Raw genomic sequence first — 56,256 nt, 5'->3', positions numbered from 1 at the left:
GATCGTCGCACCGGGCGGGCGGCGGCGGGAGGAGACAGTGCAGGATTTCACTCCCCGGCGGCGGCGCGGGCCGGCCGCCGGGCGAACCCCCGCCGGGTCAGCCGTCCTCGCGCCAACGGTTGGTGATCGGCAGCCGGCGGTCCCGCCCGAACGCCTTCATCGAGATCTTCGTGCCGGGCGCCGACTGTCGGCGCTTGTACTCGGCGGTGTCCACCATCCGCAGCACCCGGTCGACGACCGCCGGGTCGTGGCCGGACTCGACGAGCCCGGCCCGGCCGAGGTCGCCGTCGACGTACCCGATCAGGATCGGGTCGAGAACGTCGTAGTCGGGCAGTGTGTCGCTGTCGAGCTGGCCGGGGCTCAGCTCGGCGCTCGGCGGCTTGCCGATCGAGTTCTCCGGGATCGGCGGCGTCTCGCCCCGGCGGGCGGCGTCCGCGTTGCGCCACTTCGCGAGCCGCCAGACCAGCGTCTTCCACACGTCCTTGATCGGGTTGAACCCGCCGACCGAGTCGCCGTACAGGGTGGAGTAGCCGACCGCCAGCTCGCTCTTGTTGCCGGTGGTGAGGACGAGGTGGCCCTCCTGGTTCGACAGCGCCATCAGCAGCACCCCGCGCACCCGGGCCTGGAGGTTCTCCACCGCCACCCCGGACAGCGACAGGTTCGCCAGGTAGGTGTCCACCATCGGTTGGATCGGCTGCACCCGGTAGTCCAGCCCGGTGCGCTTGGCCAGGTCCTCCGCGTCCTCACGGGAGTGTTCCGAGGAGTGCTGGCTGGGCATCGACACCCCGACCACCCGGTCCGGGCCGAGCGCGTCGACCGAGAGGGCCGCCACCACCGCCGAGTCGATGCCGCCGGAGAGCCCGAGCACCACCGACGGGAACCGGTTCTTGTCGACGTAGTCGCGCAGGCCCAGCACCAGCGCCTGCCACACCTCGGCCTCGTCGGCCGCCGGCTCGATGATCCCGCCGACCGCCACCCCGCCCGGGGCCGGCGGCAGCAGGTCGCTGACCCTGGTGCGCACGATCCGCATCCCGCCTCCCAGCTCCCCGGCGTCGCCGACCGGCTCCGGTGCCGCCGGCAGCTCGACGTCGTGCAGCAGCAGGTGCTCGACGAACTGCGGGGCGCGGGCCAGCAGCGTCCCGTCCGCGCCCACGATCATCGAGTCGCCCTCGAAGACCAGCTCGTCCTGCGCGCCGACCATGTTGACGTACGCCACGGTGGCACCCGCCTCGGCGGCCCGGCGGCGCACCAGCGGCAGCCGGATGTCGTCCTTGTTCAGCTCGTACGGCGAGCCGTTGATCGTGACCACCAGGCCCACGCCGGCCTGCCGGGCCACCGCGAACGGACCGCCGGCCTGCCACAGGTCCTCGCAGATGGTCAGCGCCACGTCCACCCCGCCGACCCGCACCACGGTCAGGGTGTCGCCGGGAACGAAGTAGCGGTCCTCGTCGAACACGCCGTAGTTGGGCAGGTGGTGCTTGAAGTAGGTGGCCACCACCTCGCCACGGTGCAGCACGGCGGCGGCGTTGCGGGCCCCGTGGCCCGGCTGGGCGTCGGCGCTGACCTGCGGCGGGCCGTCGGCGTCCAGGTAGCCGACCACCACCGGCAGCTCGCCGAGGCCGTCGGCGGCCAGGTCGGCGGCGAGGCGGCGCAGCGCGGCCTGGGACGCGGCGACGAAGGACCGACGGAAGACCAGGTCCTCGACCGGGTACCCGGTCAGCGTCATCTCCGGGAACAGGACGAGCTGGGCGCCGGCGTCGGCGGCCCGCCGGGTCCACCGGCGGACCAGGCCGGCATTGTCGTCGAGGTCGCCGACGCTCGGATTGACCTGGGACAGGGCGAGACGCAGGGTGGGCATGCCCTCATCTTGCCTCAGCCGGACGGGCCCGACACGGCGGGCGGCGGCTACCGGCCAGGGCGTCCGGGGGCCCGGCCGTAGGCCCGTGGGAACAGGTCCGCCGGCCCGCTCGCCAGGTGGCGGGACACGACAGGACGCGGCCCGGAAAGGTCGCGTAACGTCTGCGTAAAGGACCCGGTGGAGACTGGGCGGTAAGCCCGGCCGGTGATGGGCAACAGTGTCGCGAGGGGTGGAAGTGGACCGTCAGCAGGAGTTCGTCCTCCGTACGCTGGAAGAGCGGGACATCCGGTTCGTCCGGCTGTGGTTCACCGACGTGCTGGGCACCCTCAAGAGCGTCTCGGTCGCGCCCGCCGAGCTGGAGGCGGCCTTCGAGGAGGGCATCGGGTTCGACGGCTCGGCGATCGAGGGCTTCGCCCGGGTCTTCGAGTCCGACATGGTGGCCATGCCCGACCCGACCACCTTCCAGGTGTTCCCCTTCGAGGGCGGGGCGAGCGGCGAGAGCGCCCGGATGTTCTGCGACATCCTGCTCCCCGACGGCGGCCCGTCCTGGGCCGACCCCCGGCACGTGCTGCGCCGGATGCTGTCCAAGGCCGCCGAGAAGGGCTTCACCTTCTACACCCACCCCGAGATCGAGTTCTTCCTGCTGGAGAACGGCCCGCAGGACGGCTCGGTGCCCGTCCCGGTCGACACCGGCGGCTACTTCGAGCACACCACCCACGCGGTGGCCCGGGACTTCCGCCGCCAGGGCGTGCTGGCCCTGGAGCGGATCGGCATCTCCGTGGAGTACAGCCACCACGAGGTCGCCCCCGGCCAGCAGGAGATCGACCTGCGCTACGCCGACGCGCTGACCACCGCCGACAACATCATGACCTTCCGGCACGTGGTCAAGGAGGTCGCGCTCTCCACCGGCGTGCAGGCCAGCTTCATGCCGAAGCCGTTCACCGACCAGCCCGGCAGCGGCATGCACACCCACCTGTCGCTGTTCGAGGGGGAGCGCAACGCGTTCCACGACAGCGCCGACCCGATGAAGCTGTCCAAGGTGGCGAAGTCGTTCATCGCCGGGCTGCTCACGCACGCCCGGGAGTACACGGCCGTCACCAACCAGTGGGTCAACTCGTACAAGCGGCTGTTCCCGCAGGCGTTGCCGGACCGGATCACCGAGAGCCCCGCGTACGTCTGCTGGGGTCACCTGAACCGGTCCGCGCTGGTCCGCGTCCCCGCGTACGGCAAGCCGAACTCGGCCCGGATCGAGGTCCGCTCGCTGGACTCGGCCACCAACCCCTACCTGGCCTTCGCGGTGCTCCTCGGCGCCGGCCTCAAGGGCATCGAGGAGGGCTACGAGTTGCCCCCGGGCGCCGAGGACGACGTCTGGTCGCTGAGCAGCGCCGAGCGCCGCGCCATGGGGTACGAGGCGCTGCCGGAGAACCTGTCCGAGGCGATCGACGTGATGGCCGGCTCCGAGCTGGTCGCCGAGGTGCTCGGCGAGCACGTCTTCGACTTCTTCCTGCGCAACAAGCGGTCCGAGTGGGAGCAGTACCGCCGCGAGGTCACCCCCTACGAGCGGCAGCGCTACCTGTCGCTGTAGGGCCCACCGCCGGCGCGGGCTGCCGGGGGGTTGCGGCGGGCCGCTATCGTCTCGATCACCGCGCCGGCACCCCCGCCGGGCGGTAGGTGGTCGGGAGGCAGTCGGTGCTGGAGGACCTGCTCAGCGGAGCCTGGCAGAGCGTCGTGTTCGGGGTCGTCGGGGTGGGTCTGATGGCGGCCGGCTTCGGCCTGGTCGATCTGCTCACCCCGGGGAAGCTGCGCGAGCTGATCTGGGTGCGGCGCAACACCAACGCCGGGCTGCTGCTCGCCGCGAACCAGCTCGGCATCGCCGGGATCGTGTTCACCGCCATCCTCACCAGCTACAGCGACTTCGCCAAGGGGCTGGCCTCCACGGTGATCTTCGGGCTGATCGGCCTGCTGGTCATGGCGCTGGCCTTCTTCGTGCTGGACCTGCTCACCCCGGGCCGGCTCGGCGAGGTCATCTGCTCCGACGAGCCGCACCCGGCGGCCTGGATCAGCGCCGCCACCCACTTCGGGGCCGCGCTGATCGTCTGCGCCTGCATCGCCTGACGCGGCCCGGCTCTCGCCCCGCCCCGCCTGACCCGGCCTCGTCGCACCCGGCGGCTAACCTGCGGGCGTGAACCGGACGGACCGCCTCTACGCCCTGGTCGAGGAGCTGCGGGCAGTGTCGCCCCGGCCGCGCAGCGCCAACTGGCTCGCCCACCGCTTCGAGGTCAGCTCGCGCACCATCGAGCGCGACATCGGCGCGTTGCAGCAGGCCGGGGTGCCGATCTGGGCGGAGACCGGCCGCACCGGCGGCTACGTCGTCGACCGCGCGCACACCCTGCCGCCGGTCAACCTCACCGCCGCCGAGGCGGTGGCGATGGCCGTGGCGCTGCACCGCCTCGGCGGCGGCCCGTTCACCGAGGCGGGAGCCACGGCCCTGCGCAAGCTGCTCGCGGTGATGCCGCCCGCCGACGCCGCCGAGGCCCGGCGGCTCGCCGGCCGGGTGCACCTCATCGGCGGTGGGCCCGCCGCGCCCGTCCCGGCCGCCGTCGCCGGCGCGGTCACCGCCCGCCGGGTGCTGCGCCTCGGGTACGCCGACCGGGCCGGGGCCGTCACCGAGCGGGTCGTGGAGCCGCTGGGCTTCCTCGGCAACCCCTGGCACTGGTATCTGCTGGCCTGGTGCCGGCTGCGCGACGGCCTGCGCGCGTTCCGGGTGGACCGGATCGGCTCGGTGACCGCGCTGCCGGAGCCGGTCACCCGGGAGCTGCGCCCCGGCGAGCTGGACATCCCACAGCACATCGTCCGCCAGCTCACCCTGGCCTGAACCCGCGATGGCCGGGTCCGGACCCGCGACCGCCGGGCGGCGGGGGACCGGCGGCGGGGCGGGGCACCGCTGGACGGGCCTGTCGATCCCGGCTGACCGCCGGGAAACACCGACAGGACGGTGTCGCGGGACGGGGCGAGGCTGATCCCGACGGCGCCGGTCGACCGGCTGGCGCGGCGCACGGGAGGCAGACATGACCACGACCAACGCGATCACCTGGTTCGAGATCGGCACCGACCGGCCCGAGGAGGCGGAGCGCTTCTACGGGGAGCTGTTCGGCTGGGCGTTCGAGGAGCAGGGGGCGCCGGGCCGGTCGTACCGGGTGACCGACGGCCGGGACGGGGGGATCGGCGGGGCGATCCGCGCCTCCGACGGCAGCACGCCGAACTACGCGATCTTCTACGCCCAGGTCGCCGACGTGGCGGACGCCTGCCGGCGGGCCGAGACGGCCGGTGGCAGGGTGCTGGTGCCGCCGCGCGGCGCGCCGAGCGGGCTGACCTTCGCCCACCTGACCGACCCGGCGGGGAACCACTTCGGGGTGTTCACGCCGCCCGCCCCGTAACCGTCCCTGTCCGGGCGGACAGGGACGGGATCCGAGACGTCGGGACCCCGCCCCTGCCGGCGCACCGGTGCGCGGCCCCACCCCGACAGGGGCGGGGCCGCGCGGGCGTCACTTGCCCTCGGAGTCGCCCTTGCCCTCGGAGTCGCCCTTGGCCTGGTCGCCCTTGCCCTGGTCGCCCTTGCCCGGGCCGCCGTGGCCGTGACCCCGGTCGCCCCCGCCGGGGAACACGCCCGCCTCGGCGGCCTTGGTGATGGCGTCGGCCTGCTCCTGGGTCAGCTTGCCGTCCTTGACGGCCTGGTCCAGCCGCTCCTTCAGTGCGGCCTGCCGGTCGGCGGCGTCGGGACGCTCGCCGCGCTCCGGCCGGTCGGCCTTGTTCTGCTCGCGCACCTTGTCCAGGGCCGCGGTCACCTTGTCCTTGGAGACCCCCAGCTCCTTGGCGAGCGCTTCGGCGAACTCGGACTGCCGGTCGGCCCGCTGCTGCTGCCGGTCGGTGCCCTCGCTGCTGCTCGCGCTCGGGGTCGAGCTGTCCTCGGCGAACGCGACGGCCGGCGCCGCGATCCCCACGGTGAGTACGCCTGCCGCCGCGAGGCCGGCCAGCAACTGCTTCTTGGAAATCGTGCGGGACATTCGTTCTCCACTTCGTTGCTCGGGTGCGATGACATCACCGACAGTGACGGGGTGAGCTGGGTAAGGGCCGTGGCGACCCTGTCAGCGAGCTGATAATCCGGTTTCGAATCGGGGACAAACCGGTTGCCACGGGACGGTCCGGGATACAGGGTTGGGGCCGGTCGAGCAGAGGAGCGGGCACCCATGACCACCCCCACCATTCGAGAGACCGTCCTGCCGGACCCGGGCTGCGGGCCGTACGGGATCACCGCCGGGCCGGACGGCGCGCTGTGGCTGACGCTGGCCCGCACCGGCGGGATCGCCCGGGTGACCGCCGACGGCGCGGTGCGGGCCCACCCCGGCGACCCGGCGAGCCGCCCGCTGGTCATCGCGGCCGGCCGGGACGGCGCGCTCTGGTTCACCCGCTCCGGGGACGACCGGATCGGCCGGATCACCACCGACGGGACGGCGACGTCGGTCGCGCTGCCGGCCGGCAGCGCGCCGTGCGGCATCGCCGCCGGCCCCGATGGTGCCCTCTGGTACGCGGGGATGAGCAACGACACCGTGGGCCGGGTCGGCACCGACGGGACGGTCACCGCGTACCCGCTGCCCGTCAGCGGCGGATTCCCGTCGATGATCACGGCGGGGCCGGACGACGCCCTGTGGTTCACCCTCAACCAGGCGAACGCCGTCGGCCGGATCGCGCTGGACGGCGCGGTGCGACTGCACCCGCTGCCCACCGACGCCGCCGGGCCGGTCGGCATCACGCTGGGCGCCGACGGGGCCCTCTGGTTCGTCGAGATCGCCGCCGGTCAGCTCGGCCGGATCACCCCGGACGGCCGGATCGAGGAGTACCCGCTGCCGGACCGGGCCGCCCGGCCGCACGCGATCGTCGCGGACCCGGCCGGCGGCTGCTGGTTCACCGAGTGGGCGGCGAACCGCATCGGCCACGTCACCCCCGACGGCCGCGTCGACGCGTACGACCTGCCCACCCCGGACTCGGAGCCCCACGGTCTCGCGGTCCTGCCCGACGGCACGGTCCACGCCGCCCTGGAACGCGGCGCGGTCGCCCACCTGACCCCCTGAGGGGTCAGCGGACGGCCGGCGCGACCGTGAGGGTGCCGGCGTCGGCGTCGAGGGTGGCCGGGACGCCCACGCCGACCGTGAGCTGGCCCTGGCCGTGGCCGATCGGGAGGCCGCCGAGGACCGGGACGCCGAGGTCGCCGAGGCGCTCGGTCAGCACGTCGGCGACGCTGGTGTCCCACTCGTCCGCGCAGCCGGTGAACTGCCCGACGGCCACCCCGGCCAGGCCGTCCAAGGCGCCGGCCCGGCGCAGCTGGGTCAGCATCCGGTCCACCTTGTACGGGGGTTCCTGCACGTCCTCGACCAGCAGCACCGCCCCGGTCAGGTCCGGCATGTCCGGGGTGCCCAGCGTGGCGACGAGCAGGCAGAGGTTGCCGCCGAGCAGCGTCCCGGTGGCGCGGCCGGCGACCCGTACGCCGAACGTCTCCTCCCCGGCCACGGCGGCGACGGTGACCGGCTCGGTGGTCATCAGCGCGGCGTGCAGCGACTCGGCCGAGCGCAGCGGGGTGCGCTCGTCCAGCCAGGCCGCCCCGGGGCCGTGCACGCCGGCCAGCCGGGCGCCGCGCCAGAGGGCGAGCTGCAACGCGGTGATGTCGGAGAAGCCCGCCACCACCTTCGGGTCCCGGCGCACCGCCGCCATGTCGACGGCGTCCACCACCCGCTGCGCGCCGTAGCCGCCCCGGGTGCAGATCACCCCGCGCACCGACGGGTCGGCGAACGCCGTGTTCAGGTCGGCGGCGCGCAGCTCGTCCGACCCGGCCAGGTACCCCTGCCGGGCGTACGCGTTCGGCGCGAGCACCGGGCGCAGCCCCCAGCCGGTGAGCAGCTCGAGGCCCCGGGCCACCCGCTCCGGCCGGATCGGCCCGGACGGGGACACCAGCATCACCGTGTCCCCGGGGCGCAGGACCGGTGGGCGCAGGACGGCGTCGTCGGTGATCACAGCCGCAGAGCCTAGCCGCCGGCCGGGGACCCGGGCCGGCCCGTCGACGCCCGGCCGCTGTCGCCTCGGGGAGCATCGCGCCGAGGCGTTCCGGGCCGCGGCCGGCGTACCCGATAGCCTCGACGGCGTGGCAACCGCGCTGGTGATCGAGAACGACCCGACCGACGACGTCCGCCGCCTGGGCGAATGGCTGGTGGAAGGAGGCCTGGAGCTGCGGGTGCTGCGCCCGCACGCCGGGGACGAACTGCCCGCAGACCTCGACGGGTACGTGGCCCTGGTGGTGCTCGGCGGCGAGCAGAAGCCGTACCCGCTGCCCGACGGCACCCTCGGGGCCCCCTGGTTCCCCAAGCTGGAGGGGCTGCTGCGCAAGGCGGTCCGGCACCGGGTGCCCACCCTCGGCATCTGCCTCGGGGCGCAACTGCTGGCCACGTCGCACGCCGGCGTCGTCGAGCTGAGCCCGTCCGGGCCCGAGGTCGGCCCCACCGTGGTCGGCCGTCGGGACGCCGCCGAGACCGACCTGCTGTTCCGGTACGTGCCGCTGATCCCCGACGTGTTCCAGTGGCACGCCGACGAGATCACCGAGCTGCCGCACGGGGCGACCCTGCTGGCCGCCTCCACCCGCTACCCGCACCAGGCGTTCCGGCTCGGCGACCGGGCCTGGGGGCTCCAGTTCCACATCGAGCCCGACACCGCGATGATCGCCGACTGGGCCACCGACTCCGCCCTGCTCGACCAGCTGGGCTACGACCCGGAACTGGTGGTGGCCGCCTGCGACCGGGTGATGGCCGACATCGAGGAGGTGTGGCAGCCGTTCGCCATCCGGTTCGCCGCCCTCGCCCTCGGTGAGCTCAGCGGCGACGGCGCCCGCCGCAACCTGCCCCTGCTCGGGCACTGACCCGTGATCAGCAGACCGGCCCGGGGCCGGTTGGCCCGTTACGGCTTCGGCACCGCCGACGGCGGCTCCCGGGCCGCCGACCTGCTCGGCCCGGCCGGGCTCGGCCTGTGGCGGCCGGAGGAACAGGAGCCGGTCGACGAGCGGGCCGCCGAGCTGCTGGCCGCGCTGTCCCGGGCCGCCGACCCGGACCTGGCCCTGCGCCAGCTGCACCGCCTCGCCGAGGCCGAGAGCCGCGCGGCCGGCAGCACCAGCGGCGGGCCGACGGGTGCGCGCCGGTCCACGGGTGTCACCGGAGGAGGCGGCGGGCCGACGGACCCCGCGCGCCGGGCCACCGGCGAGCCCGCCGACTCGGCGCTGCTGGACGCCCTGCACGTCGACCCGGGGCTGCGCCGGCGGCTCATCGCCGTGCTCGGCGCGTCGTCGGCGCTCGGCGACCACCTGGTGGCCAACGCCGGCCAGTGGCCGGTGCTCGCCACCGACCCCGACGGGCTCGCCCCCGCCGCCGAGGGCCGGCTGGACCTGACGGCCGCGGCCCGGGTCACCGCGTCCACCCAGCCGATCGCGGTGCTGCGCCAGGCGTACCGGCTGGCCCTGCTGCGGATCGCGGCGGCCGACCTGACCGGCGGGCGCGCCCTGGAACAGACCATGGCCGCGCTCTCCGCGCTGGCCGACGCCACCCTCGGCGCGGCCTACGACATCGCGGTGGGCGAGCTGCCCGAGGGCACGCCACGGCCCCGCCTCGGCGTGGTGGCGATGGGCAAGTGCGGCGGCGGCGAGCTGAACTACGTCTCCGACGTCGACGTGATCTTCCTCTGCGCCGAGGACGACGAGCTGCCGGCGGCCACCACGGTCGCCACCCGGCTGATCCACATCTGCGGCCTGGTCGCCTGGCCGGTCGACGCCGCGCTGCGCCCCGAGGGCAGCCGGGGCCCGCTGGTCCGCACCCTGGCCAGCCACCTGGCGTACTACCGGCGCTGGGCGCGCACCTGGGAGTTCCAGGCGCTGTTGAAGGCCCGCCCGGCGGCCGGCGACCTGGCGCTGTCCCAGGAGTGGATCGACCAGCTCGCCCCGCTGGTCTGGCGGGCCGCCGAGCGGCCGGAGGCCGTCGAGGACGTCCGCTCGATGCGCCGCAGGATCATCGACAACATCCCGCCGAAGGAGCTGGACCGCGAGATCAAGCGCGGGCCGGGCGGGCTGCGCGACATCGAGTTCGCCGTCCAGTTGCTGCAACTGGTGCACGGTCGGGGCGACGAGGCGCTGCGGGCACCCGGCACCATCCCCGCCCTGCGCGCCCTGGTGGCCGGCGGCTACGTCGGCCGGGCCGACGGCGAGGCGCTGCTGCGCGGGTACCGCTTCCTGCGCGGCGTCGAGCACCGCCTCCAGCTCCAGGGCCTGCGCCGCACCCACACCGTGCCGGCCGACCCGGCCGGGCTGCGCTGGCTCGCCGCCGCGCTCGGCTACGCGGCCACCCCGGGCCGCAGCGCCGTCGAGGAGTTCCGCGCCGAGTGGGTCACCCACGCCACCGAGGTACGCCGGCTGCACGCCAAGCTGCTGTACCGGCCGCTGCTGGAGTCGGTGGCCCGGGTCCCCGCCGACGGGCTGCGGCTCACCCCGGAGGCGGCCCGGCACCGGCTGGAGATCCTCGGCTTCGCCGACCCGGCCGGGGCGCTGCGCCACCTCCAGGCCCTCACCGGCGGGGTGAGCCGCACCGCCGCCATCCAGCGCACCCTGCTGCCGGTGCTGCTCAGCGAGTTCGCCGACGCGCCCGAGCCGGACCGGGGGCTGCTCAACTACCGGAAGGTCTCCGACAAGCTGGGCGGCACCCCCTGGTACCTGCGGCTGCTGCGCGACTCCGGCCCGGTGGCCCGCCGGCTGGCCCGGGTGCTCTCCTCCTCCCGGTACGCGGCCGACCTGCTGGCCCGGGAACCGGAGGCGCTGCGGCTGCTGGCCGAGGAGAACGAGCTGACCCCGCGCCCCCGCGAGGTGCTCTGCGAGGGCTTCTCCGCCGCCGCGGCCCGGCACGCCGACCCGGTCGAGGCGACCCGGGCGGTCCGCGCGCTGCGCCGCCGGGAACTGGTCCGGATCGCCTGTGCCGACGTGCTCAGCCGCGCCGGGTCGCTCGCCCCCACCCCGACCCGCCCCGACCCGACCGGGCGGGCCGCGCTCGGCCTCGCCGACATCACCACCGTCGGCACCGCGCTGGCCGGCGTCACCGACGCCACCCTCGCCGCCGCGCTGCGCGCCGCCCGGGCCGCCCGGCCGGCCCCACCCGGGCTGCGGTTCGCGGTGATCGGCGTGGGCCGGCTCGGCGGGTACGAGTCGAACTACCTCTCCGACGCCGACGTGCTGTTCGTCTACGACCAGCCGTCCGGGGCGGAGGAGGGCACGGCCAGCGCCGCCGCCCACGCCATCGCCGAGGAACTGCGCCGGCTGCTGTCCGCCCCGGCCCCCGACCCGCCGCTCGGGGTGGACGCCGACCTGCGCCCGGAGGGCCGGCAGGGCCCGCTGGTACGCAGCCTCGCCGCGTACGCCCAGTACTACGCCCGCTGGTCGGAGGTGTGGGAGGCGCAGGCGCTGCTGCGCGCCCGGTTCGTCTGCGGCGACGCCGACCTGGGCGCCGAGTTCGAGACGATGGTCGACCCGGTGCGCTACCCGGCCGACGGGCTGACCCGGGAACAGATCGTCGAGATTCGCCGGATCAAGGCCCGGGTGGAGACCGAACGGCTGCCCCGGGGCGCCGACCCGGCAACCCACACGAAGCTGGGCCGGGGCGGCCTCGCCGACGCCGAGTGGGCGGTGCAGCTCCTCCAGCTCCGGCACGCCGGTCGGCTACCGGCGCTGCGCGGCACGCGTACCCTCGACGCGCTCGCGGCGGCGGCCGAAGCCGGCCTGGTCGCCCCGGAGGACGCCGGCGAGATGGCGGCCGGCTGGACCCTGGCCGCGCAGGTCCGCAACGCGCTGATGCTGGTCCGCGGCCGGGACGGCGACCAGTTGCCCCGGCACGGCGTGGAGCTGGCCGGGGTGGTCCGGCTGCTCGGCCGGGACGACCCGGGCGAGTTCCTCGACGAGTACCTGCGCACCGGCCGCCGCTCCCGCGCGGCGATGGAACGCGTCCTCGCCGCCGGGGCCTGAGCCCCGGCGCCGAGGACGGTTGTCACCCGTCGATCCGAATACGACCCGAGGTGGATATGAAAATCGACGGACCATTCAATTGTCGTGAACTGAATTCCTGAGTTCCCTGCCGAAGTCCGCGCGCCGGCAAACGATTTTCGCCCTGACGATTTCTTCCGTCAGCACCAGATCTGCGCGTAGCTAATCGAGTCGTTCCACTGCAAGCCCCAGAAGGTCCCGAGGTTGGAAACCTCGGTGTGCGCGCCGACGGTGATGGGCGTGTCGGAGCGGTCGCCGTTCTTGTAGAGCTTGTAGGCGCAGTTGCCCCGGTTGCGTACCGAGGTGACCGCGTTGTCGGCGTTGCTGTTGACCAGGCTGGCGCTGCCGTTGAGCACGTCCAGGATGTTCCCGAAGCCGGCGTCCTTGTACAGGCAGAGGGCGCCGGTGGAGGGGCAGCTCAGGGCCATCGCGTCCGTCGTGGACGGCCCTGCCGCCTGGGCCGGCGCACCGGCGAGGACGGCGGTGCCGACGAGGGCGAGGCCCGCGAGCTTGGTCCCGATGTGTCGCATGGTGTTTCCTCCCGTTGGTGGCGGCGGGGGGTACGGCCGCGGCGCGGTTCGTGACCGGCCGGCGGGCAGCCTTCGATCGACATTGTCGACTGACGATGTCGAGAAATTTAGGCATGCCGCATCCGGGTGAGTGGGACACGATTCCCACGATCACCCAACAAGCGTTTTATCCAGTAGCCCCCGTGCGCCTGCTGTTGTGTCATCAACCTACGTGAGGGCAATTTTGGCGTCAAGACCTTTCGATGCAATAAGTGGTTTCCCGGTTACCGTGGGGAGCGGGTCAGTCGGTGAGGCGGTAGTTGCCGGCGCTTGGCACGGTCACCACGGTCCATGCGCCGTCCGGGGCGAGCGTCGCCCGACCGTCCACCCGCAACCAGCGGCTGTGTCGCATCCGTATCCGGACCGTGCCGGGGCCCGACATGCGGAAGGTCAGCGACGCGGCGTCCTGCCCCATCAACTCCCCGGGGGCGGCCACCAGCGGCGTCGGGTCGGACACCGCGTAGAGCCGCCAGTGCCGTTCGGACCAGACCTCGGTGAGGTACGGCAGCCCGCCGTCGACCAGTTCCGCCTCCGCGCGCCCCACCCAGGACAGGTCGGCGTCGGGCACGGCGACGTACTGCACGGCGTTGTCGGCCAGCCAGGCCCGGTAGCTCTCGGCGGTCAGCGGAACGCCGGTCCCGGCGGCGCCCGGCACGGTCGTGAAGAAGAGCGGATTGCGGGCGATGTCGGCCTGTCGCAACCAGCCCCGCGCCAGCGGGACGTCGCCGAGGAGGGCAGCCTCCCAGTAGTCGCGGGTCGGCGGCACCTCGACCCGCCCGGTGAGCCCACGTCGCGCCAGCTCGGCGCGCAGCGGGGCGAAGTAGGCCGGCTCGGTCGTCGGGCCGCCGACGCCACGCAGGTCGGCCGGCACCACCGGGGGCTGCCACCAGCAGACGGCGGCCAGCAGCGCCGCCAGGGCGGTGCCGGCCGCCCCGCCCCGACGCAGCGCGGCCGGCAGCCGCCAGGTGGCCCGCTCCGGCAGCCGGGCGGCGGCGGCCAGCACCGGCAGCGCGAACATCACCACCAGCCGGGTCGCGTTCAGCCCGACCGGCGTGTGCACCAGCGCGGCGAGCAGCACCCCGGCCGCCGACAGCAGCGCGCCCACCCGGACCGGCCGGTACGCCACCAGCGCGGCCACCACCAGGCTGGCCAGCACGGCGCGCAGGGTGTCGGTACGGCTGATGTTCATCCAGCCGCCCTCGCCGAACAGCAGCCCGGTCACGGCCAGCGGGGCCGCCGCGGCGACCCCGAGCAGCAGGCCGTCGCCGTACCGGCGGGTGAGCAGCAGCGCGGCCCCGGCCAGCCCGACGAACAGGCCGGCGACCGGGCTGGTCGCCGAGGCCAGCAGCGCTGCGGCAGCGGCCAGCCCGACACGCAGGCAGCGGCGGCCAGGGGGCACGCTCGTCGGCAGGGTGAGCGCGAGCAGTGCGGCGAGCCCGAACGCCACGCCGAGGCCGTAGGTGACCCGGCCGGAGACGAGGTTGCCGGCGATGGTGGCCGCCCCGACCAGGCCGCCGAGCAGCGGGCGGGGCACCCCGGTACGCACCAGCAGCGCGGCGAACGCCGCCGCCGCGCCCACCAGCGCGAGGACGCCGGTCACCCGGACGCCGAGGACAGCCATCACCGGCGGGGAGACCAGGCTGTAGCCGAGGGGCTGGATGCCGCCGTACCACCGCAGGTCCACCAGGGCGGGGCCGTGCGCGGCGAAGAAGTCGGCGCGGGCCACCTGGGCCGAGAGGTCGGAGCCCATCCTCGGCAGGAGCAGGTACCCCACGCCCAGGACGGCCGCAAACCCGGCGGACACCGCCACCACCGCACCGCGTCGCATGCCCACCTCCGTACCGCGACCACCGTACTGGCAGCATGGCGGGCGTGCCTCACCACCTCGCGCGCTGGACGGGTTTGACCGGTTCCCTGCTGCTCGCCCTGTCCGCGTACCTCGGCGGGGCGTTCCCGAAGGGTGACCTGCGCCCCACCCCGGTCAGTATCTGGCAGGGGCCGAACGGGCCGCTGATCATCGCAGCCTGGCTACTCGGCACCGCCCTGATGGCCTGGGCGTGGTGGTCGCTGCGGGACGGGACGCCGTCCGCGCGCTGGGCCCTGGTCACCGTCGGGCTCTGGCTGCTGCCGTTGCTGGTCGTCCCGCCGATGGCCAGCCGGGACGTCTACGCGTACGCCTGCCAGGGCGCCAGCTACGCCAACGGGATCAGCCCGTACGAGCAGGGCGTGTCCGCGCTGCCCTGCCCGTGGCTGGACTCCATCTCGTACATCTGGCGGGACACCCCGGCCCCGTACGGGCCGCTGTTCGTGGTGCTCGCCGGGGCGGTGGTGAAGGCGACGGGTTCGCTGACCGCCGCCGTCGTCGCGTTCCGGCTGCTCGCGGTCGCCGGGGTGGCACTGACCGCCGCCTGCCTGCCGGTGCTGGCCCGCCGCTGCGGGGTCCCCGTCGGGCGGGCGCTCTGGCTGGCCCTGGCCAGCCCGCTCATCGGTGTGCACCTGGTGGCCGGTGCGCACAACGACGCGTTGATGGTCGGCCTGCTGGTCGCCGGTCTGGCCGTGGTGGCCGCCCGGCCCGGGCGGCCCGGCCCGCTGCTGGCCGGCGGGGTGCTGCTCGGCCTGGCCGTATCGATCAAGATCACCGGGTTGGTGGTGATCCCGTTCGCCGCGCTGGCCGCGATGGCCGGGCCGTACCGGATCCGGACCCTGCTCCGTGACGGTGCACCGGTGGTCGTGGGAGCGGTCGCCACGATGGTCGGGGTGACCTACGCCGGTGGCCTGGACTTCGGCTGGATCGGTGGCCTGGAGAGCGGGGGCGACGTGATCGCCTGGACGTCGCCCTCGACGGCCGTCGGCCAGACCGTCGGCTACGTCGCGGTGATCTTCGGGGCGCACGTCGACGCGCTGCCGGTGACCCGGGCCGTCGGCCTGGTCGTGCTGGCCGTGCTGCTGGTCTGGCTCTGGTGGCGGGCCCGCACCCGCGACCCGTTCTTCCACGCCGGCCTGGCGCTGGCCGCCACCGTCGCGCTTTCCCCGATCGTGCACCCCTGGTACTGGATCTGGCCGCTGACGGTGCTCGCCGCCACCGCCAGGCGGGGCACGTGGTTCGCCGGGGTCGCGCTGGTCGGATCATTCCTGGTGCTGCCGGACGGCACCGGCCTGGCCCGGTACACCAAGGTGCCCGGTGCGCCGCTGATGACGCTGTTGCTGATCTGGGTGGTCGTGCGATGGGTACGGTCGGCGAGGGCCGACCGCACCCCGACCCCCGCTGCCGCAGGAGCCGACTGAACCGGGGTGCGCCGGTGACCGCCCCCGAGGCGCCCGTCGACCGGGTGCGACCCGTACGCGCCCCAACGTCGACGGGACGGCAGCTCGCTCAGCCCCGCTGACTGCCGTCGGAGCTGAGCCGTCCTCGCCGTCAGGGCGGCGGGCCGGGCGATGTCCCGATGAGAAGCTCGGTTTTCCGGGGGTATGTCCCCGGCGTCCGGGCCGGAGTGGGCACACCATCGCGCGCCTATGGAGTTGCCCCGTCTGCGCGCCCACCCCGTCCCTGTCTTTGTGCCGCGCGTGTACGTGGCCTTGTCGCTGCCTTTCATTCGGGTGCGGTGCGGTGCCGTGCCGTGCCGTGCCGTGCCGTGCTGGGTCGTGCCGTGCTCGGTCGTGCCGTGCTGGGTCGTGTCGCAGCTCCCTAGCGTTCCGACCCCCGACCCCCCGCTCCCCATGGACCGTGCTGCGCCGACCGTGCTGCGCCGACCGTGTTGTGGCACGCCACATCGGGGTTGCCGGAGGTGCTTGACGGAGAGGGGTGCCACCTCTATGTTTAATCGACAAGTTAATTAACGAGGTGGTTAAGAGCGTGGCTACCGATCGACTCAGCGTCATCTTCGCGGCGCTGGCGGACCCGACCCGCCGGGCGATCCTTGCCCGGCTCGCCGAGGGGGACGCCACGGTGACGGAGCTGGCCGAGCCGTTCGCGATCAGCCTCCCGGCGATCTCCCGACACCTGAAGGTGCTCGAACACGCGGGGCTGATCTCCCGGAGCAGGTCCGCCCAGTGGCGCTCCAGCAGTCTCAACCCGGAGCCGCTGCGGGAGGCCACGGCCTGGATGGAGCGGTACCGGCGGTTCTGGGACGCGAACTTCGACCGGCTCGACGCGCACCTGCGGCGGATGCGGCAGGCACAGGCGGCACCCACCGACGACGAGAGCAAGCAATGAGAGAGGACAACGCCATGAGCGAGACCGAAGTCACCGAGATGCTGGTCATCACCCGGATCTTCGACGCGCCGCGCGAGCTGGTCTACCGGGCGTTCACCGACCCCGACCAGCTCGCCCAGTGGTTCGGCCCGGTGGGCTTCTCTGTGCCCCGGGAGACCGTCAGCGTCGACGCCCGGGTCGGCGGCCACCAGCGGTTCGTCATGGTCAACGACGCCGACCCGAGCTTCAGCTCACCGGTCGACGCCACGTTCAGCGAGGTGGTCGAGAACGAGCTGCTCGTCGGCCACGAGGAGGTGCACGGCGTCCCCGGCTTCCCGGACGGGGCCCGGCTGGAGATGCGGATCGAGTTCCACGACGAGGGCGACGACAAGACCCGCCTCGTGCTGTGCCAGGGCCCGTACACCCGGGAGATCGAGGCCGGCGCCCGGGAGGGCTGGGGCAGCTCCTTCGGCAAGCTGGACGCCCTGCTCGCCCGCTGAACGGGGGCGGCAGCCCCGCCCCGCCCGCCCTCGTCGGTCGGGGCGGGGCGGGGCCACCGACCGTTCAGCGCGCCGCGCCGCAGGTGGGGCAGCAGCCGCCCGACCGCCCCGAAAGTGGCCGGCCGCGGCGAGCCGCCAGCGCGAACAACACCAGGGCGGGGCCGAGCAGGGTGACGGCCGCGGCAATGCTGGCCAGGGCCGCCCAGTACGGGTTCCGCCCGACGAACTGCTCGGCCAGCTCCCGCACCGAGAGCAGGCCGGCTGGGGTGAGCAGCACCAGCAGCGCCCAGGCGCCTCGGGTGTCCCGGCGGAGGGCCAGGGCGAGCGCGAGCGCCAGCGCGACGATCAGCAGCGCGCCCCCGACGGCGCCCAGCGACCCCAGGGCGAAGCTGTGGTAGCTGACGTAGCCGTCCTCGGGCGCGAGCCGGCGGACGGCGAGCACGGCGGCGAGGGCGGCGACGGCTGCCGGGGTGAGGCGGACCCACAGGGGCAGCCGGTCCGGCAGGGCGAGCGCCAGCAGGCCCAGCGCGAGCTGCGGCACCAGCACGGACAGCGGCGGCCGGGGCGCGCCGGTCAGCGCCGCCGCCGGCACCACGAGCGCGGTGAGCAGCACGGCCAGACCGATCAGCGAGCGCGCGTGCCGGGCCGGGGCGAGCGCGTGGGTGACGGCGGCGACCAGCCAGGCGGCCCAGGCCACCACGCCCAGGCTGGCGAACGGGCCGAACGTTCGCAGCTGGAACTCCGGGGCCGGCGGGTGCGCTTCCAGCACCGACCACCCGGCCGCGAGGGCGGCCGCGGTGGGGAAGGCGAGGACGGCCGCGAGGCGTACCCCGGAGAGCAGGCCGGCGGTGCCGGCGACCCGCAGCCGCTCGCGGAGGCCGCCGCCCACGAGGTCGGCGGCGTCCGCGAGCGAAGGCCGACGCCGGCCCTCGCTCGCGAGATCGAGGTACGTTCCGACGAGCTCGGCACCCCGGTCCCGCCGGTACGCCGACGGGTACGCCCACAGCAGCCGCCGGTAGCGGCGCTCCAGCTCGCCCGTGCGAGCCCCTTCGTTTCCGCTCATGCCAGCCCTCCCGCCAGGCGTGCGGTGCCCGCCCGGGCGGCGGCCCGGCGGCTCAGCCGGGCGGTGGCCGCCTCGACGTTGCGGCGCAGCCGCTCGGTCTCGGCCGTGAGGGTGGCGTCGCCGGCAGGGGAGAGGCGGTAGTAGCGGCGCAGTCGGCCGTCCACGATCTCCTCCCGGTCGACCTGCACAAGGCCGGCGTCGACCAGCCGGTCCAGGGCGCCGTAGAGGGTGCCGGGGCGCAGCGAGACGCGCCCGTCGGAGATGGCGGCGACCTCGCCGATCAGCCCGTAGCCGTGCATCGGCTCCCCGGCCAGTGCGGTGAGGATCAGGAATGTTGGTTCGCGCAGCGGTGTGTCCACGCCCTCAATGTATCGGACGCGAAGTTATATCGGGGGGCGGTGCATCTGCGGGCGGCGTATCGGGTGACGGGCGAAAGACGGCCGGGCCGGCCCCGCGCGCTGCGGAGCCGGCCCGGCCGGTGCTGGAGGAGCGTGCTGACCCGAGGGCTCAGCAGTCGAAGTACATCGCGAACTCGTGCGGGGTCGGGCGCAGGCGCACCGGGTCGACCTCGTTGGCCCGCTTCCAGCCAACCCAGGTGGAGATCAGGTCCGGCGTGAACACGCCGCCGTCGAGCAGGTAGTCGTGGTCGGCCTCGAGCGCGTCGAGCACCTCGGGCAGCGAGCCCGGAACCTGCTTGACCGAACCCCACTCCTCCGGCGGCAGGTCGTACAGGTCCTTGTCGATTGGCTCCGGCGGCTCGATCTTGCTCTTGATGCCGTCCAGGCCGGCCATCATCATCGCCGAGAAGGCGAGGTACGGGTTGCTCGACGGGTCTGGCACCCGGAACTCGACGCGCTTGGCCTTCGCGTTGCTGCCGGTCACCGGGATGCGGGTGCAGGCGGACCGGTTGCGCTGCGAGTAGACCAGGTTGACCGGCGCCTCGTAGCCGGGCACCAAACGGCGGTACGAGTTGATCGTCGGGTTGGTGAAGGCCAACAGCGACGGGGCGTGGTGCAGCAGGCCGCCGATGTACCAGCGGGCCATGTCGGACAGGCCGGCGTAGCCGGTCTCGTCGTAGAACAGGGGCTCACCGTTCAGCCACAGGCTCTGGTGGGTGTGCATGCCCGAGCCGTTGTCGCCGAAGAGCGGCTTCGGCATGAACGTGGCCGTCTTGCCGTTGACCCAGGCCTCGTTCTTGATCAGGTACTTGAAGAGCTGGAGCTGGTCGGCCGACTGCAGCAGGGTGGAGAACTTGTAGTTGATCTCCGACTGGCCGGCGGTGCCGACCTCGTGGTGCGACCGCTCCACGGTGAAACCGGCGTCGACCAGGCGGCGGACCATGCTGTCGCGCAGGTCGGCGTAGTGGTCGACCGGCGGCACCGGGAAGTACCCGCCCTTGTACGGGGTCTTGTACCCGCGGTTGCCGCCCGGCTCCTCGCGGCCCGAGTTCCAGGCGCCCTCGATCGAGTCGATGTAGTAGAACGACTGGTGCGCCGAGGTCTCGTGGCGGATCGAGTCGAAGATGTAGAACTCGGCCTCGGCGCCGAAGTACGCGGTGTCGGCGATGCCGCTGGCGGCAAGGTACGCCTCGGCCTTCTTCGCCACGTTCCGCGGGTCCCGGGAGTACGCCTCGCGGGTGAACGGGTCGTGGACGAAGAAGTTGAGCGCGAGGGTCTTCTGCGCGCGGAAGGGGTCGATGAACGCGCTGGCGACGTCCGGGAGCAGGAGCATGTCCGACTCGTGGATCGTCTGGAAGCCGCGGATCGACGACCCGTCGAAGGCGAGACCGTCGTTGAAGACGCTGTCGTCGAAGGACTCCACCGGCAGGTTGAAGTGCTGCATCACGCCGGGCAGGTCACAGAAACGTACGTCGACGAACTTTACGTCCTCATTCTTGAGGTATCGCAGGAGTTCCTCGGGATTGGCGAACACACGTCCTCCTGGCACGTCCACGGGTGGCTGGCTCCTGGCGACGCTATGACCGCGCGGTTGCCCGGCCGTATCTTCAGTGTTTCTGTCGTGTTACGTCGCTCGCGCTGCGTCATCTTCGCCGGTCAGTAGCCATCCGTTGTCCGTTCGGAGGATACTCGGCGCGGCGTTGTACCGCAGATTACCGCCATTGGTCCGATTCGGCGGCCGGTGCCGATCCGACCATCGCGGCGTGCCTGACTACCCTTGGCGACTGTGACCACGCCGCAGCAGCCCGCGCCCCCCGCCACCGACCCCGGTTTCGTCCCGCCCACCCTGGGCCGTCGGTTCGGCGCCCTGGTGATCGACTGGGTGCTCTGTCTGCTGGTGTCCAACTTCTTCGCCGACCCGGTCCGCGACGGCTGGGCCCCCGTCGTGGTGCTGATCGTCGAGTACGCCCTCTTCCTCGGACTGTTCGCCCAGACCCCCGGCATGTACATCACCCGGATCCGGTGCCTGTCCTGGGCCGACGGCGGTCGGATCGGGCTGGTCCGCGCGCTGCTGCGCGGCGTCCTGCTGGCTTTGGTGGTTCCGGCCCTGATCATGGACGAGCACCGCCGCGGCCTGCACGACCGCCTAACCGGCTCGGCCATCACCCCCGCCCCCCGCCCGGCCGCTCCTCGGCCCGAGTGATCTCGCCGCGCCCCTACACGGAAAGCGCGCTATTTCACGGAAAGAGTGGCCTCCCGTCGCCGAGAGACCACTCTTTCCGTGAAATAGCGCGTCTTGCAGGCGGGGGGTGGGCGTGCGGCCCACGGGGGGGGGGGGGGGGTTAGCGGCCTCGGGTTTGGCGGAAGGCGTTGCGCTGTGGGCGCATGTTCTTCGGGATCGCGCCCTTGGGCATCTGTGGGCGGGCGGTGAGCGCCTTGAGCCGCTTGTCGAGGGCGTTGACGTCCTTGCCGCTGAGGCTGCGCGGCAGCCGCATCAGGGTCATTCGCAGCTTGCGGATCGGCAGCTCGCCCTCGGCCTGGCCGATCACGTAGTCGTAGAGCGGGGCGGAGCCGATGACCTTGGTCAGCCGCCGCTTCTCCTGCCCCAGCAGGCCGCGGACCCGCTGCGGGTTCCCCTCGGCCAGCAGGATCACGCCGGGGCGCCCGATCACCAGGTGCACCATGTCCATCTGGGTGGTGGCGCTGACGGCGGGGGTGACCCGCCAGTCGCCCCGCATGTTCTCCATGATCTGCGCCGCCGCGCCGGGCTGCCCCTCGGCGGCGTTCATCATCGCCTTGTTGGACCGCAGGTTGAGCACGATCAGCACGGCGAGCAGGGTGATCAGGATGCCCAGCGGCAGCCAGAACCAGCCCCAGAGGATCACCGCGACCACGGTCAGCGCGAGCGGGATCAGCACCGCGCCGGCGGTCAGCGGCGCGAACCACCGGTCCTGCTTGGCGGTGAACTGGAACACCATCCCGATCTGCTTCAGCCGCTGGCCGAACGAGACCTTCTCCTGGGGCTTTGCCATGTCGCAGAGTCTAGTGGTCGCCGTACAACGGGGTTGATCCGCGCCCGGTGCTCCGGCCGGTCAGGATCGGCGGGGCAGGACCGGCGCGGCGCGGCCGGTGCCGTGCCGGCCGGTGGACCCGGCTGCCGGGGGGCCGCCGGCCTGCTCGTGGTACTCCTCCTCGACGTTGACCGTCCACACGTCGTGCTCGTCGCCGTCGAGGATGTTCTCCACGGTCAGCATCGCGGTGAGCATCGAGTGGTCCTGGTTGTTGTAGCGGTGCATGCCGTTGCGGCCGACCGGGTGCACGTTCGGCACCGCCTCGGCGAGCCAGGCGCGGACGGTCTCCACGGCCTGCTCGTACCCGGCGTCGTAGAGCGGGTACGCCTTCGGCATCCGGACCACGTACCCGGCGGAGACCGCACCGGCGTCGACCAGCCCGAGCGCCTCCAGTTCGGCGGTGCCCAGGGCGATCAATTCGTCGTCGGCGGCGTCCCACAGGTCGTCGCCGACGTCGACGAAGTACTCCAGCCCCAGGCAGGTGAACCCCTCCCGCACCAGGTACGGCGACCAGGAGCCGAAGTTCTGCACCCGGCCGACCCGTACCCCCGGGGTGTGCACGTAGATCCAGTTGTCCGGGAAGCCGGCGGCGGCCGGCACCACCAGGGCCACGGTGAGGAAGTCGCGGTGCCGCAGCGCGTCGGCGGCGGCCAGCACCTCCGGCGGCGCGGGCGGGTCCACGGCCCGGACCAGCGCGGGCAGCGGCATGCTGCTGATCACGTGGTCGGCGGCGACCCGGCGCGTGCCGCCCTGCCCGGCCACGGTCACCGCGACCGCCCGGCCGTCGGCGCGGTGCACGGTCGCCGCCCGGGCCCCCAGCGTCACCACGCCGCCGGCCTCGGTGACCAGTTCGGCGCAGCGTTCCCACATCATCCCCGGGCCGAGCCGTGGGTACTGGAACTCCTCGATCAGGCTGGTGATGTCGGCCCGGGCCCGGCGGGGCAGCAGCGCGTTGCGCACCGCCCCGGCCAGCGACAGGTTGCGGATCCGCTGGGCCGCCCAGTCGGCCTGCAACTCGGTGGCCGGGATGCCCCAGACCTTCTCCGTGTACGTCTTGAAGAACATCCGGTACAGCCGGGTGCCGAAGCGGGCCGACACCCAGCCCTCGAAGTTGCTCTGGTCCGCGGGCGGTCGCATCCGCGCCCACAGGTACGACCCGACGCAGCGGGCCGCCTCGACGATCCCCAGGTTGCCCAGCGCGTTGCCGGCCCGCAGCGGGTAGTCGAACAGCCGGCCCCGGTAGTGGATCCGGCTCATCCGGGGGCGCAACAGGAAGTCGCCGTCGGGCAGCACCTCGTGCCAGAACGCCTCGACCCGGGCCACCTTGGTGAAGAACCGGTGCCCGCCGATGTCGAACCGCCAGCCGTCCCGCTCGACGGTGCGGCTGATCCCGCCCACCACGTCGTCCGTCTCGAGCACCTCGACGGGGGCGTTCCGCCTCGTCAGTTCGTAGGCGGCGGTCAGGCCGGCGGGACCGGCACCGATGATCACCGTATGTGGCAGGGGCATGACTAAATTCACCATCTTCGACGCCTGACGGCAAGTGCCGCCCCGCTGGGTGGGACGTCGAGTGCCGGGGCGCGCGGAAATTTAGCACGTGATCGGGCCGCTGTGGACCCGGCGTACGTCCGTCCGGCCCCGGTGCGCGCCGGGCCGACGGGTCAGGCGCGGACGGCGTCGCGGGCGTCCAGCGCCTGTCGGTAGAGCCGGCCGGCCCGGTACGACGAGCGCACCAGCGGACCGCTCATCACCCCGGCGAACCCGATCTCCTCGGCCTCCTCGCGCAGCTCCACGAACTCCTCCGGCTTGACCCAGCGGGTCACCGGGTGGTGCCGGGGCGTCGGGCGCAGGTACTGCGTGATGGTGATCAGCTCGCAGCCCGCCTCGTGCAGGTCGCGCAGGGCCTGGGACACCTCGGCCCGCTCCTCGCCCATGCCGAGGATGAGGTTGCTCTTGGTGACCAGGCCGTCGGCGCGGGCCTGCCGGATCACGTCCAGCGAGCGGTCGTAGCGGAACGCAGGCCGGATCCGCTTGAAGATCCGGGGCACCGTCTCGACGTTGTGCCCCAGCACCTCGGGGCGCGAGCCGAAGACCTCGGCGAGCTGCTCGGGGACCGCGTTGAAGTCGGGGATCAGCAGCTCCACGCCGCAGCCCGGCTGGAGCGCGTGGATCTGGCGGACCGTCTCGGCGTACAGCCAGGCGCCGCCGTCGGGCAGGTCGTCGCGGGCGACACCCGTGATCGTGGCGTAGCGCAGGCCCATCGACACCACGGACTCGGCCACCCGGCGCGGCTCGTCGGCGTCGAACTCGGCCGGCTTGCCCGTGTCGATCTGGCAGAAGTCGCAGCGCCGGGTGCACTGGTCGCCACCGATGAGGAAGGTGGCCTCCCGGTCCTCCCAGCACTCGTAGATGTTGGGGCAGCCGGCCTCCTGGCAGACGGTGTGCAGCCCTTCGCGCGAGACGAGCCCGCGCAGCTGGGTGTACTCCGGCCCCATCTTGGCCTTGACCTTGATCCACGGCGGCTTGCGTTCGATCGGTGTCTCGGCGTTGCGCGCCTCGATCCGCAGCATGCGCCGCCCCTCGGGGGCGACCGTGGCGGTACGCGCAGCGGGGCTGGTCGTCGGCTGCTCGGTCGGGGGCGTCGTCGGCGCGAAGTGCTCGATCGTCACGAATCGAGCCTACGCCGGACGGTCGCTGTCGATGGACGTGAGGCGACGGTCGTCACCCCCTGATCCCTGTGACGCCGCCCACCGCCACCGCCGAAAATCCCGTTACCCGCCCCGCGCAGGGTGCTAGCTTGCGGCAAAGCTGTGACGGAGCCGAGTAGCGCGCCGCCCCGCCAGTCGAGAGAGCCGCCGTTCGCTGCGAGGCGGTCTGGCGTCGGCGCGCGAAGACCCTCCCGAGCTGCGGGAAGAACGGCGTGTGCGCGGCAGCCCTGTCGTCGCCCGCCCAGTAGAGCCCGCCCGGCTGGCCCCGGTCATCAGGCGACGAATGAGGCCCCCGCGCGAGCGGTGGCGAAGGTGTGGTGGCACCGCGAGGACCCGCTCGCCCACGCCTCCCGGGGCTGAGGCGATGCTTCGCCGCCCTGCGGCGGCGAAGGCGTTGCGATTGATCGAGGAGCAGCCCGCCGTGCAACGCATCCTGTCCACCCAGCTCCCCGCCCACGCCGGCGCGACCGTCCGGGTCGCCGGCTGGGTGCACCGCCGCCGGCTGCTCAAGTCGGTGACGTTTTTGATCGTGCGGGACGCCGCCGGTCTGACCCAGGTCGTGGTCACCGACCCGGCCGTCCGCGCGGCCGTCGAGGCGCTCACCGAGGAGACCGTCGTCGAGGTGTTCGGCACGGCCACCGCGAACCCGGCGGCCCCCGCCGGGGTCGAGCTGACCGACCCGAGGGTACGACCGCTCGGCCCGCCCGCCGTCCCGCCCCCGTTCGACCTGTACCGGCCGGCGCTGACCGCGAGCCTGCCCACCCAGCTCGACCACGCGCCCGTCGCGCTGCGCCACCCGACCCGCTCGGCGGCGCTGCGGATCTCGGCGGCGGCGGTGGCCGGCTTCCGGGCCGCCCTGGACGCCCGTGACTTCGTGGAGATCCACACCCCGAAGGTGGTCGGCTCGTCGACCGAGTCCGGCGCGAACGTCTTCGCGCTGGACTGGTTCGGCCGGCCCGCGTACCTGGCCCAGTCGCCGCAGTTCTACAAGCAGCTCATGGTGGGCGTCTTCGAGCGGGTGTACGAGGTCGGGCCGGTGTTCCGGGCCGAGCCGCACGACACCGTCCGGCACCTCGCCCAGTACACCTCGCTCGACGCCGAACTGGGCTTCGTGGCCGACCACCGCGACGTCATGGCCGTGCTGCGGGACACCCTCGCCGGGATGCTGGCGACCGTGGCGGACCGGGCCGGCGCCGCCCTGGCCACGCTGGGCGTGACCCCGCCGGAGGTGCCGGCGCGGATCCCGGAGGTGCACTTCACCGAGGCCCTGCGGATCGCCGGCGCCCCGGCCGACGAGCCGGACCTGGCCCCCGCCCACGAGCGGGCGCTGGGGGAGTGGGCCCGCGCCGAGCACTCCTCGGAGTTCCTCTTCGTCACCGGGTACCCGATGGCGAAGCGGCCGTTCTACACCCACCCCGACCCGGCCCGGCCGGCGTACTCCAACGGTTTCGACCTGCTGTTCCGAGGGCTGGAGCTGGTCACCGGCGGGCAGCGCCTGCACGGGTACGACGACTACCTGGCCGCCCTCGCGGCGCGCGGCGAGCCGGTCGGACCGTACGCGGGCTATCTCGACGCGTTCCGGCACGGCATGCCGCCGCACGGCGGCTTCGCGATCGGGCTGGAACGCTTCGTCGCCCGCCTGGTCGGCGCGGCCAACGTCCGCGAGGTCACCGCATTCCCCCGTGACCTGCACCGGCTCACCCCCTGAGCGGCCGATTCCTGCTCGGCGCCTACGCGGCGTCACGGCCCGGCCGGTCGCGCGTCCCCGTCACCCACCGTCAGCCGTGGCGGGCTGGCTGCCTCAGGCCACCCCGCCACGGCTATCCCTGACCTGCGTCGACCCCGCCCACCTCAACCCCCCACTCCGCCCCTTTGCTCTGCACCCACCGGCGCAACAGGCACGTGCAGTAACTGTTGCGTCGGTGGGTGCAGAGCAAAGCGAGTGGGAGGGGTGGGTGCTGGGGACGGGTGGTGCCGGTGCGTCAACGGAGTGGTCGGTCGTGGGTCAGGCCGGGCCGAGGAGGTCCCAGGGGTTGCCGGCGATGTCGCGGAAGACGGCCACCCGGCCGTACGGCTCGGTGCGCGGAGGCCGGACGAACTCGACGCCCGCGTCGACGAGGCGGCGGTGGGTGGACTCGAAGTCGTCGACCCGGAGGAAGAAGCCGACCCGGCCGGCGGTCTGGTCGCCGACCGCAGCCTCCTGCCGCTCCCCGTCGGCGCGGGCCAGCAGCAGGCCGGTCCGCGCGCCTGGCGGGCGGACCACCACCCAGCGCTTCGGGCGGCCGTCGTTGGTCAGCGAGGGACTGTCCTCGACCAGCTCGAAGCCGAGCAGCTCGGTGAAGAAGGCGATGGCCGGGTCGTACTCGGCGACGACGAGGGTGACGAGGTCGATCTGCATCCGCCGAGCCTAGAAGCCTGTCGAGCATGGAAGCCTGTCGAGCCTAGAAGGCCGCCGCGCCTGGGCGGGCTCAGGCGGGCAGGGTGACCAGGGCGGACAGGTGGCGCTCGACGACCGGCAGCATGTCGGCGACGGTGACCGGGCGGCCCAGTTCCGCGGTGAGCGAGGTGACCCCGGCGTCGCGGATGCCACACGGCACGATCCGGTCGAAGTACGCCAGGTCGCAGTCGCAGTTGATCGAGAAGCCGTGCAGGGTGACTCCCCGGGCGACCCGGATGCCGATGGCGGCCACCTTGCGGGCCGGGCCCTTCGCGTCCTCGGGCACCCAGACGCCGCTGCGCCCCTCGACCTGGCCGGCGGCCAGCCCGAACTCGGCGCAGACATCGATCAACAACTGCTCGGTGCGGCGCACGTACGCGACCACGTCCACCGGGTCGGGCAGCCGCACGATCGGGTACCCGACGAGCTGCCCCGGGCCGTGCCAGGTGATCTTGCCGCCCCGGTCGACGTCGACGACCGGGGTGCCGTCCATCGGCCGGTCCCACGGCTCGGTGCGCTTGCCCGCGGTGTAGACGCTCGGGTGCTCCAGCAGCAGCACCGTGTCGCCGCGCTCGCCGGCCACCACCGACTCGTGCAGCCGCCGCTGCTCGTCCCACGCGGCCTGGTAGTCGAGCACCCCTGCACGTACGGCGGTCAGCCCCGGAATCGTCGCGGTCACGCCCACCAGCCTAGCCCCGTACCGGCCGGTCACCTGCGGTGAGCCGGCTCACCACCGACGTGCCGGGGGTCAGGCCGGGGGAACCTTCCACAGCCAGACGTCGTCGACGCGCTGCGGGGGGCCGAGCAGGGCGGTGGCGGTGCGGCGCAGGGCCTCCTCGTCGAGGTCGTACTTGGCGCCGTGCACCCGGTCAGCGAGCACCACCACCTCGACGCCCCAGTACCGCAGGTCGGCCAGGGACTCCTCAATGCTGCCCTCGGTGATGATCGGCACCAGCCCGGTCTGGCCGGCCTGGTGCATCAGGGTGTCGAAGGTGCGCGGCGGCGGGCCGATCCGGCCCCGGCCGTCCGGGCCGCCCGGGCCGAGGAAGAACCCGGCCGGGATGCGGAACTCACCCTGCCGGTGGGCCAGCGCGTACGCCTGCCAGCGCTGCCCGTCCGGGGTCACGTCGAGGGTCAGCGGCAGCGGGGTGAGCACCCCGCCCGGGGAGACGTACTGTCGCCAGGTGCCGGCCGTGACGAACGCCGGCACCGGCTCGCGGGCGCTGGTCAGCAGCGGGGTGGGCAGCAGCGGCAGCAGCGCCGCCGCGAAGCCGAGGCCCCAGGCGGCGGACGTGGCGCGGTGCCGGGGCGGGTCGGCGCGCAGCCGGTCGACGGTGTACGCCAGCAGCAGCCCGATCACCGGGGCCACCACCAGGGCCAGCCGGGACGGCAGGGCGGCGTTGACCACCGGCAGGTTGTCCAGCAACAGGAACGGCAGCGGCCGGTCGGTGCGCTCGCCGTTCCACTTGGCCCGGGGGCCCCAGGACAGCACCGCGAAGACCACGCCGGTGACGCCCAGCGCCCACACGGTGGCCCGGCGGGCCCGGTCCCGCCGCCACAGGTAGCCGAGGCAGACGGCGGCGAGCAGCAGCAGCGGCACCCCGAAGAACGAGTTCTCCTCGGTCGGGTTGGGCGCGAGCGAGGTGCCCAGCCCGGCCTCGCCGGCCAGCGACCGGCGCGGGTACGCCCCGTACGCGGCAACGTCCTCGGAGTGGACGATCGGGTCGAAGCCGGTGCCGTGGAACCGCTGCGGCCCGGCGAAGTGCAGCCACAGCGGGTACGCCAGCAGCACCCCGGCGGTCAGCGCGGTGACGCCCAGCCCGCGCAGGAAGGTGGGCAGCGCGGCCCGGGCGGCGGCCCGCCGGCTCGGGTGCAGCGCCCAGACGGGCAGGAAGACGCCGAGCGCCAGGGCGGTGAAGAACAGCCCCTCGGCGGCGATGGAGAAGGCCGCCGCTACGGCGACTCCGAGCACGATCCCGTCGCGCAGCCAGTGCCCGGAGCGGCGCAGCGCGAACAGCCGCCAGACCAACAGCGGAACCAGCCAGCCGGCCGTCCAGTTCAGGTGGGCGTTGGCGTGCGACACCATGCCGGGGGAGTACGCGACGAACAGCGCGCCGATCGCCGCCGCGAGCCGGCTGTGGACGAACTGCCGGGACAGCAGCAGGTACCAGGCCACCGCCGTGGCGGCCAGGTTGAGGGTGAGGATCACCAGGAACGTCGCCGGCGGCCCGACCAGGTACGTCAGCGGGGCGAACACCGCGGCGTACACGGTGATCGAGGTGTTGACCGCGAGGTTCACCCCGTCGGGGACGTTGATCAGGTACGTGAACAGCGGGTTCTCGCCGTGGGTGAGCGCGTGCCCGCCGAAGGCGAGTAGCCACTCGAACAGCGCCTGGTCGCTGGAGTTCACGGTGATCGCCCGCTGGTCCGGGTCCCGCCACAGCCCGCTGGTCACCCAGACCGCGAGCGCCAGCGCGACGAGGACGACGGCGAGGTCGGCCCGCCGGTCGCGGCTGCGTGCCGGGGTGGCGGCGGGGGCGGGCGTCGGTCCGGTGGCCGGGGACGGGGAGGACGGCACGCAGCGGACGTTACCAACCGGACCTGGACCCGCCGGTCAGACACGGAGGCTTGGCCGCTTGCAGTCCCCGGAGCTGCGCAACTGCCGACGGGGTTGCGCGGGGTCCCTCGGCGTCGAGGGCCCCGGGCTCAGTCGTGCAGGGCGGCGCGCAGGGCGCCCGGCAGGTCGGGATGGCGGTAGGTGAAGCCCGCCCGGGTCAACACCCCCGGGAGGACCCGGGCGCTGGTCAGCGCCTCCTGGGCGAAACCGCCGAGGGCCACCTTCAGGGCCAGCGCCGGGATCGGCACGACCGCCGGGCGGTGCAGCCGGCGGGCCAACTCCCTGGTGAACTCGGCGTTGGTGACCGGGGCCGGGCCGACCCCGTTGACCGGGCCGGCCACGTCGTCGCGGTCCAGCAGGAACTGCGCCACGCGCAGCCAGTCGACCATCGAGATCCACGGCAGCCACTGCCGGCCGCTGCCGAGTCGCCCCGCGACGCCCAGCTTGAACGGCAGCAGCTGCGGCTTGAGCAGCCCGCCGTCGCGGTGCAGCGGCAGCCCGGTACGCAGCCGGACCACCCGTACCCCGGCGTCCTCGGCCGGGCGGGTGGCCGCCTCCCAGACCCGGCACACGTCGGCGAGGAAGCCCTCGCCCGCCGGGGCGTCCTCCTCGACCACCCGGTCGCCCGTGTTGCCGTACCAGCCGACGGCCGAGGCGTTCAGCAGCACCGCCGGGCGGTCGGCGGCCGGCATGCCGGCGATCGTGATGGCCAGCGTGGTGGTGGTGTCGACCCGGCTGGACCGGATCAGCCGCTTGTACGCGTCGTTCCACCGCTTGTCTCCGACGCCCGCGCCGGCCAGGTTGACCACGGCGTCGGCGTCGGCGACCACCGCCGGGTCGAGCTGCGCGCCGGACGGATTCCACCGTCGCTCGTCGGTGGTACGCGCCGCCCGCCGGACCAGGCGGGTGACCTGGTGCCCGTCGGCTTTCAGGCGGTCGACCAACCGGGTACCGAGGAAGCCGGACGCGCCGGCCATGAGGATGCGCATACCCCCATCTTCGGGTACGGCACCCCGTTAGATGCGGTGAGCGGGAGGAAGGAGCGCTCAGCTCACGGGGCCGACCGTCACCGCCAGCCCTTGACCACCAGGTCCACCTCGTCCAGCAGACGCTGCCAGCCGCTCAGCCGCCGGACGGGTCCGGCCGGGTCGAGCGTCGCGAGGAGATGACGCCGATGTTCGTTGAATCGGGCCTTGATCCTCTCGCGTCGGCGTCCGGTGACGTCGGCAGCCGCCAGGATGCAGTCGCGGAGCAGCACCTTGGGGTCGGCGACGGTTTCCACCTCGTGCAGCTTCGGCAGGCCGAGTCTCGTACGCCCGGTCGGGTTCTCCGCGACCTTCCTGATCGCCGCCTCGTCGAGCAACAGCCATGCCTCGGTCGTCCGAACGGGAATGATCGGGACCAGGGCCGCGTCCGGCGACACCTGGGCGACCGCCGTCCTTACCTCGTGCAGCCGGGCGGCGTAGCCCGCGTTGTCGGCGTCCCGGTGCACCACGAGCAGGTCGACCGGGCCGTGCGTCAGCTCCAGGCCGGCCCGTACGCGGGACCCGACGTCCTTGCCCACACCGGTCAGGCGCTCGAACGCGGGCTGGCTGAGGCTGAGCTCGACGCCACGTTCGCAGAACAGCGACTCGACGAGCTCGGCCAAGGGCTGGTCGGAGGTGCCCTCGGCGACGAAGAGGCCCGAGCGCGCGCGGCGGTTCACGCGATGAGACCCGGCGGGAGGCGGAGCTGTGCCGACGGCGGATTGGCGAGGTAGGCCACCACGTCCGCCTCCGAGAAGGTGGGTCGTCCCGGCTGGGCCCGCCATGATTGCCGGTACGGCACGAGTGACAACGAGCGGACCACCCCCCGCTCTGGCGTCGATCTCGGCCTGAGCTGCGCCAGCAGCAGATCCGCCGGGTCGCAGAGCTGCACGACCCCGGGCGCGTGGGTGTTGACGATGACCTGCCGGAACGGGTTCGCGTCGTCCGGTCGGTCGGTCGGGTCCACGGCGAGATCGCGCACGAGCTGGACCATCGCGGGGAGGTTCGCGGGATGGATGCCGTTCTCCGGTTCCTCCATGCAGATCAGCCCGGTGAACTGCGCGTCCTCCAGCAGGATGCAGAGCGCCAGGAAACGCAGGGTGCCCTCGGAGAGGGCACGGGCCGACAGCCTCAGCCCACCCCTCTCCTGAAGGAACAGGGTGAACAGCTCGCGGGCGTCGTCGAACTCGACGTCCAGGTGATCCACGCCAACGCCGGTGAGGTCGCTGAGCCTGCCAGCCACGGCCGCGTACGCCCGTTGCGGATCGGCCGACCAGTCCGGCGCGTGCGCCACCCGATACAACGTGCTGGCCAGGTGCCGGCCGTTCGGGGCGAGGGAGTCAGCATCCGACGCCTCGTCCGGTGCCCGGAGCGCGGACGGTTCCAGGGCGAGCCGCCGCCAGCTCCGCATTTCCTGCCGTGCCGCGAGGGCGGTCGGATAGTCGGCCGTGTTCACGGTGCTCAGCACGGTGCGACTCGCACGCTCGCCGACGCGTGACCGTTTGGCGGTGCGGTCCTCGTCGAGGACGTCCACGACGAGGCCGTGGCCGTCCTGCTGCCGGGTGGCGAGGAAGAGGTGTTGCCGATCCGAGGTCCTCATCACCGAGTCGAGGAACTCTTTGGCGGCAGGGAAGCGCAGCCGCGCGGCGGTGTCGTCGACCTGCCGAAGGTCCTCCCAGACGAGCTGAAGCCGGCCGGGGCCGTGTTCCCCCCGGCCGGCGTCGTAGCGGAGCACCACCTCGTACCGCAGGAAGGTCGCGGAGGGGCGGGCCCGCTCACCCAGTTCGTCCTCCACCTCCGGCGGCACGATCATCTCGGCCGCCAGTGTCATGACGTGGCGGTCGCTGCGGTATCCGTCCCAGAAGAGGTCCCGGGGGTCACCGCCACGGTTCCCCGCCGCGCTGCGTACCCGCTGGGACGCCTGCTGCAGCGGGTCGGTCGCGAGGTAGGACAGGAACTCGATCGCGTCGAAGACGTTGGACTTGCCCATGCCGTTCGCCCCGGCGATGCAGGTGAAGGGACCGAACTCGACGTCCATGTCGAGCAGGTTCTTGAAGCCCTGCACTTGGAGGCGGGTCAGCATTGTCAGAGCTTAGCCAGCCAGGGCGTCCGCACAGCTAAGCCTCGACGCCGGGTTGCCGGGGCGAGTCGTCGCGCGAACGACGGACGCGCGCCCACGCCAGGAACCGGTCGAAGAGCTGCCCCGGCTCCGGGGCGTCGTGCGGGTTGAGGGTGTACAGATGGCCGGTCGCCTCGTGAAACAGTCCGGCGAGGTGGATCAGCAACGCGATCCGGTCGTCGGCGTACTCCCGGAGCAGGGTGAGCCGGGCCGTGGCGCACGGCCACGGGGCGGCGCAGGCCCGGCAGAGCCAGAGCGGGCGTAGCGGCAGGTGCCGGCCGGTCCCCGTCACCAGTGACCGCCGTTGTTCCGCCGGGTCCGCGCGTCCCCGGTCCGGCGGACCCGTCCCGCCAGCGGGTGTTGCGCGGCGGCGGGGCCGGCGGCTCGGTGGGCGGGGTCGCGTGCCGGTCCGGGCACGCCGTCCAGCGCAGGCCGCACGAGCACCAGCGCTGCCATCCGCGCCAGGTCCGCCGGTGGCGCGGGCCGAGGAGGATCGGCTCCGCGCCGCGCTGCCGGCCCGGCCACATCACCGCCACCCCTCGGGTACGCGGAACCGCTCGTCGCTAATCGTTGAGTGCACGCCTTCCCGCCCTTCCTCGCCGAGGTGGGGTGGCACCCGGCCGACCGGGGGATGGTCGACCGGGTGCGTCCTGCGCAGGACCACCGGCTCCGGGTTTGCAGACCTGGGAGCCAGCCGCTGCGAGCTTTACACAACAAGATGTGTAAAGCAAGGAAGAGCTCATCCTTACTTGTTGTGGGTAGTAGTTCATGGTCGAATGGCGGTGCAGACCTGGGAGTGTGGATGCCCGCTAAGGCAAAGTGGGCGCAGCTCGCCGACAACATCCGTGAGCGGGTCGAGTCCGGCGAGCTTGCGCCAGGAGACAAGCTGCCATCGACCGCGCAGCTCAAACTGGAGCACGGCGTGTCGGCGACGGTCGTGCGTCAGGCGATCCTTGTTCTACAAATGCAAGGACTGGTCGAGGGTGTTCACGGTGTCGGGGTGTTCGTCGCCGAGCGGCCGGCGGGCTGACCGATGCGTCCGTGACTGGCGCGTCGTGTCCGAGTGGACCGACGCCGTCACCTCGTTACGCTGGCCGCGATGAGGAGGCGGCATGCTGCTGAGCTTTCGGGTCGCCAACGTGCGGTCCTTCCGCGACGAGCAGGAGGTGCTGCTTGTCGCCCAGGCGGCGGACGACACCCGATGGGTACGCGACGTCCGGCTTGAGGCAGGACAGGAGTTGGCGGTCTACCCGCTCATCGGCGTCTTCGGAGCCAACGCCTCCGGCAAGTCGAACCTGTTGATCGCCCTCTTCGAGATGCGTCAGGCAGTCCTCCGCTCCTACGCCGACTGGGCGTCCAGGCCCGGCGTACCGCGAGAGGTCTTCAACCTCGACCCGGAGGCGGCCTCGCGGGTGTCATTCTTCGAGATCGACTTCATCGAATCGGGTATCCGGTACACGTACGGCTTCGAGTTGAGCGCCGAGCGGGTGGAGGGGGAGTGGCTGCATGCCTATCCCCGTGGTCACCGACAGGTCTGGTTCGACCGGGACGCCAGCCGCGCGAGACAGTTCGAGTTCCCCAGCGAGCGGCTGAGGGACCGGGCGCAACTCGTCCGGTTGACCCGCCCCGACGCCTTGTTCCTCTCGGTCGCGGGTGCGAGCAACCACCCGCAGCTCGGCCCGTTGTTCGCCTGGTTCAGACGTAACCTGCTCTGGGCCAGCCCCGACAAGAACCTGCGGATCCGGGAGGACTTCACCCGCAAGGAGTTGCGTGGCGTGAAGCGTGACCGGATCGAGGCCCTGCTCCGCGTCGCCGACCTCGGCATCCAACGCATCGAACTCGTCGACCCGCATGACGCCTCGGCAGAGCAGGAGGTCCGGCTCTGGCACGCCGGCTCCCACGGCGACAGCTACCCGGTGGCCTGGGAGGACGAGTCGTTCGGCACCCGTTCGTGGTTCGCGCTCCTGGGGCCGGCGCTGATCGCCCTCGACGAGGGAAGGGTGCTCCTCGTCGACGAACTGGACGCCAGCCTCCACCCACGGTTCGCAGCCGAGGTGATCCGGCTCTTCCAGGACCCGGAGGTGAACACCCGGGGCGGCCAACTGATCTTCACATCGCACGACGTGACCGTCCTCGGCGCCCAGCCCGGCGACCGCCTGCTCGACCCGGGCCAGGTGTGGCTGGTGGAGAAGGACAAGAGCGGGGCGAGCTCGCTGTTTCCGCTGACCGATGCGCAGCCTCGCTCCGGCGAGGATCTGCTCGTCTCATACCTGGCCGGCCGTTTCGGCGGGGTCCCCGCCCTCAGTGAGGGGCAGATCGGACGGCGGCTGCGTACGCTGCGTGGCGCGGAGGGGGCCGCGTGACCGTGCGCAGGCGTGGCCGCGAATCGTACGAGAGGCTGCCCCGGGGGACCGCGCGTCGGCGGGACGTGTGGGTCTTCACCGAGGGGGAGTTGACGGAGCCCCAGTACGTCGACCTGGTGAAGGACCTCCAACCCGTCCGGCGCAACGAGGTCCACATCGCCAACGACACACGTCGTCCAGGGGGCCAGCGGGGACGTGGCACGGGTGGCTCGGGCCGTAAGCCCAAGGATCTGGTCGAGGACGCGATCGACCTGCTCGACAGGCTGCGGGAGCAGGTGCGCGGGCTGCCGGACGAGCTCATGCCGGTCGTCTGGTGCATCTTCGACCGGGACCAGCACGAGGACGTCGACCAGGCAATTGCCCGCGCCACCCGGGCCGGCGTGCGAGTGGCGTTCTCCCATCCCTGCTTCGAGCTGTGGCGGCTGCTGCACCACCAGCCGTACACCGCCCGGGCCAGCGGGAACTGCGAAGAGGTCGCCCGCCGGCTACCGGGCGTTGCTTCGTTGACGGCGCAGGAGCGTAAGGCCGTCACCTTCGGCCAGATCCAGGGCGGTTTCGCCGACGCGAGGAAGCGCGCCGTGCAGCTCGAACGGCAGTACGCCAGCCATGTGCCGTTCAGCCAACGTGACCCGTACACGGACGTCTGGAAGTTCGTCGAGGACCTCGGAGTGACCGAGTACTAGAGCCCACGATCAGGGCCGCGCCGGTCACGGGGACGACCGTGCCCATCCCGGGTCTCGGCACCGACCCGCGATCGTTGATCATCGCCGCTCGCACGATACCGATGGCCGTCCATCACCTAACGTGGATCGGGGCGCTGCACCGCCTCGATCGTCACCAGCTCCGCCAGGCCCGAGAAATCGGCCGGGTTGGTCGTGTAGAGCGGCAGCCCGTGAACGTGGGCGACTGAAGCAATCATGAGATCCGCGATGCGACGGCGGGTGCCACGACCGGAGGCGAGCACGGCCGCCGAGATCAGGCCGAACGCTCGTGCTGCCTCGCCATCGAACGGCAGCGGGTCGAAGGTGGCCTCCACGTGCTGGAGAACGCTCATCCGCCGGGCACGCTCGCGCGGATCGTCGGTGTGGTGCGGCCCTGCGGACAGTTCAGCCAGCGTGACCGCGCTGATGACCATCTCCTCCGGAAGCTGGTGAGGGGTGAGTGCGGCGAGGTGAATGACGATGTTGGTGTCGATCAGCCCGCGTCCGGGGGCTTCACCACTCACGGTCGGACAGCTCTTGTTGTATGGCCTCGTCGAGGTCGGCCCGGAAAGTGGCGGGGTCGAGGACAGGCGCGGTGGCGAAGGCGGCGACGACCTCGGCCCGCGGTACGAAGGTGCGGCGGCGGATCGGGATGAGCCTGCCGATCGGAGTGCCATTGCGGGTGATCGTGAAGGACTCTCCCCGCTCCACCCCGCGCATGATCGCGCCAGAGTCGTTCCGTAGCTCGCGTTGCGTGATCTCGCGAGAAGCGTGCTCAGCCACGAGAGCAGTCTACCGAGATTGTGCTACGAGGTGCTACGCAGATCGCTCCTGCGGCGTGGCCTCGACCGGTGGCGTGAGGCGGCGCAGGACCGGGGTGAGCGGGTCGAGGGCGTTGGCGCGTACGACGAAGCGGGTGACGCCCCAGCGGCGCTCGTGCTCGGCGACCGCCGCGACGATCTCGTCCTCCGTGCCGATCAGCACGAACGGCGTGGCCAGCAGTTCGGCGACGGTGAGGCCGGTCCGGGCGGCCTGTTCGGCGGCGGCGGCCTCCGCGTCGTCGGTCACCAGCACCGTCTGCACCAGCGCCTCCAGGGCCGGCGGGTCGGTCCGGCCCGCCGCCCCCTCGGCGACGCGGGCGAGCTGCGCCTCGATCTGGTCGGCCCGCCACCGGGCCTCGTGCTGGTGGCCGTCTTCGAGGGTACGGCCGAAGCCGGCCAGCCCGACCACGTCGGCGTGCGCCCCCGCCCAACGCAACAGCGTCGAGTTGGACGTCCCGACGGTCAGCGGGACGCGCCGCTGCACCGGCCGGGGCGAGGTCAGCCGGGCGGCGTGCACGGTCAGCTCGGGGGAGTCCACGGTGACCTCCTCCCCGTCGAGCAGGGCGCGGACCGCCTCGGTGACGGCGAGGCAGCGACGTACCCGGCCGGCCACGTCGGGGCGTTCCCGGCCGACCGCCCGCCACTCGGCCGGCGTGTGGCCGGCGCCGACGCCGAGGCGGGCCCGCCCGCCGGAGACCACGTCGAGGGTTGCCACGTCGGTGGCGAGCAGCATCGGCTCGCGGACGCCGAGGTTCGACACGTACGAGCCGAGCCCGATCGTCGACGTCACCGACGCGGCGGCGGCCAGGGCCACGAACGGGTTGGCGCAGGAGCCGGGGTGGTCGGCGTCGAGCAGGGCGTCGAAGCCGGCGGCCTCGGCCCGGCGGGCCAGGTCCAGCCAGCTCGCCGCGTCGGTGGGGGTGGACTGGAGGGAGAAGGTCGCCATCGTCCCAGGGTGCGGCGTCCACGCGCGTCGGGCCAGCGCACCGGGCCGGATTCTGCCGACCGGCGAATCAGCCGACCGCTGAACGATCCCGGCGTGCCGGACCGGCCATCCCCGCCGCCCCGGTCGCCGGCCCCGCGCCTGCTCAGCAGGGCACGTTCCAAGCCGCACGGACGGTGTCACCAGGCCGGTGGGGCGAGGCCGAACAGTTCCTCGGCGGTGCCGGCGTCGGCGCTCAGCGCGTCGAGCGCGGCGATGATCGTCCGCTCCTCGAAGCCGAAGTGCGACTCGACGATCGCGGTGAGGCCGTCCAGCTCGGCGAGCATCTTGGCGGCGATGTCCGGGTCGGCAGCAGGCGGGCCGGCGGCCAGTTCCTCGATCCGGCGCACGATGCCGTCGATCATCCAGTGGTCCTGGGCGAGCTTCTCCAGCACCGGGCGCAGCCGCGGCTCCTCCTCGGCGAGCACCCGGAACGCGCCCGCGTCCTCGCCGGTGTGGTGCGCCGTGAGGGCGGAACAGAAGCTGAGGCAGTGGGCCCGCAGGCTGCGCAGCCGGTCGTCGCCGGTCGGCGTCGCCGCGCCGGGTTCGAGGCTGGCCCGCAAGCGGGCCAGCTCCTCGCGGAGCCAGTGGTGGATCTCGATCAACTGGGTGCCGAGCGCCGTGAGGCGGTCGCCCGGCCGGGGGGAAGGGTGCACATCAGTCCCGTACGTCCCGCGCCTCCATGCCCTCGGCGGTCTCCTTGCCGGGTGCACCGCGACGCTGGCGATGATCCTACCCACTGTGGCCGCCGGGTGCCGGCCCTGCGGGCTCGCACCCACAGTGATGCCGCTGGGCCCTGCGGGCTCGCACCCACAGTGGCCGCCGGGTGCCGGCCCCTGCCAACCAGCGCCCGGCGTGGTCGGCCGGCGAGCCGATCACCGCTGGCCGGGCGGCTGCTCCCCGGAGGCGTTCTCGCGCCACCGGGCCCGCCAGGCGGCCTCGCTCGCCTCGTGGCTGTCGCGCTCGCGGATGACCTCCTCGTGGAGGGCGAACCGGCCCTCCGCCATGATGATCACCTCGGCCGCGACCAGGCCCACGCAGATCGCGGTCAACAGCGCCATGGCGGCCAGCCCGGGCAGGCGCACGCCGACCGGAATGCAGGCGATGAGCACCACGACGGCGGCGACCCGGGTCCAGGACAGCGTGCGCAGCGTGCGGAACTGGAACAGCATGTTCCCGCACAGGTAGCAGGCCACCCCGCCGAAGAGCAGGGGCACGGCCGGGCCGTGGGCCGCCTCGCCGACGGGCACGTCGGGGCTGGTGATCCCCCGCACGATCTCCTCGGCGCCCAGGGCGAACAGGATGATCCCGGCGATCATCGGCAGGTAGAGGTAGGCGAACGCGTCGCGGGCCATCGCCGCCCGGGGGCGGCCCTTCGCGGCGTGCAGCGCGATCCGGGCGGCCGGCCCGATGACGTCGTAGTGGGCCCACCACAGCGCCGCGGTGAAGAAGATGCCGAGGACAGCCGCGGCGACCGCTGGCCAGGTGGGCGGCTGGCCGAGGAGGTTGCTGCCGACGCCGACCGAGATGACCGACTCGCCCAGCGCGATGATCAGGATGAGGTCGTAGCGTTCCGTCCAGTGCTCCGCCGACTGTACCTGCCACCCATCGGTGCAGAAGAATCCCGTGGCGTACTGGATCAGCACCGCTGTTAACCAGAGCCCGTCCCGGATCAGGGTCGCCCATTCCAGGTCGTCGATCGTGGCGGGCACCAGCGCCGCGACTATCAGCAGGAACGTGCTGAGCGCCACCTCCGGGGCGAACCGGAGCAGCTGCCGGCGCTCCTCCGGGCTCTCCCGCCCGGCGTACAGGTAGAGGAGGAACAGGTGTACGCCGCGGAGGACCACGTAGCTGACCGCGACGACCGCCGGCCCGGCTGAGCCCTCCCGCGGATCGTCGAACGCCTGGGGCAGCGCCAGCGCGAAGCAGAAGAGCGCGGCCATCCCGACGACCATCAGCACCGGGACGAAGCCCTGGCCGAGCCGGATCCGGGTGGCCACCAGGCTGTGCACCACCCAGGCCCACCAGAGCATGGCGAGCACCAGCATGGCGTGCAGCAGGGACGTGCCGGTGATCTCGGCGGCGGTCGCCCGGGTGATGATGAAGAACGAGAAGACGAAGACCAGGTCGAAGAAGACCTCGAACCTGTCGACCCGGGTGCCCGGGGCGACCGCCACGGCCGGGCCGAGCCTCCGCCGCCGGTTGCCGCCCACCCGTCCACTCTCGCAGCGCGCGGTGGGCCCGGGGTCGATTCGGCTCAGGGTACGTCGAGGAGTACCGGCGACGGGCGCCCCGGTCGGTGTGACCGGGGCGCCCGTCGCGTGGGACAGCGGAAGTTACAGGCCGAGCTCGGCCTCGAAGTTGCCGGCCTCCAGCCGCGCCTTGACCGCGACCAGGAAGCGGGCCGCGTCCGCGCCGTCGATCAGCCGGTGGTCGTACGACAGGGCCAGGTACACCATCGAGCGGACCGCGACGACCTCGCCCAGCTCCGGGTCGCTCACCACGACCGGGCGCTTCACCACGGCGCCCGTGCCGAGCATCGCCGACTGCGGCGACGGCACGATCGGGGTGTCGAACAGCGCGCCCCGGCTGCCGGTGTTGGTCAGCGTGAACGTCGCCCCGGCGATCTCGTCCGGGCTGATCTTGTTGGTCCGGGTGCGCTCCGCCAGGTCGGCGATCCGCTTGGCGATCCCGCCCAGGTTCAGGTCACCGACGCCGTGGATCACCGGCACCATCAGGCCGCGCTCGGTGTCCACTGCGATGCCGAGGTGCTCGGCCTCCGGGTAGGTGATCGTCCCGGCGTCGAGGTCCATGCTGGCGTTCACGATCGGGTACGCCTGGAGCGCCTCGACCGCCGCGAGGGCGAAGAACGGCAGGAACGACAGCTTCACCCCGTGCCGCTGCTGGAACGAGTCCTTGGCCCGGGCCCGCAGCTTGGCGACCTTGGTGACGTCCACCTCGACCACCGTGGTGAGCTGCGCCATCTCGTGCAGCGACTGCTGCATCCGCTTGGCGATGGTCGCCCGGATCCGGGGCAGCTTCTCGGTGGTGCCGCGCTTCGCGCTCGGCTGCGGCTTCGCGGCCGGCTTGGTCGGGGCCGCTGGGCCGGCCGGCTGCGCCGCCGGGGCCGGGGCGGCCTTCGCCGCCTTGGCCCGCTCCGCCGCCTCCAGCACGTCCTGCTTGCGGATCCGGCCACCCACACCGGTGCCGCTGATCGAGGACAGGTCCACCCCGTGCTCGCCGGCCAGCTTGCGTACCAGCGGGGTCACGTACCCGGCGGCCTCCTCGCCGCCCTCGGCGGGTGCCGACGGGCGCTGCGGGGCGGCGGTCGGTGCCGCGGGCTGGGCCTGCTGCTCGGCCTGCACCGGCTTGGCCGCGGTCTCGGCCTCCGCCGCCGGCTCGTTGTACGACTGACCCGGGGTCGGCTCCTGCACCTTCGGCTCCGGCTTGGCCTCGGCCTTCGGCTCGGGCTTGGCCTCCGGCTTCGGCTCGGGCTTGGCCTCGGCCTTCGGCTTGGCCTCCGCCTTCGGCTCGGCCGGGGCGGCACCGGCCGCGCCGATGATCGCCAGGTCGGCGCCGACGGCAGCGGTCTCGTCCTCGGCGACCTTGATCTCCAACAGGGTGCCGGCGACCGGCGACGGGATCTCCGTGTCGACCTTGTCGGTCGAGACCTCCAGCAGCGGCTCGTCCACCTCGACGGCGTCGCCGACCTGCTTGAGCCAGCGGGTCACCGTACCCTCGGTGACGCTCTCACCCAGGGCCGGCATCTTGACCGGGGTGCCCTCGCCCGACGGGGCCGGGGCGGCCTGGGCCGCCGGCTCCTCGACGGCCGGCTGCTCCGCCTCGGCCTGCGGCTCGGCGGCGGCCTCGGCGGCCTCCTCGGCCGGCTCCTCCTGCTGCGGCGCGGCGGCCTCGCCGCCTCCCGACTCGCCGCCCGCCGACTCGCCCTCGCCGGCGATGACGGCCAGCTCGCTGCCCACCTCGGCGGTCTCGTCCTCGCCCACCACGATTCGGCTCAGCACACCCGCCGCCGGGGACGGGATCTCGGTGTCGACCTTGTCGGTCGAGACCTCGAGCAGCGGCTCGTCGACCTCGACGGTGTCGCCCTCCTGCTTGAGCCAGCGGGTGACGGTGCCCTCGGTGACGCTCTCGCCGAGCCGAGGCATGGTGACCGATACCGGCATGTTCTAAGACTCCTTCATTCCCCTGGTGCGATTTCGCCCGTCTGCCGCCGGACGCCGCGGAATCAGTTCTCGATCAGGCGTGCGCGTGCAGCGGCTTGCCGGCGAGGGCGAGGTGCGCCTCGCCCAGGGCCTCGCCCTGGGTCGGGTGGGCGTGCACGAGCTGCGCCACCTCGGCCGGGTAGGCCTCCCAGTTGTAGATGAGCTGCGCCTCGCCGACCAGCTCGCCGACCCGGGCGCCCACCATGTGTACGCCGACGACGGGGCCGTCCTCGACCCGTACCAGCTTCACGAAGCCGGCGGTCTTGAGGATCTGGCTCTTGCCGTTGCCGCCCAGGTTGTAGTTGTACGTCTTGACCTTGTCGGCGCCGTACTGCTCCTTGGCCTTCGCCTCGGTGAGGCCGACCGACGCCAGCTCCGGGTCGCAGTAGGTGACCCGCGGGATGCCGGCCTCGTCGATCACGGCCGGGTTCTGGCCGGCGATCTCCTCGGCGACGAAGATGCCCTGCTGGAAGCCGCGGTGGGCGAGCTGGAGGCCGGGCACGATGTCGCCGACGGCGTACACGTTCGGCACGCCGGTGCGCAGTCGCTCGTCGGTCAGCACGTAGCCGCGGTCGGTCTTGACGCCCTGCTCCTCGTACCCGAGGTCGGCGGTGTTCGGGCCGCGGCCGACGGCGACCAGCAGCAACTCGGCCTCGATGGTCTCGCCGCCGGCGATGGTGACCTTGACGCCCTTGTCGGTCTTCTCGACCTTCTCGAACGGCTTGCCGACCTTGAAGTTGATCTTCCGCTTGCGGAAGGCCCGCTCCAGCGCCTTCGACGACTCCTCGTCCTCGGCGGCGACCAGCCGGGGCAGCGCCTCGATGATCGTCACGTCCACGCCGAAGGACTTCCACACGCTGGCGAACTCGACGCCGATCACGCCGCCGCCCAGCACGATCGCCGAGGAGGGGACCCGGTCGAGGTTCAGCGCGTGGTCGCTGGTGATGATCTTCTCGCCGTCGACCTCCAGGCCGGGCAGGCTCTTCGCGTACGAGCCGGAGGCCAGCACGACGTTGCGGCCGGTGTAGCGCTTGCCGTCGACCTCGACGACGTTCGGGGCGACCAGCTTGCCGGCACCCGCGACGAAGGTGATGTTCTTGGAGCCGCCCACCAGGCCCTGAAGGCCCTTGTACAGCCGGGAGATCACACCGTCCTTGTACGAGTTGACGCCCGCCATGTCGACGCCCACCAGCTCGGCCTTCACGCCGAACTGCTCGGACTCGCGGGTCTGGTCGGCGATCTCGGCGGCATGCAGCAGGGCCTTCGTCGGGATGCAGCCGTTGTGCAGGCAGGTCCCGCCGAGCTTGCCCTTCTCGACCAGTGCGACCGACAGGTCCAGTTGGGCGGCGCGCAGCGCCGCCGCGTAGCCGCCGCTGCCACCTCCGAGGATGACGATGTCGAAGGTTGCGTCGTTCGGCTCGCTCACGTCCAACTCCCAGTTCGCGTCACTGCATCGGGGGTCACGGCGGGGTGGCACGGACAGTCCCCACCTCGGTCATCTTGTCACCACCGCCCATCGGCCGCGTAGTGAGGTGCCCAACGACACGTCACCGACACGTACGCTTGGCACCGGTTTCGATGACGGACACGGGGGAGACGGTCGGTGGCGCTGTTCCGACGACGCAAGCAGGCGCGCCCGGCGGGCCGCGATCGCGCCTCCGACCGCGCCGATCTCGAACACCTGGAGAACTTCGTCCGAACCCGGCGGGGCGTCGAGGCGTTCATCGAGCCACGGACCACCGTCACCGAGACCACCGTGATCCTCATCGCCGACGACGGGGAGTGGACCCGCCGCCGCGTCGACGGCCCCGACGGCGCCCGCCGTTTCGCCCACAAGCTGGCCATCCCGATCTACGACGTCCGCCTGATGGGCTACCCACAGCGCATGCGCGACTACAACGAACGCCGCAAGCGCCGCCCCCACCTCCCCTGACCCCGCAGCCCCTACGGGGGCCCTGCGGGCCCCCGTAGGGCCCCCGCGGGCCCCTCTTTCACGGAAAGAGTGGCCATTCCGCGCGGAATGGCCACTCTTTCCGTGAAAGTGCGCGTCATTTACCTGTGCGTCGGAGGTCAGCCGTTGGTGGCGACGTCCTCGACCAGGTGGATCAGGGTGCGGACCGGGACGCCGGTGCCGCCCTTGGTCCAGTAGCCGATCGGCTCGCCCGAGTGGTAGCTCGGGCCGGCGATGTCGATGTGCGCCCAGGCCACCTCGTCGGTGACGAACTCGCGCAGGAACACCCCGCCCTGGAGCATGTGACCCGCCCGGTCCATCCCGGCGTTGACCTGCGAGATGTCGGCGACGTCGGAGTCCATCCCCTTACGCACGTCGTCCGGCAGCGGCATCGGCCAGGCCGGCTCGCCGACCGCGTCGCCGGCCACCCGGACCCGCTCGCACAGCTCCGGGCTGCCCATCACCCCGGCGATCCGCTTGCCCAGCGAGATCACCTGGCCGCCGGTCAGGGTGGAGGTCTCGAACAGGTAGTCGGCGCCGTCCTCGCAGGCCCGGGCGAGGGCGTCGCCCAGGACCATCCGGCCCTCGGCGTCGGTGTTGAGCACCTCCACCTTCTTGCCGTTGTACATGGTGATCACGTCGCCCGGCCGGTAGCTCGTGCCCGACGGCATGTTCTCGGCCATCGGCAGGTACCCGGTCACCGCGACCGCCGGCTTGAGCGCGGCGATCGCCAGCATTGCCGCGCCGACCGCAGCCGCGCCACCCATGTCGGACTTCATCTCCCACATGCCCTGGGCCGGCTTGATCGAGATGCCGCCGGTGTCGAAGGTGATGCCCTTGCCGACCAGCGCCACCCGCTTGCCGGTGCCGCCGCCCTCCGGCGTGTAGGTCAGCTTGACCAGGCGCGGCGGGGCCTCGGAGCCCTGGCCGACGGCGATGATGCCGCCGTAGCCGCCGGCCGCCAGGGCCTTCTCGTCGAGCACCTCGACGCCGAGCCCGGCAGCCCGCGCGGCCTCGGCCACCACGTCGGCGAACGCCGGCGGACGCAGCATGTTCGGGGCGGTGTTCACCCAGTCCCGGGTCAGCCGGACCGCGCCGGCCACCGCCTGCGCCCGCTCGACCTCCGCCCGGGCGGTCGCGTCGCCGGCCTCCGGGACGGCGATCAGCACCTCGGCCACCGGCTCACGCCGGGCCGGCTGCGGCCGGGTCTTGTACCCGGCGAAGCGGTACGAGCCGAGCAGCGCGCCCTCGGCGACCGCGCGCAGCGCGGCGGGGGCGTCGGCGTCGTCGGGCAGCGGCAGGGTCAGCGCCACCCGGCGCGCACCGGCCAGGGCCCGGACCACCGAGCCGGCGGCCCGGCGCAGCGTCTCCGGCGCCGGGGCGGCGCCGGTCGGCTCCGCGCCGAGCCCGACGGCGGCGACGACCGGGGCGGTGATGGTGCCCAGGGTGGCCAGCTTGATCACCTCGCCCGGGGCGCCGGTCGCGCCGAGCAGCGCCAGCGTTTCGGTCAGCTTGCCGTCGAAGGCTGCGGCGATGCTCTCGGCACCGCTGGCGAGCAGCAGCGCGCCGGCCGGACCGGCGATGTCCTGCTCTCCGGTCTGGCTGTGCAGGCCGATCACGATCGCGTCGACGGCGAGCTCGGCGGGGTCGGTGTCGACCAGGCTGATGGTGGTGCTGGGCGATGTCACTGAAGCTACTCCGGGCGGGCCGGGCCGGCCGCGTCGTCGCGTACCGGCGATGAAGGTCTCCGGCGGTAACCTACCGCCGGACGATCGGGGCTGTCCCACCGAACTGCTCCGGTGGGCTCCCGCCGATGCTAACCAGCCGTTAAGGCACCGGTAAGTTGCCACCCATGACCGACGTGACCTCCGACGCCGCCGCGACCCGGCCGCGCCGTTCCCCGCTGCACGGGCGGCACACCGCCCTCGGTGCCAAGTTCGCCCTGTTCGGTGGCTGGGAGATGCCGCTGGAGTACGCCGGCGGCGGAGTGCTCAAGGAACACACGGCGGTCCGTACCGGGGTCGGGGTGTTCGACGTGTCGCACCTGGGCAAGGCCCGGGTGGTCGGGCCCGGGGCGGCGGACTTCGTCAACGCCTGCCTCAGCAACGACCTCGGCCGGATCGGCCCCGGCCAGGCGCAGTACACGCTCTGCTGCGACGACGCGACGGGCGGCGTGGTCGACGACATCATCGCCTACCTGTACGCCGAGGACCACGTCTTCCTGATCCCGAACGCCGCGAACACGGCCGAGGTGGTGCGCCGCCTGCGGGCCGCCGCGCCGCAGGGGCTGGTCGTCACCGACGAGCACGAGGCGTACGCGGTGCTCGCCGTGCAGGGGCCGCGCTCGGCGGAGCTGCTCGGCGCGCTGGGCCTGCCCACCGACCACGGCTACATGAGTTTCCGCGCCGCCACTCTGGCCGGCGCGGACCTGGTGGTGTGCCGCACCGGCTACACGGGCGAGCTGGGCTACGAGCTGGTGGTGCCGGCCGAGCACGCCGTCGCGGTCTGGGACGCGATCTTCGCCGCGGGCGAGGCGTACGAGCTGCGGGCCTGCGGGCTGGCGGCGCGGGACACCCTGCGCACCGAGATGGGGTACCCGCTGCACGGGCAGGACCTGTCGCCGGAGATCACCCCGGTGCAGGCGCGCTCGGGCTGGGCGGTCGGCTGGGACAAGCCGGCGTTCTGGGGCCGCGACGTGCTGCGCGCCGAAAAGGCCGCCGGTCCGGCGCGTACGCTGCGCGGCCTGGAGGCGGTCGACCGGGCCATCCCGCGCCCCGGCATGCCGGTGTACGCCGGCGACACGCAGGTCGGCACGGTGACCAGCGGCACCTTCTCGCCGACCCGCAAGCAGGGCATCGCCCTGGCCCTGCTCGACACGTCCGCCGCACTCGCCGACGGCGACACGGTCGAGGTCGACATCCGCGGTCGCCGCGCCCCCATGCGCCTCACCCGCCCCCCTTTCGTAACCCCCTCAGTCCGCTGACCCACCCCGCCCCGCCGGGCCCCACCTCCGACGTTCAAGGGGATGGGGTCAGGTGGGGCGGTTGTCGTCGGCGTCCAGGACCGCCTGGGTCCAGCCGCCCTCGGTCACGCCGGTACCGTCGAGTACCGCCCAGTCGACCACGTCCGCCGCCTCGATGGTCACGGGGGAGCCGATGCGGACCGTGGGATCGGTGTCGGCGTCGGTGACGCTGGCCCCGACGATCCGCTCCGGGGACTCCCACGAGGTCACCCCTGCCCAGACGTACTCGGGGCCCTCGTCGGCCGGTAGGCCGTACTTGACCACGAGCTGTGACTCGCCGGGCAGCCCACCGGCTAGGAACCGGGCCCGGATGTCGTCCAGGCCGGCCCGGGCGGTGGCGATCGCCGTGCTCATCGCGTCGCCCCGGCGGGCGTAGCGCTTGTCCGGCTGGATGCCGTTGAACAGGGTGGCGCAGGCCGCCGCGAAGTACCTTCCCGCCGGCCCCGGGTGCCCCGGCGGCGGGCGCAGGCTCAGGAACGAGTCGGCCTCCGGGTCCGTGGCCGGGTCCAGCTCCAGCCGCAGCAGCACCGGCGCGGTCGCCCCGTGCTGCTCCGGATTGCCGTACGCCACCGCGATGTCGTGCCCGGTGATCGTGGCGAGCACCGGAAGCTGCACGAACGCCGGCACCTCCTCGCCGGCCAGCCCGTCGGTCCAGTCCCGCAGCAGCCGCCGGGCCGCCCCGGTCATCACCGCGCCCCAGGCCCTGGTGAGGTGGTCGGGCACCCCCTGGGTCTGCAACTCCAGCAGCCCGAACCGGCGCAGCCCCTTGGTGGTGAACCACAGCCCGTCGGCGTCCGAGGAGTACGGCACCAGCACCCAGTCGACCAGCCGGATCCGGCCCTGGTCGTCCGGCAGCGAACGAAGCGCCGCCGCCGGGTCGAGGAACTGGAGGCCGAAGACGTCCACCACGTCGCCGCCGACGGTTTCGGCGACCGCGGCGGCCACCGCCCGGGCCGCCCACTCGTGCGCGGGCGGCCAGCCCGGCCGGTACTCCGCCTGCACCACCACCAGGTGGGTGGCCGCGGCGAGCCGGTCGAGCTGCGCCCCGGTCGCCCCGAACGCGGTGAGCAGGTCCGGCGGCAGCGCGGGGAACTCGGAGATCGGCCGGGTGTCCACGCTCATCAGCGGGCTGTCCAGCATCTGGGTGGCCAGCCCGTGCACCGGCTCGGCGAGCCGACCGGCGAGCGCCCGCACGGCGGTCTTCGCGCTGACCCTCGGCAGCCCCGCCATCGGCACCAGGTAGGTGGCGCTGAGTGACTCGGGGACCGGGACGGGCAGGAAGTCGTCGGTGATGAGCATGTGGGTCCCCCGTCTCCCCGCGCCGGCCTGTCGCCCGAACGCTACCCGGCCCGGCGGGCCCGGATCAGCGGGTCAGCACCAGACCCAGGTAGACCAGCGTGGTGACCAGCTCCACGGCGGCGCCGAGCACGTCGCCGGTGATCCCGCCGAGGCGGCGTACCACGTGGCGCAGCAGCGGGGCCGCGACGGCGACGGCGGCGAGCACGACGAGCGGCCCCTGCCACGGGCGGCCCGGCACGGCGGCGACCGCGACGACCGCGACGGCGGCCGTGCCGAGCGCCGCCGCGACCGGGCCGACGGTGCCGGCGACCAGCACGCCCAGCCCGTCCGGCCGGGCCGCCGGCACCCCGCGCCGGCAGGCCAGGGTGACCCCGAGCCGGCCGGCCGCCGTAGCCGTCACCACCGCCGCGAGCGCCGCCGGCCACGACCGGCCCGCCAGCTCCGCGAGCGCCGCCGCCTGCACCAGCAGTACGACCACCAGCGCGGCCACCCCGAACGGGCCGACGTCCGGCTTCTTCATGATCTCCAGCGCCGCCGCCCCACGCCGGTACGACCCGAGCGCGTCCACGGTGTCGGCCAGCCCGTCCAGGTGCAGCCCTCGGGTGAGCAGGGCGCCTACCGCGACCGTCACCCCCGCCGCGACCAGCGGTGCGGCGGCGACGGCGAGGAGCAGCAGAGTCCCGGCCAGCATCGCCCCGAGCAGCGCGCCGACCGCCGGGGCCAGCGCCATCGCGGCGCCCGCCGTGGCCCGGTCCACCCGGCCGGGGCGTACCGGCAGGACGGTGAACGTGGTGAGCGCGAGCCGGACGCCGTCGGCGTACCTTCGTCCGGCCGGCCCGGCGTGCCCGGTCCGGTCGTCGGGTTCAGCCGGCACGCCAGCCGGCCGGGTCCGGTTGGGCCGGCTGGTCCGGTCCGGTGCTGGCCGGTCCGGTGGTGGCGGGCCCGGCGGCGGCCGGTTCGGTGGTGGCGGGCCCGGCGGCGGCCGGTTCGGGGCCGGCCGGTTCGGTGGCGGCCGGTTCGGTGGCGGCCGGTTCGGGGCCGGTTGGTGCGGTGGCGGCCGGGCCGGGGCCGGCCGGCTCCGGCTCGCGGAAGTCGGGCTCCCCGTCGCCCGGGTCCTCCCCGCCGTCGCCATCGCGGCCGGGCTCCTCGCCGCCGGGACCGGGGCGGGCGGGATCCGGGCGGGTGGGCAGCGCGGCGGCCAGCGACAGCACCGAGCGCAGCAGCGGCAGCGCGGCCAGCGCGTTGGCGCCCTCGCCCAGGTCGAGGCGCAGGTCCAGCAGCGGGGTCAGCCCCAGCACGTCGGCGGCGAGCCGGACCGCCGGGTGACCGCCGCAGTCGGCGAGCAGGCACCAGTGCCGGGCCTGCCCGGCCAGGTCCCGGCTGACCATGCCGGCGGCCAGGCCGACCGGGCCGTCCAGCAGCACCGGGATCCGGCGGGCGGTCGCGCCGAGCAGCACGCCGGTGGCCACCGTGATGTCCCCGCCGCCCAGCTCGGCCAGCACGTCCTTGGCGTTCCGGTGGGAGCGCCGGGTCCGGTGCATCGCGTCCCGGACCGCCGCGCAGCGCCGCATCCAGGCCGCGTCGTCGATCTCGCCGTTCGCCGTCACCACCCGGCCGAGCACGGCCGGCGGCTCCGCGCCGGCGGTCGCCGCGAGCACCGCCGCCGCGGCGGCGTCGGCCCCGGCCCCGCACGACGCCAGCACCAGTAGCTGTACGCCCGCGTCGGCGGCCTCCTCGGCCAGCCGCCAGCCGTACCGCAGGGCCTTCTCCACCGTTTCGTGGTCCAGCGCCGCAACGCCCTCCATCGGCTCGGCGGCCGGCGCGTCCACCACCTGGAGGCTGGCGCCGCTCTCGGCGGCCAGCCGGGCCAGCACGCCCTGGCCGGCGCGGGCCTGCGCGGCCCGCCGGGCCGACTCGCCGGGCACGGAGCCGGCGGCGGCACCCCCGGCGTGGTCGCCGTGCAGCAGCAGCACCCGTACGGTGCCCCAGGGCGCCGGGGTGGCGGTGCCCTGGGTGGCGGCGGCGAAGCTGACCACCCGTTCCAGCACGCCCAGCCCGGCGCCGGGCACGTCCAGGGTGGCGAGCCGCTCCGCCGCCTGCGGCCCGGCGTACTCGTCGGGCAGGGGCAGTTCCATGCCGGCCTGGATGACCAGGCCCGTGGCGACCACCGGCAGCGCCATGGTGGGCGCCGACCAGGGCGCGCCGACCGGCTCCGGCGGGATGGTCGGGGTGAGCACGTCCGGCAGCGTGGCCTCCCGCTCGCCGTCGTCGGGCCGGGCGGCGGCCGGTTCCGAACGCGCGGACGCGTCTCCGGTCCACGTCACCGGCGCGCCCGGCGCGCCCTGCCCGGCCTGCGTGCCCTGCCCCTGCCCGGACTGCGCCGGGACGGTGGCGGTGGAGCGCGGGACGGCGGAGGGCTTCAACCAGCACGCCTGGCCGGCGACCACCAGGACCACCGCGTCGCACGCGTCGGCGACGGCCCGGTTGGCCGCCCCGAGGGCATCGGTGAACGCCCGGCCCAGCGGGGTGGTGGGCACCAGCGACAGCCCCACCTCGGGGCTGACCAGGACCACCCGTGCCGGGCAGCCGCGGAGCGCCGCAGCCAGCTCGGCGATGGTCGCCGTGTCGTCCGCCGGCTGGTGGGCCGGGTCGAGCAACACCGTCACCCAGCCGCCGAGGTCGTCGACGAGCAGCGTGTCGTTCGGCCCGGCCGAGGAGACGACGTCGGCCAGCCGACGCGGGTCGTCGGCGGTCTCCTCGGTGGTCCAGCTCCCCGGACGGCGGCTCCGGTGCGCCTCCAGCCGGGCCGCCCACTCGGCGTCCTCCGGATCGCCGGACGCCGACGTCGCCACGTAACGCACCGTGGGCGCGTCGGCCACCAGCGACTCCGCGAACTCGGACTTGCCGGAGCGGATACCGCCGAGCACCAGGACCGTGTTCCACCCGTCAACGGACATGTCCGTACCTTAAAGCCGCCGGACGCCGCGCCGCCCGCCGGCCCGGCTCACCCGCAGTGCTCGAAGGGGCTGCCGTAGCCGACCCCGCCGATCGCGCCGCCCCACCGCACGCAGGTCCGGTCCGCGTCCGCCCGGACGGGCCCGGCGTAGTAGGCGAAGGAACCGCTGTCGGTGCTGCGGGCCTTCCCCTTCACCTCCAGGTACGCCGACACGGCCGACTTGACGCCGACGGCGGTGTCCTTGAGCGTCACCACGCAGTTCCGGCCGGTCGACGCCTGGTAGAGCAGGAACACCCGGCCCCGCCGCACCTGGTCGGAGCCGGTGAGGGTGGCCGTGTCGATCACCTGGTACCCGCTGCCGCAGGCCTGCGCCGCGGTGTACGGGTTCGGCTTCGGCGGGGCCGGCCGGCCGGATCCTCCCGGGTGGGTGCCGAGCTGGCTTCTCCCGCCGTCCCGGCCGGGGCGGAAGCGGGCTGGGCGGGGCCGGGAGCGGGCTGGGCGGGGCCGGGATGGGCGAGGACGGGATGGGCCGGGGCGGGGCCGGGATGGGTCGGGGCGGGGACGGGCCGGGCCGGGGCGGGGACCGCCCAGGGCGGGCGGGCCGAGACCGGGAAGCGGGTCAGGGTCGCCTCGCGGGCCTGTTCCGCCGCGTCCGCCAGTTCCGCCGCGCTGGCGTACCGGTCGGCCGGGCGTTTCGCCACCGCCCGTGCGACCAGCTCGACCACCGCTGCCGGGGTGTCCGGCGGCAGCGGATCCGGCTCGTCCTGGGCGTGCCGCAGCGCCACCTGCAACGGGTTCTCGCCGTCGAACGGCGGCCTGCCGGCCAGGCAGTAGTAGGCGACCGCACCGAGGGCGTAGACGTCGGAGGACGCCGACACCGGCTGCCCGGTGGCCTGCTCCGGGGACATGTACGACGCGGTACCGAGCACCACGTGCGCGGCGGTGATGCCGGCCGTGCTCCCGGACAGGGCGATGCCGAAGTCGACCAGCACCACCGTGCCGTCCCGCTTGACCAGCAGGTTTCCCGGCTTGACGTCGCGGTGCACGATCCCGCCGGTGTGCGCGGCGTGCAGCGCCCCCGCCGCCTGTGCCACCACCGACATGGTCGACGCCGGGTCCAGCCGCCCGGCGCGGCGCAGCCAGACCACCAGTGACTCGCCGTCGACGTACTCCATCACCAGGTAGCTCACCCGGCTGCCGTCGTCGAGGACGGCCTGCCCGACGTCGTGCACGGCGACGATGCCGGGGTGCCGCAGCGCGGCCATCATCCGGGCCTCGGCCTGGAACCGGGTGGTGAACTCCGGATCGTCGCCCAGCGACGGCAGCAACACCTTGACCGCCACCTCGCGGTCGAGCAGCGTGTCGATGCCCCGCCAGACGGCCCCCATGCCCCCGGTCGCGACGCGCTCGTCGAGCCGGTACCGGCCGTTGAGCACCACCCCCTGTGTCAACACCGCGTCACCGTACCGGCGGCGCCGACCACGGTCACCTATTGCCCGCCGGGGCCGGTCGCGCCCCCTGGGCGGAGCGTCGGGCCGTCCGGCGCCGCGGCCGACTACGCTTGCGGGGTTCGTCACAGGGGACTTCAGCGGCGAGGGGAGACGCGGCATGGCGTGGAGCTGGCGGTACGAGGGCGCGAACGGCGAGTCGACCGAGGGGCCGACGGAGACGTTCGGGAGCCAGGCGGACGCCGAGTCGTGGATCGGCCAGGCCTGGCGGGAGCTCGCGGCGTCCGGCGTCACCTCGGTCGTGCTCGTCGAGGACGACCGGGTCGACTACCGGATGAGCCTGCAGCCCCCGGCCGAGTGATGGTGTCGGACCGCCCGGGCGGCGGCGAGCCGCTCGTGCTCGGCGTGCCCCGGGCGGCGTTCCGGCCCAGCCCGGTGTTCCTGGCGTTGGTCGCGCTGTTCGTGACCAGCGCCGTGCTGACCTGGAACCGGATCGGCAACGTCCGGTTCGACGTGTTCCTGCTCGTCGTCTCGGGCTGGCTGGTGTCGCTCTGCCTGCACGAGTACGCCCACGCGGTGATCGCCTACCGGGCCGGGGACCGCAGCGTCGCGCACCGGGGTTACCTGACGCTCAACCCGTTCAAGTACACCCACCCCCTGCTGTCGATCGTGCTGCCGGTGGTGGTGGTGCTGCTCGGCGGGATCGGCCTGCCCGGCGGCGCGGTGTGGGTGGACCGGCACGCCATCCCGGGGCGGCTACGGCACACCCTGGTCAGCCTCGCCGGGCCGGCCACCAACGTGCTGTTCACCCTGCTGCTGGTGGCCGTGCTGCGGATCGGGTTCGGCGGGGGTGGGCCGGTGGAGTTCTGGGCCGGGCTGGCGCTGCTGGCGTTCCTCCAGCTCACCGCCAGCGTGCTGAACCTGCTGCCCGTGCCCGGCCTGGACGGCGGCAACATGATCCAGCCGTGGCTGAACCCCCAGTGGCGGCGGATGTACGACCTGTTCGCCCCGTACGGGTTCATCCTGCTCTTCGCGCTGCTGTGGAACCCGCGCATCGGCGGCTGGTTCTTCGACGCGGTCTTCGCCGTGGCGAACCTGCTCGGCCTGCCCCCGTGGCTCTACGCCACCGGCCTGGAGCTGATCCGCTTCTGGCGCGGCTGATCAGAGAGGGCTCGGCTGATCGAGGGCTGGGCGCGGCTGATCCGGGTCCGGCCGGCGCACCCGCGTCGGCCGGACCCGAGGGTCACGGCCGCTGGGGCGGGGACTGGGTCTTCGCCGGGTCGCGTTCGACGATCGGGTCGAAGATGTCGTCGATCGCCTTCAGCAGGCCCTCGTCCAGCTTCACGCCGGCCGCCTTGACGTTGTCGCGCACCTGCTCCGGCCGGGACGCGCCGATGATCGCCGAGGAGACGTTCGGGTTCTGCAGCACCCAGGCGACGGCGAGCTGCGGCATGGTCAGCCCGGCCTGCTCGGCCAGCGGCTTGAGCTGCTGCACCCGGGTCAGCACGTCGTCGGTGAGGAACTTGGCGATGAAGTTCGCCCCGGACTTCTCGTCGGTGGCTCGGGAGCCGGCCGGCGGCGGCTGGCCCGGCAGGTACTTTCCGGAGAGCGCGCCCTGGGCCATCGGCGACCAGACGATCTGCCCGAGGCCCAGCTCCTCGCTGGTCGGGACGACCTCGGTCTCGATGACCCGCCACAGGATCGAGTACTGCGGCTGGTTGGAGACCAGCGGGACGCGCAGCTCGCGGGCGAGCCGGTGGGCCTCGCGGATCTCCGACGCCCGCCACTCGGAGACGCCGATGTAGTGCGCCTTGCCGGAGTGCACGACGTCGGCGAAGGCCTCCATCGTCTCCTCCAGCGGCGTGCTGTGGTCGTACCGGTGGGCCTGGTAGAGGTCCACGTAGTCGGTCTGCAACCGGCGCAGCGAGCCGTTGATCGACTCCATGATGTGCTTGCGGGACAGGCCGCGGTCGTTGCGACCCGGGCCGGTCGGCCAGTAGACCTTGGTGAAGATCTCCAGACCCTCGCGGCGCTCGCCCTTGAGGGCCCGTCCGAGCACCTCTTCGGCCTTCGTGCCGGCGTACACGTCGGCGGTGTCGAAGGTGGTGATGCCCGTCTCCAGCGCGGCCCGGACGCAGGCGGTCGCCGCGTCCTCCTCGACCTGCGAGCCGTGGGTGATCCAGTTGCCGTACGAGATTTCGCTGACCAGCAGGCCCGAGCGGCCCAGGTGTCGGAATTCCATTCCCAGACCCTAGCCCTGATCGATCACAGCAACCCGCCGACAGACCCGCCGCCGACGCGCGTCACAGCAACGGCGTGGTGTCGGCCAGGAGCCGGTCGATCTGCTCCACCACCCGGTCCCGGCTCGGGTGCACCGGGTCGAGCAACGGCTCGCCCCGCCGGTCGAGCGCGCCCCAGCGGCCGGCGCCGTCGCCGACCAGGAACGCGACCGGGTGCACGACCAGCGCGGGGTGCGTCGGCGCCACGACCATCCGGCCGGTCCGGTCCACCACCCCGCGTCGGCCGTTCAGCTCCACCACGGCCAGGCCCTCGTCGGTGAAGCCGTCGACGTAGCGTCCGTCGGCGAGCGCCGTGGTGAGGCTGTGGTACCGGGTCGGCACGACCACCGCGCCGGCCCGGTCGACGGCTCCCCAGCCGCCGTCGGCCCGGACCGCCGCCACGCCGCGCCGGAACGGGCGTACGTCGTCGAAGCCCGGCGGGATCACCACGATGTTGGACGGGTCGATCGCCATCCAGTCGCCGGTGCCGTCCATCGAGACCCAGGCCAGGCCGTCGGAGAACGAGCTGACCGCGCGGTAGCCGTTGTTCGCCTCGATCAGGGTGTGGCCGGCCTCGTCGATCAGCGCCCAGCGGGCGCCCTCCGGGCGGCGTACCCAGGCCATCCCCTCCCGGAACGGCTGCACCTCGGCGTGGTCGGTGCCGACGACCAGGTTGCCGTCGGCGTCGGCGTACCCCCACCGGTCCAGGTCCTCGTCGTACGTGGGCACCGGCGGCCGGCCGGTGTGCAGGATCTCGTCCCGGCTGCGCGGGTACGGGCCGAAGCCGTCCCGGCCGGCCCGCTCGGCGACGGCGTCGAGGGCCACCCGGGTCCGGCCGGTCAGCTCGGCGTCGGCCGCCCGGTGCAGGTCCAACGCCCGCTCGAAGTGGTGACACGCCTCGATCAACCGGCCCTGGTCGTAGCTGCTCCGCCCGGCGTGCTCGTGCAGGGCCGCGCGCAGCCGGTCGGGCAGCTCGGTCGAGTTGGCCTCGGCGAACAGCCGGTCGGCCTCGGCGAACTCGCCCCGCCAGCGCAGCACGTGGGCCAGCCGGGCCCGCGCCAGCGCGGTCCGCCGCAACTCGCCGGTGGTCTCGGCGTAGGTCAGGGCGAGCCGGGCGTCGTCGAGCGCGTCGTCGAGGTCGCCGAGGATCCGGGACGCGACGGCCCGCAGGCTGAGCAGCCGGGCCCGGGACCGGTTGTCCAGGGCGACGGCCAGCTTGGCGGTCAGCCCGTCCCGTACCGCACGCAACCGCCCCGGGTCGTCGGTCTCCTCCCGCAGGGTCTCCGGGTGCAGGCGCCACCGCAACGCCGCGAGCGCCCGCTCCGGGTCGGCGACACCGGCCGCCCCGTCGGCCGGGGCAACGCCCCGCCGGTCCTGCCCAACCCGCACGTCCACTGCGGGGACGGACCACGACCCGGCGGGCGACACCGGCCGCCCGGGCGGCCCGGACACGGGGTAGGCCGGCACTCCTGACACGGGGTAGGCCGGCACTCCTGACACGGGGTAGGCCGGCACTCCTGACACGGGGTAGGCCGGCACTCCT

51 protein-coding genes and 1 pseudogene are annotated in these 56,256 nt (G+C 73.5%); 19 read left to right on the top strand and 33 right to left on the bottom strand.

From position 1 onward, the window contains the following. Positions 1 to 97 precede the first annotated feature (97 nt). A complete protein-coding gene (locus ACH4T9_RS11985) occupies positions 98 to 1,858 on the bottom strand; it encodes an NAD+ synthase (protein ID WP_396671068.1) in 1,761 nt (586 codons plus the stop codon). Between the two features lie 235 nt (positions 1,859 to 2,093). On the opposite strand from ACH4T9_RS11985, the gene glnA (ACH4T9_RS11980) reads away from it, so the two are divergent. The 4 genes from glnA (ACH4T9_RS11980) (at position 2,094) to ACH4T9_RS11965 (ending at position 5,295) form a co-directional block, all read left to right on the top strand. Then, a complete protein-coding gene (gene glnA / locus ACH4T9_RS11980) occupies positions 2,094 to 3,443 on the top strand; it encodes a type I glutamate--ammonia ligase (protein WP_396671067.1) in 1,350 nt (449 codons plus the stop codon). Between the two features lie 104 nt (positions 3,444 to 3,547). Further along, complete coding sequence (locus ACH4T9_RS11975; RefSeq protein ID WP_396671066.1) at positions 3,548 to 3,973, top strand: DUF350 domain-containing protein; 426 nt, start codon at positions 3,548 to 3,550, stop codon at positions 3,971 to 3,973. A gap of 67 nt (positions 3,974 to 4,040) precedes the next feature. Continuing rightward, positions 4,041 to 4,733 carry a helix-turn-helix transcriptional regulator gene (locus ACH4T9_RS11970; protein ID WP_396671065.1) on the top strand — a complete coding sequence of 231 codons (693 nt, stop codon included), beginning with the start codon at positions 4,041 to 4,043 and terminating at the stop codon, positions 4,731 to 4,733. Positions 4,734 to 4,926: 193 nt separating this feature from the next. Beyond that, positions 4,927 to 5,295 carry a VOC family protein gene (locus tag ACH4T9_RS11965; protein ID WP_396671064.1) on the top strand — a complete coding sequence of 123 codons (369 nt, stop codon included), beginning with the start codon at positions 4,927 to 4,929 and terminating at the stop codon, positions 5,293 to 5,295. 108 nt (positions 5,296 to 5,403) lie between these two features. On the opposite strand, the gene ACH4T9_RS11960 is transcribed toward ACH4T9_RS11965, so the two are convergent. After that, positions 5,404 to 5,922, bottom strand: coding sequence for a hypothetical protein (locus tag ACH4T9_RS11960; protein WP_396671063.1), 519 nt, complete (start codon positions 5,920 to 5,922; stop codon positions 5,404 to 5,406). Between the two features lie 183 nt (positions 5,923 to 6,105). On the opposite strand from ACH4T9_RS11960, the gene ACH4T9_RS11955 reads away from it, so the two are divergent. Beyond that, entirely contained in the window at positions 6,106 to 6,987 is an 882-nt protein-coding gene (locus tag ACH4T9_RS11955; RefSeq protein ID WP_396671062.1) for a virginiamycin B lyase, read from the top strand. A 4-nt stretch (positions 6,988 to 6,991) separates the two neighbouring features. Here the strand turns inward: ACH4T9_RS11955 and ACH4T9_RS11950 are convergent, their stop codons facing one another. Beyond that, a complete protein-coding gene (locus ACH4T9_RS11950) occupies positions 6,992 to 7,924 on the bottom strand; it encodes an LD-carboxypeptidase (protein ID WP_396671061.1) in 933 nt (310 codons plus the stop codon). A gap of 127 nt (positions 7,925 to 8,051) precedes the next feature. On the opposite strand from ACH4T9_RS11950, the gene ACH4T9_RS11945 reads away from it, so the two are divergent. Further along, entirely contained in the window at positions 8,052 to 8,819 is a 768-nt protein-coding gene (locus tag ACH4T9_RS11945) for a type 1 glutamine amidotransferase (RefSeq protein ID WP_396671060.1), read from the top strand. Between the two features lie 6 nt (positions 8,820 to 8,825). After that, positions 8,826 to 11,951, top strand: coding sequence for a bifunctional [glutamine synthetase] adenylyltransferase/[glutamine synthetase]-adenylyl-L-tyrosine phosphorylase (locus ACH4T9_RS11940; RefSeq protein ID WP_396671468.1), 3,126 nt, complete (start codon positions 8,826 to 8,828; stop codon positions 11,949 to 11,951). Positions 11,952 to 12,109: 158 nt separating this feature from the next. Here the strand turns inward: ACH4T9_RS11940 and ACH4T9_RS11935 are convergent, their stop codons facing one another. Both ACH4T9_RS11935 and ACH4T9_RS11930 read right to left on the bottom strand, forming a co-directional pair. Beyond that, positions 12,110 to 12,499, bottom strand: coding sequence for a peptidase inhibitor family I36 protein (locus tag ACH4T9_RS11935; RefSeq protein WP_396671059.1), 390 nt, complete (start codon positions 12,497 to 12,499; stop codon positions 12,110 to 12,112). 280 nt (positions 12,500 to 12,779) lie between these two features. Continuing rightward, a complete protein-coding gene (locus ACH4T9_RS11930) occupies positions 12,780 to 14,366 on the bottom strand; it encodes a hypothetical protein (protein ID WP_396671058.1) in 1,587 nt (528 codons plus the stop codon). A gap of 44 nt (positions 14,367 to 14,410) precedes the next feature. Here ACH4T9_RS11930 and mptB point away from each other — a divergent pair, with 44 nt between their 5' ends. The 3 genes from mptB (at position 14,411) to ACH4T9_RS11915 (ending at position 17,230) form a co-directional block, all read left to right on the top strand. Then, positions 14,411 to 15,823 (top strand): polyprenol phosphomannose-dependent alpha 1,6 mannosyltransferase MptB, encoded by a 1,413-nt coding sequence (gene mptB, locus ACH4T9_RS11925; protein ID WP_396671057.1) that lies wholly within the window; start codon positions 14,411 to 14,413, stop codon positions 15,821 to 15,823. A 568-nt stretch (positions 15,824 to 16,391) separates the two neighbouring features. Next, positions 16,392 to 16,751, top strand: a complete 360-nt coding sequence (locus tag ACH4T9_RS11920; protein WP_396671056.1) for an ArsR/SmtB family transcription factor — start codon at positions 16,392 to 16,394, stop codon at positions 16,749 to 16,751. A gap of 14 nt (positions 16,752 to 16,765) precedes the next feature. After that, on the top strand, positions 16,766 to 17,230 hold the full coding sequence (locus tag ACH4T9_RS11915; RefSeq protein ID WP_396671055.1) for an SRPBCC domain-containing protein: 465 nt from the start codon (positions 16,766 to 16,768) through the stop codon (positions 17,228 to 17,230). 64 nt (positions 17,231 to 17,294) lie between these two features. Here ACH4T9_RS11915 and ACH4T9_RS11910 read toward each other — a convergent pair whose 3' ends face one another. From ACH4T9_RS11910 to glnA (ACH4T9_RS11900), 3 genes are all read right to left on the bottom strand, one after another. Further along, positions 17,295 to 18,293, bottom strand: a complete 999-nt coding sequence (locus ACH4T9_RS11910) for a hypothetical protein (RefSeq protein WP_396671054.1) — start codon at positions 18,291 to 18,293, stop codon at positions 17,295 to 17,297. Beyond that, positions 18,290 to 18,652 (bottom strand): PadR family transcriptional regulator, encoded by a 363-nt coding sequence (locus tag ACH4T9_RS11905; RefSeq protein ID WP_396671053.1) that lies wholly within the window; start codon positions 18,650 to 18,652, stop codon positions 18,290 to 18,292. The genes ACH4T9_RS11910 and ACH4T9_RS11905 overlap by 4 nt, the downstream gene beginning before the upstream one ends. Positions 18,653 to 18,800: 148 nt before the next feature. Next, positions 18,801 to 20,225 (bottom strand): type I glutamate--ammonia ligase, encoded by a 1,425-nt coding sequence (gene glnA, locus ACH4T9_RS11900; protein WP_396671052.1) that lies wholly within the window; start codon positions 20,223 to 20,225, stop codon positions 18,801 to 18,803. A gap of 252 nt (positions 20,226 to 20,477) precedes the next feature. On the opposite strand from glnA (ACH4T9_RS11900), the gene ACH4T9_RS11895 reads away from it, so the two are divergent. Next, the gene (locus ACH4T9_RS11895; RefSeq protein WP_396671051.1) at positions 20,478 to 20,894 is read left to right on the top strand and encodes an RDD family protein; all 417 of its coding nucleotides are present in this window, start codon (positions 20,478 to 20,480) and stop codon (positions 20,892 to 20,894) included. A 139-nt stretch (positions 20,895 to 21,033) separates the two neighbouring features. On the opposite strand, the gene ACH4T9_RS11890 is transcribed toward ACH4T9_RS11895, so the two are convergent. From ACH4T9_RS11890 to lipA, 3 genes are all read right to left on the bottom strand, one after another. Beyond that, complete coding sequence (locus ACH4T9_RS11890) at positions 21,034 to 21,723, bottom strand: DUF4191 domain-containing protein (protein WP_396671050.1); 690 nt, start codon at positions 21,721 to 21,723, stop codon at positions 21,034 to 21,036. Between the two features lie 60 nt (positions 21,724 to 21,783). After that, positions 21,784 to 23,271 carry an NAD(P)/FAD-dependent oxidoreductase gene (locus tag ACH4T9_RS11885; RefSeq protein ID WP_396671049.1) on the bottom strand — a complete coding sequence of 496 codons (1,488 nt, stop codon included), beginning with the start codon at positions 23,269 to 23,271 and terminating at the stop codon, positions 21,784 to 21,786. 152 nt (positions 23,272 to 23,423) lie between these two features. Then, positions 23,424 to 24,431, bottom strand: coding sequence for a lipoyl synthase (gene lipA, locus ACH4T9_RS11880; RefSeq protein WP_396671048.1), 1,008 nt, complete (start codon positions 24,429 to 24,431; stop codon positions 23,424 to 23,426). A 460-nt stretch (positions 24,432 to 24,891) separates the two neighbouring features. Here lipA and aspS point away from each other — a divergent pair, with 460 nt between their 5' ends. Then, entirely contained in the window at positions 24,892 to 26,178 is a 1,287-nt protein-coding gene (gene aspS / locus ACH4T9_RS11875; RefSeq protein ID WP_396671467.1) for an aspartate--tRNA(Asn) ligase, read from the top strand. Between the two features lie 297 nt (positions 26,179 to 26,475). Here the strand turns inward: aspS and ACH4T9_RS11870 are convergent, their stop codons facing one another. From ACH4T9_RS11870 to ACH4T9_RS11840, 7 genes are all read right to left on the bottom strand, one after another. After that, a complete protein-coding gene (locus ACH4T9_RS11870; RefSeq protein WP_396671047.1) occupies positions 26,476 to 26,868 on the bottom strand; it encodes a VOC family protein in 393 nt (130 codons plus the stop codon). 70 nt (positions 26,869 to 26,938) lie between these two features. Continuing rightward, positions 26,939 to 27,586: a lipoyl(octanoyl) transferase LipB gene (gene lipB, locus ACH4T9_RS11865; RefSeq protein WP_396671046.1), complete on the bottom strand. Its 648-nt coding sequence runs from the start codon at positions 27,584 to 27,586 to the stop codon at positions 26,939 to 26,941. A 69-nt stretch (positions 27,587 to 27,655) separates the two neighbouring features. Then, positions 27,656 to 29,485: a DUF2079 domain-containing protein gene (locus ACH4T9_RS11860; RefSeq protein ID WP_396671045.1), complete on the bottom strand. Its 1,830-nt coding sequence runs from the start codon at positions 29,483 to 29,485 to the stop codon at positions 27,656 to 27,658. A gap of 128 nt (positions 29,486 to 29,613) precedes the next feature. Continuing rightward, a complete protein-coding gene (locus ACH4T9_RS11855) occupies positions 29,614 to 30,513 on the bottom strand; it encodes a TIGR01777 family oxidoreductase (protein WP_396671044.1) in 900 nt (299 codons plus the stop codon). A gap of 77 nt (positions 30,514 to 30,590) precedes the next feature. Then, positions 30,591 to 31,229: a hypothetical protein gene (locus ACH4T9_RS11850; protein ID WP_396671043.1), complete on the bottom strand. Its 639-nt coding sequence runs from the start codon at positions 31,227 to 31,229 to the stop codon at positions 30,591 to 30,593. Continuing rightward, positions 31,226 to 32,632, bottom strand: a complete 1,407-nt coding sequence (locus ACH4T9_RS11845) for an AAA family ATPase (protein WP_396671042.1) — start codon at positions 32,630 to 32,632, stop codon at positions 31,226 to 31,228. The genes ACH4T9_RS11850 and ACH4T9_RS11845 overlap by 4 nt, the downstream gene beginning before the upstream one ends. 34 nt (positions 32,633 to 32,666) lie before the next feature. Further along, positions 32,667 to 32,960 (bottom strand): hypothetical protein, encoded by a 294-nt coding sequence (locus ACH4T9_RS11840; protein WP_396671041.1) that lies wholly within the window; start codon positions 32,958 to 32,960, stop codon positions 32,667 to 32,669. Between the two features lie 510 nt (positions 32,961 to 33,470). Here ACH4T9_RS11840 and ACH4T9_RS11835 point away from each other — a divergent pair. The 3 genes from ACH4T9_RS11835 to ACH4T9_RS11825 all read left to right on the top strand — a co-directional run bounded on the left by ACH4T9_RS11835 (position 33,471) and on the right by ACH4T9_RS11825 (position 35,714). Beyond that, positions 33,471 to 33,698 (top strand): GntR family transcriptional regulator, encoded by a 228-nt coding sequence (locus ACH4T9_RS11835; protein ID WP_396671040.1) that lies wholly within the window; start codon positions 33,471 to 33,473, stop codon positions 33,696 to 33,698. A gap of 82 nt (positions 33,699 to 33,780) precedes the next feature. Then, on the top strand, positions 33,781 to 35,031 hold the full coding sequence (locus ACH4T9_RS11830) for an ATP/GTP-binding protein (protein WP_396671039.1): 1,251 nt from the start codon (positions 33,781 to 33,783) through the stop codon (positions 35,029 to 35,031). After that, positions 35,028 to 35,714: an RloB family protein gene (locus tag ACH4T9_RS11825; RefSeq protein WP_396671038.1), complete on the top strand. Its 687-nt coding sequence runs from the start codon at positions 35,028 to 35,030 to the stop codon at positions 35,712 to 35,714. The genes ACH4T9_RS11830 and ACH4T9_RS11825 overlap by 4 nt, the downstream gene beginning before the upstream one ends. Positions 35,715 to 35,830: 116 nt before the next feature. Here ACH4T9_RS11825 and ACH4T9_RS11820 read toward each other — a convergent pair whose 3' ends face one another. The 7 genes from ACH4T9_RS11820 to lpdA form a co-directional block, all read right to left on the bottom strand. After that, positions 35,831 to 36,256 carry a type II toxin-antitoxin system VapC family toxin gene (locus tag ACH4T9_RS11820; protein ID WP_396671037.1) on the bottom strand — a complete coding sequence of 142 codons (426 nt, stop codon included), beginning with the start codon at positions 36,254 to 36,256 and terminating at the stop codon, positions 35,831 to 35,833. After that, positions 36,246 to 36,515, bottom strand: a complete 270-nt coding sequence (locus ACH4T9_RS11815; protein ID WP_396671036.1) for a type II toxin-antitoxin system Phd/YefM family antitoxin — start codon at positions 36,513 to 36,515, stop codon at positions 36,246 to 36,248. Before ACH4T9_RS11815 ends, ACH4T9_RS11820 begins: the two co-directional genes overlap by 11 nt. 33 nt (positions 36,516 to 36,548) lie before the next feature. Further along, on the bottom strand, positions 36,549 to 37,499 hold the full coding sequence (locus ACH4T9_RS11810; protein ID WP_396671035.1) for an LLM class flavin-dependent oxidoreductase: 951 nt from the start codon (positions 37,497 to 37,499) through the stop codon (positions 36,549 to 36,551). A 176-nt stretch (positions 37,500 to 37,675) separates the two neighbouring features. Continuing rightward, the gene (locus tag ACH4T9_RS11805; protein WP_396671034.1) at positions 37,676 to 38,191 is read right to left on the bottom strand and encodes a hemerythrin domain-containing protein; all 516 of its coding nucleotides are present in this window, start codon (positions 38,189 to 38,191) and stop codon (positions 37,676 to 37,678) included. Between the two features lie 219 nt (positions 38,192 to 38,410). Beyond that, on the bottom strand, positions 38,411 to 39,748 hold the full coding sequence (locus tag ACH4T9_RS11800) for a low temperature requirement protein A (RefSeq protein ID WP_396671033.1): 1,338 nt from the start codon (positions 39,746 to 39,748) through the stop codon (positions 38,411 to 38,413). 123 nt (positions 39,749 to 39,871) lie between these two features. Next, entirely contained in the window at positions 39,872 to 41,719 is a 1,848-nt protein-coding gene (sucB, locus tag ACH4T9_RS11795; protein WP_396671032.1) for a 2-oxoglutarate dehydrogenase, E2 component, dihydrolipoamide succinyltransferase, read from the bottom strand. Positions 41,720 to 41,792: 73 nt separating this feature from the next. Further along, a complete protein-coding gene (lpdA, locus tag ACH4T9_RS11790; RefSeq protein WP_396671031.1) occupies positions 41,793 to 43,184 on the bottom strand; it encodes a dihydrolipoyl dehydrogenase in 1,392 nt (463 codons plus the stop codon). Between the two features lie 177 nt (positions 43,185 to 43,361). Here lpdA and ACH4T9_RS11785 point away from each other — a divergent pair, with 177 nt between their 5' ends. Beyond that, on the top strand, positions 43,362 to 43,691 hold the full coding sequence (locus ACH4T9_RS11785; protein ID WP_396671030.1) for a hypothetical protein: 330 nt from the start codon (positions 43,362 to 43,364) through the stop codon (positions 43,689 to 43,691). 137 nt (positions 43,692 to 43,828) lie between these two features. Here ACH4T9_RS11785 and ACH4T9_RS11780 read toward each other — a convergent pair whose 3' ends face one another. Continuing rightward, positions 43,829 to 45,397, bottom strand: coding sequence for a leucyl aminopeptidase (locus tag ACH4T9_RS11780; protein ID WP_396671029.1), 1,569 nt, complete (start codon positions 45,395 to 45,397; stop codon positions 43,829 to 43,831). A gap of 164 nt (positions 45,398 to 45,561) precedes the next feature. Between ACH4T9_RS11780 and gcvT the strand changes: the two genes are divergently transcribed. Further along, a complete protein-coding gene (gcvT, locus tag ACH4T9_RS11775; protein WP_396671028.1) occupies positions 45,562 to 46,692 on the top strand; it encodes a glycine cleavage system aminomethyltransferase GcvT in 1,131 nt (376 codons plus the stop codon). Positions 46,693 to 46,740: 48 nt separating this feature from the next. Here gcvT and ACH4T9_RS11770 read toward each other — a convergent pair whose 3' ends face one another. From ACH4T9_RS11770 to ACH4T9_RS11750, 5 genes are all read right to left on the bottom strand, one after another. Further along, positions 46,741 to 48,030: a DUF2314 domain-containing protein gene (locus ACH4T9_RS11770; RefSeq protein WP_396671027.1), complete on the bottom strand. Its 1,290-nt coding sequence runs from the start codon at positions 48,028 to 48,030 to the stop codon at positions 46,741 to 46,743. A gap of 64 nt (positions 48,031 to 48,094) precedes the next feature. After that, positions 48,095 to 48,904 (bottom strand): adenosylcobinamide-GDP ribazoletransferase, encoded by an 810-nt coding sequence (locus ACH4T9_RS11765; protein WP_396671026.1) that lies wholly within the window; start codon positions 48,902 to 48,904, stop codon positions 48,095 to 48,097. Further along, positions 48,894 to 50,987 carry a bifunctional adenosylcobinamide kinase/adenosylcobinamide-phosphate guanylyltransferase gene (locus tag ACH4T9_RS11760; RefSeq protein WP_396671025.1) on the bottom strand — a complete coding sequence of 698 codons (2,094 nt, stop codon included), beginning with the start codon at positions 50,985 to 50,987 and terminating at the stop codon, positions 48,894 to 48,896. Before ACH4T9_RS11760 ends, ACH4T9_RS11765 begins: the two co-directional genes overlap by 11 nt. Positions 50,988 to 51,034: 47 nt before the next feature. After that, positions 51,035 to 51,331 carry a hypothetical protein gene (locus tag ACH4T9_RS11755; protein WP_396671024.1) on the bottom strand — a complete coding sequence of 99 codons (297 nt, stop codon included), beginning with the start codon at positions 51,329 to 51,331 and terminating at the stop codon, positions 51,035 to 51,037. After that, the gene (locus ACH4T9_RS11750; RefSeq protein ID WP_396671023.1) at positions 51,328 to 52,440 is read right to left on the bottom strand and encodes a serine/threonine-protein kinase; all 1,113 of its coding nucleotides are present in this window, start codon (positions 52,438 to 52,440) and stop codon (positions 51,328 to 51,330) included. Before ACH4T9_RS11750 ends, ACH4T9_RS11755 begins: the two co-directional genes overlap by 4 nt. A 154-nt stretch (positions 52,441 to 52,594) precedes the next feature. Here ACH4T9_RS11750 and ACH4T9_RS11745 point away from each other — a divergent pair, with 154 nt between their 5' ends. Both ACH4T9_RS11745 and ACH4T9_RS11740 read left to right on the top strand, forming a co-directional pair. Then, complete coding sequence (locus ACH4T9_RS11745; protein ID WP_396671022.1) at positions 52,595 to 52,795, top strand: hypothetical protein; 201 nt, start codon at positions 52,595 to 52,597, stop codon at positions 52,793 to 52,795. Further along, positions 52,795 to 53,595, top strand: coding sequence for a site-2 protease family protein (locus tag ACH4T9_RS11740; protein WP_396671021.1), 801 nt, complete (start codon positions 52,795 to 52,797; stop codon positions 53,593 to 53,595). The genes ACH4T9_RS11745 and ACH4T9_RS11740 overlap by 1 nt, the downstream gene beginning before the upstream one ends. 82 nt (positions 53,596 to 53,677) lie before the next feature. Here the strand turns inward: ACH4T9_RS11740 and ACH4T9_RS11735 are convergent, their stop codons facing one another. Both ACH4T9_RS11735 and ACH4T9_RS11730 read right to left on the bottom strand, forming a co-directional pair. Beyond that, positions 53,678 to 54,676, bottom strand: a complete 999-nt coding sequence (locus ACH4T9_RS11735) for an aldo/keto reductase family protein (protein WP_396671020.1) — start codon at positions 54,674 to 54,676, stop codon at positions 53,678 to 53,680. Between the two features lie 61 nt (positions 54,677 to 54,737). Beyond that, positions 54,738 to 56,087 (bottom strand): annotated as a pseudogene (locus ACH4T9_RS11730) (WG repeat-containing protein); the annotation flags it as partial. Between the last annotated feature and the right edge of the window lie 169 nt (positions 56,088 to 56,256).

Origin of the sequence: Micromonospora sp. NPDC020750 (assembly GCF_044334565.1) — a bacterium.
Lineage (GTDB): Bacteria > Actinomycetota > Actinomycetes > Mycobacteriales > Micromonosporaceae > Micromonospora.
Note: the sequence above shows the minus strand (reverse complement) of the source record. Positions and strands in the feature narration are given on the sequence as shown.

Bases quoted from the DNA above. Each gene is read 5' to 3' on its own strand.
- ACH4T9_RS11985 (WP_396671068.1), bottom strand. From the start codon at position 1,858: ATGCCCACCCTGCGTCTCGCCCTGTCCCAGGTCAATCCGAGCGTCGGC.
- ACH4T9_RS11965 (WP_396671064.1), top strand. From the start codon at position 4,927: ATGACCACGACCAACGCGATCACCTGGTTCGAGATCGGCACCGACCGG.
- ACH4T9_RS11960 (WP_396671063.1), bottom strand. From the start codon at position 5,922: ATGTCCCGCACGATTTCCAAGAAGCAGTTGCTGGCCGGCCTCGCGGCG.
- ACH4T9_RS11955 (WP_396671062.1), top strand. From the start codon at position 6,106: ATGACCACCCCCACCATTCGAGAGACCGTCCTGCCGGACCCGGGCTGC.
- ACH4T9_RS11935 (WP_396671059.1), bottom strand. From the start codon at position 12,499: ATGCGACACATCGGGACCAAGCTCGCGGGCCTCGCCCTCGTCGGCACC.
- ACH4T9_RS11930 (WP_396671058.1), bottom strand. From the start codon at position 14,366: ATGCGACGCGGTGCGGTGGTGGCGGTGTCCGCCGGGTTTGCGGCCGTC.
- ACH4T9_RS11915 (WP_396671055.1), top strand. From the start codon at position 16,766: ATGAGCGAGACCGAAGTCACCGAGATGCTGGTCATCACCCGGATCTTC.
- ACH4T9_RS11910 (WP_396671054.1), bottom strand. From the start codon at position 18,293: ATGAGCGGAAACGAAGGGGCTCGCACGGGCGAGCTGGAGCGCCGCTAC.
- ACH4T9_RS11890 (WP_396671050.1), bottom strand. From the start codon at position 21,723: ATGGCAAAGCCCCAGGAGAAGGTCTCGTTCGGCCAGCGGCTGAAGCAG.
- ACH4T9_RS11885 (WP_396671049.1), bottom strand. From the start codon at position 23,271: ATGCCCCTGCCACATACGGTGATCATCGGTGCCGGTCCCGCCGGCCTG.
- ACH4T9_RS11870 (WP_396671047.1), bottom strand. From the start codon at position 26,868: ATGCAGATCGACCTCGTCACCCTCGTCGTCGCCGAGTACGACCCGGCC.
- ACH4T9_RS11855 (WP_396671044.1), bottom strand. From the start codon at position 30,513: ATGCGCATCCTCATGGCCGGCGCGTCCGGCTTCCTCGGTACCCGGTTG.
- ACH4T9_RS11845 (WP_396671042.1), bottom strand. From the start codon at position 32,632: ATGCTGACCCGCCTCCAAGTGCAGGGCTTCAAGAACCTGCTCGACATG.
- ACH4T9_RS11835 (WP_396671040.1), top strand. From the start codon at position 33,471: ATGCCCGCTAAGGCAAAGTGGGCGCAGCTCGCCGACAACATCCGTGAG.
- ACH4T9_RS11830 (WP_396671039.1), top strand. From the start codon at position 33,781: ATGCTGCTGAGCTTTCGGGTCGCCAACGTGCGGTCCTTCCGCGACGAG.
- ACH4T9_RS11810 (WP_396671035.1), bottom strand. From the start codon at position 37,499: ATGGCGACCTTCTCCCTCCAGTCCACCCCCACCGACGCGGCGAGCTGG.
- sucB (WP_396671032.1), bottom strand. From the start codon at position 41,719: ATGCCGGTATCGGTCACCATGCCTCGGCTCGGCGAGAGCGTCACCGAG.
- gcvT (WP_396671028.1), top strand. From the start codon at position 45,562: ATGACCGACGTGACCTCCGACGCCGCCGCGACCCGGCCGCGCCGTTCC.
- ACH4T9_RS11770 (WP_396671027.1), bottom strand. From the start codon at position 48,030: ATGCTCATCACCGACGACTTCCTGCCCGTCCCGGTCCCCGAGTCACTC.
- ACH4T9_RS11760 (WP_396671025.1), bottom strand. From the start codon at position 50,987: ATGTCCGTTGACGGGTGGAACACGGTCCTGGTGCTCGGCGGTATCCGC.
- ACH4T9_RS11745 (WP_396671022.1), top strand. From the start codon at position 52,595: ATGGCGTGGAGCTGGCGGTACGAGGGCGCGAACGGCGAGTCGACCGAG.
- ACH4T9_RS11740 (WP_396671021.1), top strand. From the start codon at position 52,795: ATGGTGTCGGACCGCCCGGGCGGCGGCGAGCCGCTCGTGCTCGGCGTG.
- ACH4T9_RS11735 (WP_396671020.1), bottom strand. From the start codon at position 54,676: ATGGAATTCCGACACCTGGGCCGCTCGGGCCTGCTGGTCAGCGAAATC.